We start from the raw sequence: 52,409 nt of genomic DNA on the forward strand, positions 1-52,409 counted from the left end.
ATGGGCATGAGCCCTTCGCCTATCTGAAGGACGTCCTCACCCGTCTGCCGACGCAGCAGCAGAGTCGGATCGGGGAGTTGCTGCCGCATCGGTGGAGGCCGGATTCAGCCTGAGGCTCGGTCAAGAGGGGATTGCCGGGGGGTTACTTTGCGCTGCGCCAGCAGGGAGCCCCTGCCCAGTGCGATCAAACCTGTGGCCAAGCGCTCTGCTGATATCCTTCAGGCATCTCCCGTCAGACCAACAACCGACACCTCCATGACCGCCCAACTCGACCGCCTGCTTTTCACCCAAGGGGGCCTGTGCTTCTTCTGTCGCAAACTGCTGCCAAAGGCCGATGCCTCGGTGGAGCATCTGGTGGCCAGCGCCAATGGCGGCACCAACGACGAAGGAAACTGCGTGGCCTGCTGCAAGACGCTCAACCATCTGCTTGGCGCCAAATCGATCCGCGAGAAGATGCAGATCGTGCTGAATCAGCGCGGCAACTTCCAGTGCCCTGCAGTGCTGGCTCAGGCATCGTGTCCTCCGCCAATAGCTTCTGCTTCCCCTGCAATCGCAGTGACGCCCAAGCCCACTCCGCTGCACGCCAGTGCCAACACCACCCAAACTGCCTTTGATCTTGTGGTGTCGGACCTCAGGAAACGCGGCGCATCGCGGCCTCGGAAAGTGGCGACCCTATCGAGCACCATCAAGGCACTGCTGAAAAACCAGCAACGCGCCCATTCGGATGGGGACGTGGAGGCGGTGATCAAGGAACTGCAGAGGCGGGGGCAGTTGGTGGTGGAGGAGACGAAGGTGGCTTATAAGTTGGGGTGAGGGGACGGCGGGTTGTCGGCCAATGCGGCTGGTGGTGGCAATCGCGAGCGGCTGCTACCGCCCCCTCGTGGACGAAAAATCGAAAAACCGACTATATATGCCGGGCTAAGTGAAGCCGTAACCGGTGTAGGCACAGATGCGCCCGCCAGAGTTTAAAGGCTTGTCTGTAACTCTACGGGGCTACACTCTGGCACGTGCGCGCTGGTCGATCCTGGCTCTGAGGATTGCCTGCACATGAGCATAGAGACGTGACTGAGCGTTCGACCTATCAGCAATACTAACGCATAGGGCGTATGGTTCTAGCTCATCGCCAACGGTGGACCAACCGGCATCTTGCCGCGTAACTACCACGTGCACTTGCCCTTGCGGGCGTTGTTGGAAGCGCCACCTCGACACCTGAAGCGTCCCCGCCTGCCGTGCTTCTCCAGATAGCCACCTGTTCGTGCCACGCTCGGGCAGCCCTTGGTCACGGTCCCGCTGGAACGCTGCAGCCACCGCATCCAAGTCAGTGGCAACCACTAGGTTGAACTTCAGTTTGGTCATCCGATAGTCCAGCCGTGTGGTCCGGACGACTGGACTGTAGGCCAGAGCTACAGTCACCTCACGCGTCCGCCGTCCTCCATCCCATAGTTCGTCAGGGATGGGTATTGCGTAGAACTGACATCTGTCGTTACCGATCTGCTCTTCGCAGATCAACGACACTACGTTGTCCAGGGATTGCTCCAGCGCGCTGTCGTTGATGCAACCGTAACCGACGAGCCGGGTGAGGATCTCGCGGCCCTCAGAGTTGTTGTTCGGGTTCAGTAATGAGACGGATGGCGCAGGCCAATCGGCGTGTGCACCCAGCAAGGCCCGCAGGAGGTTATGGCTCGCGTCTGGCACGCTGCGCAGCAGCTTCGCCGCCCTGTGCGCGACAGTAGGCGCAGCGAAGCTGGTTCCCACCTCTTCTCTGAAGACGTGCCCACTCGCAAAGCCACCGTTTGTGGTGACAACACCAAGACCACGGTGGTCCGTCCTACCTGCCAGTCGCATCGCAGCCAAATTCCCCGCGTGCTCGACAAAATCGGGTTTGATAGCGCCCCCAATGGACGGGCCAGAGCGAGTCAGCGGGAACGGATGACCTGTGCGAGCAATGGGACGGGCCTCGATGGCTTGCGGATACCGCTGGGCATCTCGCGTGGCTTCGTGGCGGGCGATGCCGCCGACAGTCACTACATTTAGTGCGGTGGCTGGGTCCACCAAGCGAGCGCTTTCCTCCAACAAGTAGCCAGGGAAGCTACCCACGGGGTCGCCGGGCAAGGTTTCCTCTTTGAGATTACCTGTGGACACAACGAACAGCACGCCCAGTTCGCGAGTGAGGCGGTCCAGCGTATACGCGAGGCCGCGCACATGTCCGCCGGTGTATATCTTGTTCAGGTCACCGTAACTGAGGTTGAAGACACGGCAACCAAACTCGTCGTTCAGGTCTCTTACCGCTCGCTCGACGGCGTTCTCCACGAACTCTGTCTGATCCGCACCATCGTGGTTGAAAACGCGCCCGGATACCAAGTGGAGATTTGGGGTGAACGCACCCGCCGCGATCGCGGCTTCGACGTCACCGTAGAGCGCGAGTCCCGCCACTGCCGTGCCATGCCAGGGCTCCGAATCATCTGGACTGCGGTGGGGCAGAACATAGCCTTGGGCGTGTCCCACTGCCGGCGCAATCAGCGGCTGTCCCGTAACTAGACCCGCATCCAGAACTGCCACCCGTGGGGCTTCAGCTGGGGGTGGCCCCGGAGGAGGAAACCGGTTCACGTCGGCCGTAATGGTTCCGATGGCCAAACCCCAACGGGGAGGTAAATCCACAGTTCGCACATCCCGGTAGCGAAGAACTTGCTCAAGCGCCTCACGGGAGCAACGCAGCCGAACCATGAGCAACGACGAACTCTCGATTCGGTCAAGGACCTCAGCACGCAGCTCGGCGGCAAAGGCAACGAACGCGTCCATCGTGGCTTGCCGTCGTCTCGGCATCTCCTGTGGCCACAGCTCGATGTCCAAGGTGCACGGACCCTCTTCGGGCAAGCCTTGTTCAGCTAGCGCAGCGCCGGTGCGGTCCTCCGGCGTCCAGTGCTCGAAGGCGTCGATAACAAACAATAGCTCCTTCCGGGTCACCCTTCCGTCGCGGGCTAACGTTGCGAGGCGCTCTTCGACAAGGTTGAGTCCGGCTGCCGTTGCAAAGGCCAACACAACTTCATGACCCTCCTGGCTGACGACTTCCAGCCCCTCAATCAAGTTGAAGTCAGGAAGCTGCCGCTCACCCTCCCTGAGGCGAATCTTCAGCAGCTTTCGGTCATCGAATCCGCCCAGATCCTCGTTGGCAGCGACTGCGCGTGCCGCACGAAAGCTTTGGAGCAGCGTATTGCCATGCCCGCGAGGATCTGCGGGAGGAGGAGGGCCGAATCCAGGGCGGCGGTGCCGATCTGTTACCGGAGACTCTTTCTCTAACCGCAGGTGCTCATATGTCATTCGACTTGCTCCCCAGGCGCCTTAATGTTGTTGTTGGAATTCCTTAGTCAGCGCAGCCTCTAGGTGGGCCTTGGCTAGAAACTCTCGACTGGCAAGAACCATGTCCTTGACAGCCCGGCGAAGCACGCGCTCAATATCTGCGTGCGACAAGCCCTTGAAGAGAGTGGCAATCTTCGAGTCGTCTGTTTCAAAGTTTCGACGAACGCCAGAAAGTTTAAGTGCGAGAAGACGCTTGACCTGTTCAAGGTTGGGAGGCTCGAAGCGGATGATCTCGTCAAACCGTCGCCAGACTGCCTTGTCGAGCAGAGTCTCATAGTTCGTGGTGGCTATCAGGATGCTAGGGCCTTTATACCCATCTATCATTTGCAGAACAGCATTCACCGACCGCTTCAGCTCGCCATGGTCGTCACTCGCCCCCCGATCCTTGCTCAGGGCATCAAACTCATCAAAGAGCGCTACTACCGGACGAGCAGACACGTAGTCGAAGACCTTGCGAAGATTGGAAGATGTCTCGCCCAGCAGCGAGGAGATGACCGAATCAAGGCGGACAACCAGCAGGGGCAGGTCAAGCGCACTCGCGATTACCTCGGCAGCGAGTGTCTTGCCGCAACCTGGCGGGCCGCAGAACAGCAGACGCTGGGCCGGCTGCAGGCCATGGGCCAGCAATACGTCCGCTCGTCGATGCTCCATCAGCACCTCGTCCAACGCAGACTGCGCCGCATCACCCAACACGATGTCGCTCTCGTCTCGAATTGCGGGCCGTTCTTCGACCAAGGCCACGCCACTGTCCTTGTTGACGGGCAGTTCCGTGGCGGGAAGTAACCGTAGGTGCCCACGACCGGAGGTGGACCGCTCACCGTACAGCAGCCTTTCCAAATCGTTAGCTAGCAGGTGGTGCTTCTTTTCGCGCTCCTCACGAATTACAGCTTCCGAAGCTGCCTTAAAGCTGTCCGAGTCACCCTCGATCCCTGCCTTGATTAACTGCCTGAGTAACTTTGCATTGGACATACTTCACCCGTGGTCGAAACAATCGTTCTTCGATTCCTTGTCGCCTTCGGCTGCAGGAAATGCAGCTAATTCTAAGCTATAAGGCTTCGGTAACTTGTAGAACAGTCATCGCTGTGAGAGGATTTTTGACAGTCCACTTCGGTATCCGAAATTGGTCATTTGGGTCCGCTGGCATCAACGTCTGCAATGGCCGGTATGTAGTCTTTCGCCTTAACTGCCATCTCCTAGCACGTGTTTCGCACTTCAATATGAACCGCGCCAAATGTTAGCCTGCCCATCACCTCTTGCCCATATGCCATAAGTCATACGCCCGCTCCCTCCCCATTCTTGACCCACAACAGGGCGCCCCCCACCCCTCGCCGCTATAGTCACCGCCGCATCCCCGCCCTGCGGTAGCATCACCCGCACAGCCGGGCGTGGGCTCGGGGATTCGAGGAGAGATCAGATGGCAGTTCTGGCAGGCAGGCGGGCGTTGGTCACGGGTTCCACTTCGGGGATTGGTCTTGCGGTGGCGCGGGCCCTGGCCCAGGCGGGGGCAAAGGTGATGCTCAATGGCTCGCGGGTGGCGGCGGATGCGGAGTCGGTTCGCGCGGCGCTGGCTGCCGAGACGGGCGTGGAGATCGGCTATACGCCGGCCAATCTGGCCGACCCGGCTTCGGCGCGGGCGCTGGTGGAGGCGACGATTGCGGCCTTTGGCGGGGTGGACATCCTCATCAACAACGCGGGCATTCAGCATGTGGCGGCGGTGGATGCCTTTCCCGACGACACGTGGGATCAGCTGCTGGCGATCAACCTGTCGTCGGTGTTTCACACCACCAAGGCGGCGCTGCCGGGGATGAAGGCGCAGGGCTGGGGGCGGATCGTCAATATCGCGTCGGCCCACGGGCTGGTGGCCTCGCCGTTCAAGGCGCCCTACACGGCCAGCAAGCACGCGGTGGTGGGCTTCAGCAAGGCGGTGGCGCTGGAGGTGGCGGAGCAGGGCATCACCTGCAACGCGCTGTGCCCGGGTTATGTGCGCACGCCGCTGGTCGAGAAGCAGGTGGTGGATCAGGCCAAGGTGCACAACCTGCCGGAGGAGCGGGTGATCCGCGAGGTGATCCTCGCCGCCCAGCCCACCAAGCAGTTTGTCGAGGCCGAGGAAGTGGCGGCGTATGCGGTGTTTTTGTGCTCGGATGCGGCCAAGTCGGTCACCGGGTCGGCGCCGCTGATCGATGGCGGGTGGACGGCGCGGTAGCGGGGTGGCCCGCGCGCCGATTGTTCAAAGCGTGAGGGGCGACGGAAGTCGCCCCTACAGGATGGGGCGGCTGGCCCCGGCGGGATCATGGAAGAGTTCATCGGCGGCCTCTGGCACAAGTTCATCACCCGCGCGGCGACGCGCAGCTACCCGGATGCCGCCGTGCGGCTGGACGACATCGAGCGCACGGCCGGCATCCTCTTCCGCGCGCTGGGGGGCGACGCCGGTCTGCGCGTGGCGCCGGCCGCCGAGCTCGAACACGGCGCCCGGCGCAGCTGGCTGCAGCGCATCGCCCACGTGGGCGAAAAGGCCGCCCATGCCGCGCGGGACGCCGAAACCCTGCGCCTGCCAGCCAACATCGCGTTCTTTCCCGAGCGCAGCCTCAACCGCGATCTCTACCTGTGGCTGATCGCCCAGGGCGCCGCGCTGCCCGATGGCGGGCTGGACACCGACGGCTGGATCGCCGCCAACCAGGCCGCCAGCCGCGCCACGCTGGATGCCTTCCCCGGCTTTGCGGCGCGCTACCGGCGGCTGGTGGAGGCCGTGATTGCCGAACGGCCCGATCCGGCCAAGTTGCCGTCCGACGAAGCCGCCGCCGAGCGGGCGATCCGCCAGGCGCTGCTTGAGCCCGGCAGCGTGGCCAGCCTGCCCGCCGCCAAGCGCCCGCCCACGCCGGTGGCCCTGTGGCTCTACCCGGCGCCGGTGGCCATCGACCGCCGCGAGCAATCCAACCCGCCCACCCCGGCCGACCAGCGCGAAGGCGGCAGCAAGGCCGCCGATGCCACCGACCGCCGCCGCCAGGCCCAGCGCGAGGACATGCCCGACGGCAAGAACGGTCTGATCCTGCCCTTCCGGGCCGAGAGCCTGCTGTCGTTTGCCGAGTTCGTGAAGGTGAACCGCGGCCACGACGACGACGCCGACGACAACCCCGCCCGCGCCGCCGCCGAGATGGACAAGATCTCGGTGGCCCAGGACGGCACCGACACCGCCTCCAAGGTGCGCTTCGACCTGGACCTGCCCTCCGCGGCCCAGGACGACGTGCCGCTCGAAACCGGCATCCTGCTGCCCGAGTGGGACTGGAAGAAGCAGCAACTCAAGCGCGACGTGTGCAGCCTGACCGTGCTCGACCCGCGCGACGCCCAGCCCTGCGCGCTGCCGCCCCACCTGCTGCGCCCGGCGCGGCGCCTGCGCCACCAGTTCGAGGCCCTTACCCCGGCCCGCCGCTGGCTCAAGAATCAGCCCGACGGCCCCGAGCTCGACATTGATGCCGTGGTGCGCGCCTTTGCCGACCGGAAAACCGGCCACGTCACCGGCGACACCGGCGGCTACCTGTCGTGCGAACGCCGGGAGCGCGACCTGTGCTGCCTGGTGCTGGCCGATCTGTCGCTGTCCACCGACACCTGGGTGAGCGACGAGCAGCGGGTGATCGACGTGATCCGCGACAGCCTGTGGCTGTTCTCCGAGGCGCTGGGCGCCACCGGCGATCCGTTCGGGCTGTACGGCTTCTCGTCGAGGAAGCGAGATCACATCCGCTTTCACCGCATCAAGGATTTCGACGAAGCCGCCGACGATCGCATCCGCGGCCGCATCGGCGCCCTCAAGCCGGGCTTCTACACCCGCATCGGCGCGGCGATCCGCTACGCCACCCAGATCCTCGCCAAGCGCCCCGAAGCCCTGCGCCTGCTGCTGATCCTCTCCGACGGCAAGCCCAACGACGTGGATCACTACGAGGGCCGCTACGGCATCGAGGACACCCGGATGAGCCTCAACGCCGCCCGCCAGGAAGGCGTGCGCCCCTTCTGCGTGACCATCGACAAGGAAGGTCAGGGCTATCTGCCGCACCTCTTCGGCCCGGCCGGCTACACGATCCTGCGCAACCCGGCCGAGCTGCCGGCGCGGCTGCCGTTGCTTTACGCGCAGCTGACCGGCGGCTGAACCGCCGGCGTGTCGGGTCAGCGTTCGACGGCGGAGGTGACGATGGCGGTGTAGGCGTCGCCGGCGAGGTAGGCCGGCGCGTAGGTCACGCCCTGCTGGGCCAGCGCCTGCACGAAGGCCCGCAAGTGGTTGCGCGAGCCCTTCAGGAGACTGGCGTACACCTGCCGGATGTCCTGGTTGTCGATGGTGGGCAGGGCGTTCTCCAGGTCCACGATGTCGATCTCCTCGATCGTGGCCCCCACCCGCAGCCCGTCGATCAGCGAGATTGCGCCCTGCGCCGTGAGGTCGTGGTAACCCTGCTGCAGCACCGGCGCGACGAACAGCCCTTCGCCCAGGTTGGCAGCGGGGTCGGGCAGGCTGTAGCGCACCAGCAGCAGCCGGACGGCTTCGGTGTGGGTCGCCTCGCTGCGGGCGATGTTGCCGAAGATCGGCGTCTGGCCGCCCCACAGGGTGTTCAGACGGGCATACACGTCGTGGGCCAGCTTCTCTTCCTCGCGCATGTAAGCGAGCGAGGTGCGCTCAGCGGCGCTGAGGCTTTCGAGGGGCTGCGCCGCCAGCGCGGCGGAGAGCGCCGTGTCGACGAAGCTGGAACTGCCGTCGGCATTCACGACGAAGGGGGCGCTGCCTTGTTGCGGGGCGTTGCCGCCGCTGCCGCCGCAGGCGACGAGGAGGCAGGCGGCAAGGACGGTCGAGGCGAGCCCGAGGCGATGTCTTGTCATGGTGGTCGGTGGTGAAAAGGATCGAGGGCGCGGCGGATCAGCGTCCGCCACGGGGGCCCATGCCGGCGCCGTCGGCACGACGATTGCCGCCGCCGCCCTGGGCGGGCGGGGTGTCCGGCAGCTGGACGCCGCGTTCGCGGGCGCGGGCCTGCATGGCCTCGTGGTGCTGCTGGCGGTAGGCGTCGCGCTCGGCTGCGGTGCGCGCGCCGCGCAGGGTGGCGCGATGTTCGGCGCGTTCCTGCGGCGTCATGAGTTGGCTGCCGTAAGCGGTGTCGGCGGCGATGGCGGGGCCGGCAAGCGCGAGGCTGAGCAGCGCGGTGGCGAGCGATACGACGTGGCGCGATGTCATGGCGGTCTCCGGATGAGCGGGGAGGGGCCGCCCGGCGACGGGCTGAAGAAAGAGGAGGTCGCGCGGCCGGGGCGGCGGTCGACCGGGAAGTCCGGTCGCTTCAAATATAGCCCCGGTTTATTAGTTTTTTCTAATGTTCGGCGATATGTCGCATTGCCGCCGGGCGCTTGTCTGGACGGTCAGGCGGCGGTGGGGCCGGCGACGTGCGGGGGCTGGCCGAGGAACGCCGGCTGGTCCTGGGCAATCCGCTCGGCCAGCCAGTCGGCGACCGCCGCGACGCGCGGCTGCTGGCGGGCGTCCGGGTGGATCAGCAGCCACAGCTCGCGGGTCAGCACGGGCGCTGCGCCGCTCAGGCGGATCAGGCCGGGGGCGGGATCGGCCACCAGGCAGGGCAGGATCGCCTGACCGATGCCGGCGGCCACGGCGCACATCAGGCTCGCCATGCTGGCGGTGCGCAGCCGCATCGGCGCCGTGCCGTGCCGCTCGGCGAGCCAGCGCATCTCGGGGGTGTGGGCGAGCGCGTCGTCGTAGCCCACCCAGCCGTCCACGGCGCCGCTGGCCGGGCCGTACACCGCGAAGCCGATCTCGGCGACCTTGCGGATCAGGAAGTCGCCCTCGGCCGGGCGGGCGAGGCGCAGCGCGATGTCCGCCTCGCGCCGTGCCACGTTGAGGTTGGCGTTGCTCGCCACGAGTTCGACGCCAAGCCCCGGATGGCGCGCGAACAGGCCGGGCAGGCGCGGCGTGAGCCAGTTGGCGAGGAGCGTGCCGACCGAGGTGATGCGCACCGTGCCGGTCATCGTGTCGCGTCCAGCTTCGGCGATGCGGGTGAGTCCGGCCACGTCCTCCTCGATGCGGGCCGCCCGGGCGAGCACCTGGATGCCCACGGGCGTTGGTCGCCAGCGCCCTTCGTCGCGCTCGAACAGCGGTGTGGCGAGGGCATTTTCGAGGGCGCGCAGGCGGCGGGCGACGGTGGTCTGGTCCACCTTCAGACAGCGGGCGGCGCCGGCCAGCGAGCCTTCGCGGCCGATCACGACGAGAAAGCGCAGGTCGTCCCAGTTCATGGGGGGCATTTCCGGAATGGGGTTGCAATTTTGCAGGATTGGGCGGCAGATGTGCATATTTACGCAGGGGTCGCCCGGCCCTACGCTGCAGCCATCGCATTTCAACCCGAGGAGAAAACCGATGACCGCGCCCTTCACCCTGCGCCAGCTGCTCGGCCTGCCCGCCGCGCCGGCCCCGCTGTCCCAATCCGTGCTGATTCTGGTGGACGTTCAGAACACCTATCTGCGCGGCACGATGCGCCTCGACGGCGTCGAGGCCGCGCTCGAGGAGTGCGTGCGCCTGCTGACGCGGGCGCGGGCGGCCGGCGTGCCGGTGATCCACATCCAGCACGACGCCGGTCCGGGCACGCCCTACGACATCCGCGCGGAGATCGGTGCGATCGCCGACCCGGTGGCCCCGCTGGCGGGCGAGCCGGTGGTGGTCAAGCGGCACGCCAACGCCTTCATCGGCACCGAGCTGGAAGCGCATCTGCGGGCGCTCGGCGCGCCGCGCCAGCTCGTCGTGGCGGGCTTCATGACCCACAACTGCGTCAACTCCACCGCCCGTGGCGCGGTGAACCTGGGCTGGCCGGTGGTGGTGCCGGCGGCGGCCACGGCGACCCGTGCGCTGCCGGCGCCCGGCGGCGGCACGGTGCCCGCGGCCGAGGTCCAGCGGGCCAATCTGGCCGGCCTGTCGGATGCGTTTGCGGTGGTGGTGGCGGGCGGCGACGACATCCCCGCCTGAGCGGCGATCAGGCCTCGGCGGTGGGCTTGCGACGCCGGGCGAGGTAGACCGGGCCGAGTTGGCCGGCGAGGCGCTCGGCCTTCAGCCAGATGTCGGGATGGGGGCGGAAGCTGTCGCGCAGCTGCTTCCAGAGCGGCGAGGCCTTGTGCAGCAGTTCGTGGAGCAAGGTGTCGAGCAAGTCCAGCGCGTCGTCGTCCGACAGGCGGGCGAGGTAGCGCGGGTTGAGGCGCAGGGTGTCGGAGTGCCAGCGGTACTGGCCCAGCACCCGGCCGGCCGGCGACAGGCGGCGGGTGCACAGGCGGCGCGGAATGCCAAGGTGGGGCAGCGATTCGCGCACCACCTCGAGGGCCAGGTCGATGTCGCGCTGGGTCATGGCGGCCTCGGTGACGGGCGGGGCTCAGACGCCCCAGGTGACGGGGACCTTGTCCTTCAGCGCGCGTTCGAGCAGTTCGAGCAGCGGTACGGCGCGCTGGAAGAAGCTCACCCCGCCGCCGGACGGCCGGGCCTCGTCGGCGGCCTCGTCGTGGCGGGCTTCGGCGGCGCGGGCCTTGTCCGCCTCGATGGCGGCCTTGACGGCGGCGATGGCGCCCGGGAGCTGTTCAACGGTGACGATGCCCGTCGCGTCGGCCGGGTCCTTGCCCAGCACGCCGAGCATTTCCTTGCCGTTCTTCTCGAACATGATGACGTCGCCGCTGGCGGAGGATTTGAAGACGATCAGCATGATGGCGCAGCCTTGAAGTGGATTGGTCTCCCATTGTAGTAGCCGGACGCGGAAAACCCGAAGCGTCAGCGCTCGTCGTGGGTGCTATCGTGCGCCTTCGTCTTTGCGTGAAGGTCGGCCATGACCAAGGGCCAGTCGTTCGCCGGTATCGGCTTCGGCCTCGGAGCCTATGGCATCTGGGGTTTCTTTCCGCTGTTCTTCCGCCAGCTCGGCCACGTCAGCCCGGCCGACGTGCTGTGCAACCGTGCCCTGTGGGGTTGCCTGTTCGTCAGCCTGATCCTCGCCGCGAGGCGGGATTGGAGCAAGGTGGGCGCGGCGCTCCGGCGACCCGGCACGCTGCCGCGCCTGACCCTGGCGGCGCTGCTGGTAGGGTCGAACTGGCTGGGCTTCCTGTGGGCGGTGGACCAGCATCTGGTGATCGCCGGCAGCCTGGGCTACTTCCTCACTCCGCTCGTGAATGTGCTGCTCGGCATGATGGTGCTCAAGGAGCGCCTCGACGGCAAGGAATGGCTGGCCGTCGGGCTGGCGGTGGCGGCGGTGGTCAACGAGTTCGTCGCGCTGGGCAGTCTGCCGTGGGTGTCGCTGTTCCTGGGCGGCACCTTCGGGCTGTACGGGCTGGTACGCAAGCAGGTGCCGGTGGATGCGGTGTCGGGCCTGTGGCTGGAGACGCTGTCGATGCTGCCGCTGATCGGCGTCTATACCCTGTGGCAGTCGTGGCAAGGCCACGCGGTGTTCAGCGGCCACGACGGGATGACGCTGTTCCTGCTGGCCATGTCGGGGGCGATGACGGCGCTGCCGCTGATGCTCTTCGCCGCGGCGACCCAGCGCCTCAACCTCGCCACGGTGGGAATGCTGATGTACATCAACCCGACCATGCAGCTCGTCACCGCGGTGTGGCTCTTCGGCGAAACCCTCCAGCCGGCGCGGCTCGTCACCTTTGCACTGATCTGGGCTGGGCTGCTGATTTACAGCTGGAGCGGCTGGCAGAAGTACCGCCAGGCTGCGGCGCAGGGCTGACTTAAAATCGGGCTTTTCGGCTGTTTTCCGTTCCCATGATCCGCATCGGCATCGACCTCGGCGGCACCAAGATCGAAATCATCGCCCTTGCGGCGGATGGCCGTGTGCTGGTTCGCCGTCGGGTGGCGACGCCGCAGGGCGACTACGCCGCGACGCTTGCGGCGGTGACGGGGCTGGTGACCGCCGTCGAGTCCGAGCTCGGCCAGCGCGGCAGTGTCGGCGTGGGGATGCCGGGCGCGTTGTCGCGGACCACCGGGCGCGTCAAGAACGCCAACTCCACCTGTCTGATCGGCCAGCCGTTGCAGCACGATCTCGCCCGGCTGTTGGGCCGTGAAGTCCGTCTCGCCAACGATGCCAACTGTTTTGCGCTGTCCGAGGCGGTGGATGGCGCGGCAGCGGGGGCTCCGGTGGTGTTCGGGGTGATCCTCGGCACCGGGGTCGGTGGTGGCGTGGTGGTCCATGGGCGGGTGCTCGAAGGCGTCAATGGAATCGCCGGCGAGTGGGGCCACAACCCGCTGCCCCGGCCGGCGGGCGACGATCTGCCGCTGCCGCCGTGCTACTGCGGGCGGGCCGGTTGCGTCGAGACCTACCTCTGCGGTCCGGCTTTTGCGGCGGACCACCGCCGCATGGGCGGCGCGGCGCTCATGCCGGCGGAAATCGCGGCCGGCGCGGCGGCGGGTGAGGCGGCCTGCTTGGCCAGCCTGGCGCGCTACGCCGACCGGCTGGCGCGGGCGCTGGCGGGCGTCATCAACGTGCTCGATCCGGACGTGATCGTGCTGGGCGGCGGCATGTCGAACCTCGACGCGCTGTACGCCGAGGTGCCGCTGCGCTGGGGGGCGCACATCTTTTCCGACACCGTGGCGACCCGCCTGGTGCGCGCCGCCCATGGCGATTCGTCGGGCGTGCGCGGCGCGGCGTGGCTGTGGCCGGCTTGAGCCGGCGGCCGTCGGAGCGCAAAATGGGCGCCGTTAAACCTTGTGGCTGACGCTATAACTTTGGATAGAGATGCGATGAAGGTGCGGATTGACGCGGTGTTTGTCGGCGAACTGCGCCCGCTGCCGCCCGAGGGGCAATTGACGGGGATCTTCAAGACGCCCGTCGATGTCCCGGTGGCGGTCGGGTCCGAAGGCCTCGCGGGCGACCGCCAGGGCGACCGGCGCGTCCACGGCGGCCCCGAGAAGGCAATCCATTACTACCCGGCGGAGCACTATGCCCGCCTCGCCGGGCGGGTGCCGGGCGTGGCCGCCCTGCTGGCTCCCGGCGTGCTGGGCGAGAATCTGTCGGGCCGGGGCCTGGACGAGACGTCGGTGTGCATCGGCGACGTCTTTGCGGCAGGCAGCAGCCGCCTGCAGGTGAGCCAGCCCCGTCAGCCGTGCTGGAAGATCAGCCATCGTCTCGGGCACGATCCGATGTCGCGGGTGGTCGCCGAGCTGGGCTGCACAGGCTGGTATTTCCGGGTGCTCGAAGCGGGCGCGCTGGCCGTGGGCGACAGCCTGACGCTGATCGACCGCCCCGCTCCGGGCCTGACCCTGGCGCGGCTGTGGGCCGCCCATACCGCCCACCGTCCCGATCCCGCCGAGATCGGGCTGCTGGCCGCCGCCGCCGGGCTCAACCCGGCCTGGGCGGCGCGTCTGCAGGGCCGTGCGGCATGGTTGCTTGACTCTGCCAACCGCTAGGCTAAAAAAGAACTTCGCCCGCCCGACTCCCCGACGAGACTCCGAACATGTCCTTTCCCGTGCTCTCCGCGCCTTCTTCCCCGCTGCCACTCGTCGAGCTGATGGGGCGCCTGTGCCTGGCCCAGATGGATGTGGCCCAGCGCCTTCAGTACCTGGCCTGTCGGCTGTCGGTGGGGCTGGCCGACAGCTGTCTGCGCCGGCAGTTGCTGCGACGCGACGATAGCTGCTGCGTGGCGGATCAGGTCGAGCTCGAGGAGCGCATCGCGCTGCTGATGGAGGCGGGCGGAGAGGGGCTGGTGACGATCCTCGGCGCCTTCATCGAGGAGCTGACTCAGGCCCACACCCAGTGCATCGAAGCCAGCTTCGCGGCGGCGGGGGTGGCGCCGGTGGCGCGCCTGTCGCACCTGCCGGGTGCGTCGCTGGCGCTGCGGGTGCCGGCTGCGGCGCGAGCCTTCAACGCAAGGGGATGACCACCGACGGCAGGCCGATGGTGATGGCCGGTCGGGCCGGGTAGGCGTACACCGGCGGCGGCGCATAGACGATCGGGCGTTCGTACACCACCTGCGGCGCGGCATAGACCGGAGCGGGGCCGTAGTATGCGGGCCCGCCGTGGCGATAGCGGTCGTGATGGTGAGGATGGCGGTAACGTTCGCCCCAGCCGTCGCCGCCCCAGCCGCCGCGGTCGTGGGCGCTGGCGGGCAGGGCTGCGCCGATGGCAAGGGTGCCGAGCACGGCGGCGGCAATCAGGTGGCGTGTCGAGCGCATGGTGGTTCTCCTCGTGGATCCCCGCAAGGCGGGCATGGCGGCGAGGATAGTCGCGCTGGTGGCGGCGTCGGACCGCGATGTGTAAGCAAACTTGCAGGGCGTGGTGCGGCCGCGGATGCCTCCGACGGCGCGTGCGGCGGGGTGCGACGCCGGTTGCGCCGGAACGCGCTTACATTTTGTCGTCGATCCGGTTGTCGGGACTGGCGTGCTGGGCGGCGATCAGACGGTCGCGCCAGCGGCCGATGGCGTCGGCCAGGGCGTCGTGGCTGATCGGTTTGGGCAGGTAGTCGTCCATGCCGGCGGCCAGGGCGGCGTCGCGTTCCTCGCTCATCGCGTCGGCGCTGACGCCGATGATGTGGGTCCGGTGGCCGGCCTCGCGCAGCCGGCGGGTGGCGGTGAGGCCGTCCATGCGCGGCATGCGCGCGTCCATGAAGATCAGGTCGAAGCTGCGTTCGCCGCACAGGGCGATGGCCGTTTCGCCGTCGCTGGCGAGGGCGATGTCGTGGGCGCCGAAGCGCTCGAGCATCCGCGAGATGACGGTGCAGTTGATCGGGTTGTCCTCGACGACGAGGATGCGCGTCGAACGGCGCAGGATCGGGCGCGCGGCGAGGCTGGGCGTGCTGCTTTCGCCGGCGCAGGGTTCGAGCTGGACGGTGAACCAGAACTGCGAGCCGGCGCCTTCGGTGCTGATGACGCCGATCTTGCCGTCCATCAGGCCGCACAGCATGCGGCAGATCGACAGGCCGAGGCCGGTGCCGCCGTAGCGTCGGGTGGTGGACATGTCGGCCTGCTCGAAGGGCGTGAAGATATGGCGGCACTTGTCGGCGGCGATGCCGATGCCGGTGTCGCGCACCGTGAAGCGCAGCCCGATCCGCCCCGGTGCGGATTCGCAAGCTTCGGCGAGGACGTCGATGCGCCCGCTGGCGGTGAATTTGAAGGCGTTGCCGACCAGATTGACCAGGATCTGGCGCAGGCGGTTGGGGTCGCCGAGGATGACGTGGGGCAGGCGCTCGTCGATGCGGGTGTCGAAGCCGAGGCCCTGGTCGCGGGCCTTGGGGCGGAACAGCTTGTCCACGTCGCCGACGAGCTGGCGCAGATCGAAGCCGATCTTTTCGAGGCTGAGCTTGCGGGCCTCGATCTTCGAGTAGTCGAGGATGTCGTTGATGATGCCGAGCAGGGCTTCGCTGCTCGACAGGATGGTGCCGATGTACTCGCGCTGCTCTTCGCTCTGGGGCGTCATCTGGAGCAGCTGGGCCATGCCGATGATGCCGTTCATCGGGGTGCGGATCTCGTGCGACATCATCGCCAGAAAGTCGCTCTTGGCGCGGCTGGCCGAGGTGGCGGCGTCACGGGCGGCGATCAGGGCTTGCTCGGCCTTGTGGCGTTCGGTGACGTCGGTGATGCAGAACACCCGGCCGATCACCTCCTCGTCGCGACGGGCGGGACGCGAGCTGGCCTCGAAGATGCGCCCGTCGCGCAGCGCCAGGGTGTCGAAGGTTTCGGTGAGGTGCTGGCTGTGGGCGGTGAGCAGGGTGAGCAGCGCGGCCGGCTCCTCGACGGCGTTGGCGAGGTGGTCGAGGATGGCGTCGTCGTCGTGGCGGGCGAGGAGGTCTTCGGGCAGCTGCCACAGGCCGGCGAGGCGGCGGTTCATGTTGACGATGCGGCCGTCGGCGTCGAGCACCAGGATGCCGTCGGCGGTGGCTTCGAGGGTGGCGCGCAGGCGCGAGCTCATCTCGGCGAGTTCGTCCTCGGCACGGCGCTGGGCGTCGATGTCGGTGGCGCGCACCAGGATGCCTTCGGGCACCCGGCGCACGCTCTTGCGGGCGCCGAGCAGGCTGCCGTCGGCGCACCGGTAGAGGCCTTCGAGGGTCTGTTCGTCGGTGCCGCCGCCGGCGCGGATCTCTTCCCAGAAAAAGACGTCGGCGAGGGCGCACTCGATCTCGGTGATCGGTTGCCCGACCAGCGCCTCGAGCGGGTAGCCGAGCAGGCGCGACGAGGCCGGGTTGGCGGCGAGGATGACGAGGCTGTCCGGATCGACGAGCAGCAGGATCTCGCCCGCGGCGGCCAGCAGCACGTCCTGGTAGCGGCTGCTCATGGCGTGCGTCCCTGCCGGGCGTCGGCGTCGAAGTAGTAGGTCACGCGCTTGCGCGGGCTCAGGTATTCGTAGACTTCGGGCGGCAGGTGGATCGGGCGCAGGGCCTTGGTGATGTTGATGTCGGGTTCCTGTTCGAGGTCGAGCATGATCGCCTCGTCGCGGGGGACGTCGGGGTCGAACACGGTGACCCACGGTCGCAGCGGCTTGACCGGGTTGACCGAGGAGACCAGCGCCAGGGCGTCGTTGGAGAGCTTGACCACCGAGCCGGGCGGATAGACCCCGAGGCTGCGGATCATCACCTGCAACGCCCGGGCGTCGAACTTGCCGCGCCGCTGGGCGAACATCATCGACAGGGCTTCATGGGGCGTCAGCGCCTTGGCGAGGTCGCTGGGGTTGCACAGGTTGTCGTAGTAATTGACCAGCGAGACGATGCGCGCCAGCGGGTCGATCTGATCGCCCTTGAGGTGCTTGGGGTAGCCGCTGCCGTCGGCCAGCTCGTGGTGCTGGGCGATGATGCGCAGCACGCCCTCGGGCAGGCCGATCTGCTTGCCCAGGCGCACACCGTAGTCGCAGTGCAGCTCGCGCAGGTGGCGCTCCGGGGTGGTCAGCTCGTGGCGCGCGCGGGCCACCCGCTCGGGAATGTCGGCAAGGCCGATGTCGTGGAGCAGCGCGCCGACGCCCAGCTGCTGGCTCTGGGGGCGGGTGAAGCCGAGTTCCTTGGCCAGCATCATCGACAGGATCGAGACGTTGAGGCCGTGGAAATAGGTTTCCTCGCCGGCGCTGTGCTCGCCCATCACGTGCAGTGCAACCTCGGGCTGGTCGAGAAAGGCGATGACCATCTGATTGACCAGCTCGTCCACTTCCTCGAGGCATTCCTTCGGGCGGGCGAACAGGTTCTTGTTGATGTTGCGCATCACCCCGGCGGCCTTGATGAAGGCCTTCTCGACTTCGATGACCTGGCGCTTGCGCTGGGCGAGGCGGGCGATGCGCTCGCGCTTGCTGGCGAGTGCCGCCGAGGTGGCGGGATCGTCGCCGACCGGCGGTGGCGGGGCGAGCGGTTCGAGGGCCGGGGCGAGGCCGCGCGGCTGGATGTCGGAGCGTTCGGGGTCGTAGCGGAAGCGGGTCACGCCCAGTTCGCGCAGCGTCTTCACCTGCTCGGCCGTGCGGATCTTGAAGCTGTTGAAGCTGAACGGATGGCTGAACCAGGGCAGGTCGAGGTGGACGAACAGGCCCACGCACAGTTGCTCCGGCGTGACGACAAAGTCCTGGGGCGGCGGGGTGGGCATCGGGCGGGAACGCAGGGGGGGGCGATATCCGCTTTTTCGGCGGCCCGCTCGGGAAGTTTAGCGGCGCGCAGCGAAGTTTGCGGCGCGTTGTGGCAAGGTTCACGCTTCCGTTCAGAAAGTCCGCCCATGCAGCTCGACATCACCGGCTGGATCGTCACCGCGATCGCCATTCTCCTTACCGGCATCTCCAAGTCGGGGCTCGGCGGTGCCCTGGGCGGACTGGCGGTGCCCTTCATGTCGATGTGGATGTCGCCGCGGGATGCGGTGGCGGTGATGCTGCCCGTGCTGATCGCGATGGACTTGTTCGGCATTCGCGCCTGGCGGGGCAAGGCCGACTGGGCGGAGCTGCGCATGCTCCTGCCGGCGGCGCTGGCGGGCATCGCGCTGGGGACGCTGGCCTTCGGCGCGATGTCGGACCGGATGGTGAAGGCCGCCGTGGGCGCGATCGCGGTGGCCTTCGCCCTCGATCGCCTGTTGCGCCGGGGGCGGCCGACGGGGCCGGGTGGGCCGTTGCGCGCCTTTGCGTGGCTGTGCGGCGGCGGTGCCGGCTTCACCAGCACGCTGGCCCATGCGGGCGGGCCGCCGGTGATGATCTACCTGCTGACCCGGCGCCTGCCCCGGGAGGCTTTTGCCGCCACGTCGGTGTTCTTCTTCGCGGCGATCAACCTGGCCAAACTGCCGTTTTACCTGGGGCTGGATCTGTTCAATCGCGACACGCTGACGATGTCGGCGATGTTGCTGCCGCTGGTGCCGCTCGGCGTGTGGCTGGGGATGCGCCTGCTGGCGCGCATCCCGGAGAAGCCGTTCTACCTGCTGGCCACGGCGGCGCTGGGGCTGTCGGGGGTCAAGCTGCTGTGGGACGCGGTGGTGGGCTGAGGGCCGCGCGGCCGCCTCGGCGCGGCGGTTCGAGCCAGCGCAGCATCGTCGCGAAGAGCCGTTCCGGATCGGCCGGTTTGGGGATGAAGTCGTCCATGCCGGCGTCGAGGCAGGCGCGGCGGTCTTCGTCGAAGGTGTTGGCGGTGATTGCGATGATCGGACAGCGGCCGATGTCGCCGGGGAGGCCACGGATGGCGCGGGTCGCGGCGAGGCCGTCCATGACCGGCATCTGGACGTCCATCAGGATCAGGTCGTAGGGCGTCGCGGAGGCCATCTGCACGGCTTCGGCGCCGTTCTGGGCCAGGTCGACCCGCAGGCCGAGCTCTTCGCACAGGAGTTCGAGGGTGACCGCCTGATTCACCCAGTCGTCCTCGACGAGCAGGATGCGCTTGTCGCGATGGGTGCTGCGCAGCCGCGTCTCGGCGTCGACGCGGGAGGGGGCGGCGTCCGGCGCGGCGTCGGCCGCCGGGGTGCCGACGCGCAGGGTGAGCCAGAAGGTGCTGCCGACGCCGGGGGTGCTGGTCACGCCGATGTCGCCACCCATCAGGCGCACCAGCCGCTGGCAGATGGGGAGCCCGAGGCCGGTGCCGCCGAAGCGCCGGGTGAGCGAGCCGTCGGCCTGCTCGAAGGGGCTGAAGATGCGGCGCTGGGCGTCGGCGGGGATGCCGACGCCGCTGTCCTCGACTTCGAGTCTGAGCAGGGCGCTGCCCGGTCGGGGTTCGGTGAGCGCGGCGCGGATGCCGATGTGGCCGGCGGCGGTGAACTTGATGGCATTCCCGACGATGTGCAGCAGCACCTGCTGCAGCCGCAGCGGGTCGCCGATCAGCGGCAGGCCGGCGAGCGTCGGCGGGATGTCGAGCCGGAGCGCGAGCCCCTTGCCCTGCAGGCTGGTGCCGGTGAGCTGGATGACCTTGCCGACGACCTCGTCGAGCGCGAAGCGGGTCTGCTCGATGGCGAGCTGCTCGGCGTCCATCCGCGCGAGTTCGAGGATGTCGTTGAGCAGTTGCAGCAGGTGGCTGGCGGCGGTGGAGATCTTGTCGAGCCGCTCGTGCTGGGCGGGGTCGGCGTTGTGGCGCGCGAGCAGGTGGGTGAGGCCGATGATGGCGTTCATCGGGGTGCGCAGCTCGTGGCTCATGTTGGCGAGGAAGCTGCTCTTGGCGCGGTTGGCGGTCTCGGCGGCCTCCTTGGCGAGCGACAGGTCGGCGGTGCGCGCGGCGACGAGTTCTTCGAGGTGGTCGCGGTGGCGCGTGAGTTCGGCCTCGGCGAGCTTGCGCTCGGTGATGTCGCGAACCGTGGCGTAGATGTAGTCCTGTCCGTCGGCGCTGACCCGGCTGGCGGTGATCGCGACATCCAGTTCGCGTCCGTCCTTGCGGCGGTGGATGGATTCGAAGCGCTCCGAGCCGGCGCTGTGAACGCGGCCCCGATGATCGTCCCAGACCGCCTGGGTAAACAGCGGGTCGATGTCGCTGACGCGACGGGCGGTGAGTTCGGTGGCGGTGAAGCCGAGCATGTCGCAGGCGGCCTGGTTGACCCGCACGATGTGACCGTCGGGGAGCATCCAGTAGGCGGCGTCGGCGGACTTGTCGATGGAGATCGTGGCCAGCGCCAGTTCGCGGTTCTTGGCGGCGAGATCGGCGGTCTGGGCGTCCACCAGGCGCTGGGTGATGGCGGTGCGGCCGCTCATGCCGAGGATCAGGATCTGCAGCAGGGCGGCGAACAGCAGGCCGATGACGCCCACGCCCCAGGCCACCCACGGCCGGTTGAGCGCCTGGTAGCGCTCGTCGGCGCTGATCTTGAGGCGCCATTCCCGATCGCCGAAGCGCAGCTTGCTCTCGAGCTGCAGGGGGGGCGGGTGGATGCCGTTGCTGGGGGGACTATCGTCGAGGTGATGGGTCTCGCCGATGGCGTAGGGGTCGATCAGCTCGACCGTCAGGCCGGGGGATTGGTCGGGGAGGATGGCGGCGTCGAGCAACTGGCCGATCCGGATCACCGCCACCGCGAAGCCCCGCAGCGGTTTGCCGGGGGCGCCGAGCTGGCGCACCGGCGCGAGCGCCAGCACCGAGACGCGCTGCTCCTGGACGAGACGGATCGGCGCGGTCACGGCGAGGCCGGATTCGCGCGGCATCGCCCGGCTGACGGCGTCCCAGCGGATCGCCTCGGAGGCGATGTCGAAGCCGATCGCGCGCATGTTGGTTTCCTGCGGCACGATGTAGGTGATCGGCACGTAGTGCTTGCGCCGACCGGCCGGCGTCAGGGTGCCGTCGGCGCCGAGTTCGGTGATCCGGAAGTCCGGACGTCCCAGCCCGGCGGCGAGGGTCTGCTCGAAACCGGACCGTTCGGCGTCGGGGACGAGGGCGTTGAAGCTGAGGGTGGAGACCTCGGGGTTGTCCTGGAGGATCGACAGGGTGAAGGCGTCGAACCGGCTCGAGGTGAGTTCCGGCGCGCTCTCGATGAAGCGGCGCAGCGACTGCAGGGCTTCCTGGTGGGCCAGCAGGCGGTCGGCGATGCGCTTGTGGATCTGGGCGCTGTCGGCCTGCAGGCGGTTTTCGCGGTTGGTGCGCTCCCACTGGGTGGTGACGTAGAAGGCGGTGCCCGTGAGCAGCAGGGTCAGCGTCATCGGCACCGCCAGGCGGCGACGGATCTGCCACAGGCGGCTCGAGCGGAGCAGGAAGCACAGGCCGAGGGGCGCCACGGTGAGCACCCCGAGGGTGTCGCCGACGAACCAGCTCCACCACGCGAAGGCCCGCGCCGGCGGTTCGAGCACCCCCGCCGCGGCCAGGCAGGCGATGCCGACCGAGGCGGATACCAGACAGGCCACGGGGCCGCCGAGCACCAGGAAGCGCAGCACCGTGGGCTCGTCCTCGAGGCTTTGCCAGCTGTCGCCCAGGCCGCGCCGGATCAGTGCCTGGCCGACCCAGGCCTGGGCCGTCGCCCCGCAGGCGATGCCCGCGGCCGCCAGCGTGTCGGTGGAGGAGACCGAGGCGTGATGGAGCGCGAGCAACAGGTGCAGGCCCACCGAGCCGAGCCAGATGCCGGGCAGGGCAGCGTTGCCGAAACACAGGGCGGCGGCGAGCGCCAGCCCCGCCGCCGGGAAGATCGGGCTGGCATATCCCTCGGCGATGGCGAACCCGACCCCGATCCGGCCCAGCACGATGTAAGCCAGACCGATCAACAGGCTGCGTACGACGCCGGAGGGGAGGGAGCGGGGAACGAACATGGTGGAGATGCGAGGGGCGAGGGAGATCTACGGCAGCCGGGTAACCTCCCTTTATACGACATCGCCGAAAAAACGCCGTGCGTTATTGCCGATGACGATGGATTTTCCGGCCAGGCTGGCGCCGGATGGGCGGGCGCGGCTTTGCCGCGCGGGGTCAGCGGGTCAGGCGTCCGCCGCGCTTGCGGGTGCCGACGCCGGCCATCGCCGCCAGACCGCTGCTGCCGTGGGCATGGCAGATCGCGCAGGCGAGGGCGTCGGCGGCGTCGGCCGATGGGCTCGCGTCGAGGGTGAGCAGGCGCTCGACCATGTGGCTGACCTGCTCCTTGGCGGCCTTGCCGTGGCCGACCACCGCCTGCTTGACCTGCAGTGCGGTGTATTCGGCCACCGGCAGGTCGCACGACACCGCGCCGCAGATCGCCGCGCCGCGGGCCTGACCCAGGAGCAGCGTGGATTGCGGGTTCACGTTCACGAAGACGATCTCCACCGCCACCTGGTCGGGCTGGTAGGTGGCGACCACCTGGCGCACGCCGTCGAGGATGACCTTGAGGCGCTCCGGCAGGCTGCCCTCGCCGCTCTTGATGACGCCGCTGGCCACGTAGCGCAGCTGGCTGCCGAGCTGGTCGATGACCCCGAAGCCGGTGTGGCGCAGCCCCGGGTCGATGCCCAGGATGCGCGTGGCGACGGTGGCGGAGGCCGCCCTCATTTGCGGGCCAGCCAGACGCCGAACACCGTCAGCCCCATGCCCGCCAGCGCCAGGCCGCCGAGGGTTTCGCCGAAGGCGGCCCAGGCGATCAGCGCGGTGGTCGGCGGGGTGAGGTAGAACAGGCTGGCGACGTTGACGGCGCTGCCGCTGCGGATCAGCAGGTTGAGCAGACTGATTGCGCCGACCGACAGCACCAGCACCAGCCACAGCAGCGCAAACACGAACTGACCGGACCACTGGATCGCCATCGTCTCGGTGTGCGCCGCGTACAGCGCCGACACCGCGAGGCAGGGCACGAACTGGACCACCGCGCCGGTGCGCAGGTCGAAGCGCGGGCAGAAGCGTTTCTGATAAAGCGTGCCGGCGGTGATGCCGACCAGCGCCAGCAGCGCCGGCACCAGCATCGGCGCGATGCCGGCCGCGCCCGACGCGGCCGCCACCTTCTGGAACACCACCAGCCCCACGCCCCCGAAACCCAGCACCAGCCCCGCCCACTGGCGCGGGGACACCTTCTCGCCCAGCAGCAGGCCGGCACCCAGGGCGGTGAGCAGCGGCTGCAGGCCCACGACCAGCGCCGCGATGCCCGCCGGCAGGCCGTGGTGGATCGACGAGAACACGCCACCGAGGTATACCGCATGCACCAGCAGGCCGGTGACGCCGATGTGCAGCCACTGGCGCGGCCCGGTCGGCCACGGGGCGCGGGTGGCCAGGGCGACCAGCCCCATCACCCCGATCACCAGCCCGTAGCGCACGCACAGGAAGGTGATCGGCTCGGCGTAGGGGAGGCCGTACTTGGCACCGATGAAACCGGTGCTCCAGAGCAGGACGAACAGGAAGGGGTAAAGACGGCTGGCGGTCGGGGTCACGAAAGGGCGGGAACGGTTCAGCGGGCCGGGTGGCGGGCGCGGTAGGTGCGGGTGGCCGCGGAGACGATGATCTGCACGTCGGCCGGCGGGATGTCGGGCAGTTGCTCGCGCACCACGCGGTAGGCGAGGTGTTCGAGCATCTGCCCGTTCCAGGCGTTATCCGGCGCGAAGAAGGGTTCGATGATGAGGTAGGCCTTGTCGACGAGTTCGCGCAGGGTGAAGTTCTTGCGGCGTTCGGGGGCGGTCATGGTGAGGCTCCGGGCAGTGGGATGATAACCCAGCGCTCAGGCCGGGTCGGGCCGGTGCGCGGGCGGGGCATACCAGTTATCGGGCGGCACGCGATTTTCTGTTGCCGGATCGGCGGGGTAGTGGGGTGACAGGATCTGCACGCCGTATTCGTTGAAGACGTCCTGGATGCTGGCGTGCAGGCGGGTGAGCAGCTCGGCGCCGGGCGGCCTCGGTGAGCATCGCGCCCACCTGATGCCAGGGCGTGTCGTAGCCGATGGTCAGGGTGGTGTCGAGCATGAAGCCGCGACCCGCCCGGGTGCGTGAGTGCATGAGGATCAACCCGGCGGCGCCCTGGCCGACGATGCTCGATGCGCCCAGGAGGGCGTCGCCGAAGCGCACGATCCTGCGGTTCATCACCAACAGGTCGGCTTCGTCGGGTGGTGGCGCACCGCTGACGGGCGTGGGACGCGGCCTGGGCCAGCTCGCCCGGAAAGGCGCCGAAGAGGGCGCAGCGACGCAGTGCGAAGCGGGCGACGGGCATGGCGGTCGCCCAGACGGGGCAGGCCGATATCGTGAGCGCCGCATGGGGTGGGGGCGGCCGCGTCCGCTTGTGCTTTGGCGTCAGATCGGCGAAAACAGCGGCCTGGCCCGCCCACCCCGACGAGGAGCTGCAACCGATGGCCCTGTGGCTGATGAAATCCGAACCCGACGACGTCTCCATCGACGATCTTGAACGCCGCCCCGCGCAGTGCGTGCCGTGGTACGGCGTGCGCAACTACCAGGCGCGCAACTTCATGCGCGACGCGATGCAGATCGGCGACGGGGTGCTGTTCTACCACTCCGGCTGCGCCGAGCCGGGCGTTGCCGGGATCGCCCGCGTGGCGAGCCTGGCCTACCCGGATGCCACCCAGTTCGACCCGGCGAGCCCGTACTTCGATCCCAAGTCCTCACCCGACGCCCCGCGCTGGGTGCATGTGGACGTGGCTTTCGTGCGCAAGACGCGGCTCGTGGGTTTGCCCGAATTGCGCCGCCACCCGGAACTCGCCACCATGCGCGTCCTCGCCCGCGGCAACCGGCTGTCGATCACGCCGGTCGAGCCGGCGGAATGGCGCTTCATCGTCGGGCAGCTGCTCGGCGCAACGGATCTTCAGGACTGGAAATGAACATCGGAACCGAATGGCTGGTCGCCTATCTCGCGCTGGGCGCCTTTGTCGGATTCTTCGCCGGGCTGCTCGGCGTCGGCGGCGGCGCGATCATGGTGCCGATGCTCACCACGCTGTTCGCCGCCCAGGGGTTTCCGAAGGCGCACATGGTGCATCTGGCGCTGGGCACCTCGATGGCCGGCATCGTGATCACCTCGATCTCCAGCCTGCGCGCCCACCACGCCCACGGCGCGGTGCGCTGGGACATCGTGCGCGGCATCGCCCCCGGCGTGCTGGCGGGCACTTTTGCTGGCACCTTTGTCGCGTCGCGCGCGCCCACCCAGCCGCTGGCGATCTTCTTCGCCTGTTTTACCGCCTACGTGGCGGTGCAGATGATCCTGAACAAGAAGCCCAAGCCCACCCGCGAGCTGCCTGGAACCGCCGGGTTGATCGGCGTGGGCGGGGTGATCGGCGCGATCTCGTCGCTGGTGGCGATCGGCGGCGGCTCGCTGTCGGTGCCCTTCATGACCTGGTGCAACGTCAAGGTGCATAACGCCATCGGCACTTCGGCCGCCATCGGTCTGCCCATCGCCGTGGCCGGCGCGTTGGGCTACCTGATCAATGGCTGGCACGTGGGCGGGCTGCCCGAATGGAGCGTGGGCTACGTCTATCTGCCGGCCCTGGTGCTGCTGAGCCTGCTCTCCAGCGTCACCGCGCCGATCGGCGCCCGCCTGGCGCACACCTTGCCGGTGGCCACTCTCAAGAAGATCTTCGCCGGTGTGCTGGTGCTGTTGTCGGCGAAGATGCTGCACACCGTGCTGGCGGGCTGAGTTCAGCCGAAGAAGCGGCGCAGGCTGCGGGAGAGCCAGCCGCCCTCGTGCTTTTCTTCGGCCAGGGCCTTCATCTTGGGCCGGACGGCGCCCACGTAGGCGTGATCGTCGTGCCGGATATGGCTGAACAGCCAGCGGTGGAGCAGCGCGTGGAGCTCGTGGGCGATGTCGTCCCCGCGCTTGAGGCGTTCCTGGAAACCCGCCACCCGGCGCACGAAGAGTTCGTGCACCTTCTTGTGTCCGCGCACGAATTCGTAGCCCGCGTCCTCCATCAGGCATTCCTCGAACGCGAAGTGGGAAAGCGTGTATTCGACGAGATCGTCCACGACGCCGATGGTGGCCGCGCGGTCGGCGTGCTGCCGGGCGTCGTGCAGGCGGTTGATGAAATCCATGATCTGCTTGTGCTGATTGTCAATTTCGTTGATGCCGGTATCCAGATCCCGGGACCAGGTCAGGTATGCCATTGGAGCCTCATGTCTTGATGCCACCCGTAAAGTACAAAGGCCGCCTGCAGCCCCGGGTGTGGGGTGCGGCGGCCTGGGACAGGTCGCGTGGGGGAAGGTGCGAACGACACCTCTCAGGGTGCTGATGGCATATGGTAAAAGATTGTGACCGGTTTGTCTGTGCCTGCCCCGAAACGGGGTGTCAGCGCCCCGCGAAGACCGGCGCGCGCTTGTTCAGGAAGGCATCCAGCCCTTCCTTGTAGTCGTCGGTGGCGAGGAAATCGAACGCGGCGCGCTTTTCCTCGGCGGTGAGCGGCGTGCCGGTCATCAGACGATGTACCCACTGCTTGTGCCAGCGCGCCACCAGCGGCGCGCCCTTGACGATGCGGGCCACCGTGGCCAGGGCTTCCTTTTCTACCTCCTCGTCGTCCACGACGCGGGTCAGCAGCCCTTTCGCCATCGCTTCGCGGGCGCCCAGGATGCGCCCTTCGAGCAGGATCTCCAGCAGGACCGCCGGGCCGACCAGCGCCAGCAGACCGGCCATTTCGCCCGGGTACATCGAAAAGCCCAGCTTGTTGATCGGCGCACCGAAGCGGCTCGTCTCGCCGGCGATGCGGATGTCGCAGCAGCCGGCGATCTCCAGCCCGCCGCCGACACAGGCGCCCCGGATCATCGCCACGGTGGGCACCGGGCAGGCCCGGATCGCGTCGAGGGCGGCGGCGACGAGCGCCTCGTGGTAATGCAGTGCGTCATCGACGGTGGCGCGCACGGTGAGGAATTCCTCGATGTCGCCGCCCGCCGCGAACGCCTTGTCGCCAGCGCCGCGCAGGATCACGCAGCGCAGGTCGGGATCGGCGTTGAGCTGGCGCATCCGGCTTTCGAGGGCGCGCCACATGCCGGCATCGACAGCGTTGAGTTTGTCGGGATTCGAGAGGCTCAGGGTGGCGACGCCAGCGTGCTGGCTAAAGAGGATTTCACCGGGCATGGCAGGGAAGTTCCGTGGTGGGGAAAGTGGATAAAATTTTCTGATGGATGGTCAAAAAAATTTCCATACTGGACGGTATGGGGTCTTTTATATGTTATATCATGCGGTTGGGCGTTGTATTGGCGCGGCTTCGCCCTGCAAAAAGCAGTCAAAACAATAAGCCGTCTTGTCGCGCACGGTTCCAACAGGCAGTTCGCGCCGGAACCTCTATGACTTTCCAGGGAGGGAAATCATGTCTAGCAACTCGTCCCAGAGTGCGGTTTATGCCCGCATTCGACGCAACCCGCGTTTTGCCGAGCTGGTCGCCAAGCGCACCAGCTTCGCGACCGTCCTGTCGGTGATCGTCCTGACGATCTTCTACGGATTCTTCATGGTCGTGGCCTTCAAGCCGCAACTCATCGGCCAGCGTCTCTCCGAAGGCTCCTACCTCACCGTGGGCATCGCTTTCGAACTGTTCATGTTCATCTTCTTCTGGGTGCTCACCGCGGTTTACGTGAAGCGCGCCAACGGCGAGTTCGACGCGATCACCGCCGAGATCGTCCGTGATGCATCCAAGGAGGTGAAATAAATGCTGTCCCGTCTGAACCTTGCACTGCTGGCGCTGCTCGCGCCGGCGCTGTCCTTCGCCGGTGATGCGATTTCCGCCACCGAGAAGCAGCCCCTCAACCTGCACGCGATCGGGATGTTCGTCCTGTTCGTCGGCATGACCCTGTTCATCACCAAGTGGGCGGCCGGCCGCACCAAGTCGGCGGCGGACTTCTACACCGCCGGCGGTGGCATCACCGGCTTCCAGAACGGCCTCGCGATCGCCGGCGACTACATGTCGGCCGCCACGCTGCTGGGTCTCACCGCGCTGGTCTACACCAAGGGCGTCGATGGCTACATCTACATGATCGCCTTCTTCGCCGGCTGGCCCATCATCCTGTTCCTGATGGCCGAGCGCCTGCGCAACCTCGGCAAGTTCACCTTTGCCGACATCACTTCCTACCGCCTCAACCAGGGCAAGGTGCGCACGATGGCGGCGGTTTCGTCGCTGACCGTGGTGTGCTTCTACCTGGTGGCGCAGATGGTCGGTGCCGGTCAGCTCATCAAGCTGCTGTTCGGCCTCGATTACACCATCGCGCTGTTCGTGGTCGGCGCGCTGATGATGGTGTACGTGACCTTCGGCGGCATGGTCGCCACCACCTGGGTGCAGATCATCAAGGCCTGCATGCTGCTTGCCGGCGGCACGCTGGTGATGATCCTGGCGATGTCCCAATTCGGCTTCAGCTTCGAGAATCTGATGACCCAGGCCATCTCGGTGCATAGCCTCGGCGAGAAGATCCTGTTCCCGGGTTCGCTGCTGCCGGATCCGGTCACCGCGCTGTCGCTGGGCCTCGGCCTGATGTTCGGCACCGCGGGTCTGCCGCACATCCTGATGCGCTTCTTCACCGTGACCAACGCCAAGGAAGCCCGCAAGTCGGTGCTCTACGCGTCCGGCTTCGTCGCCTACTTCTTCAACGTCATCCTGCTGATGGGCCTGGCTGCCATCATCATCGTCGGCCAGAACCCCGAGTTCTTCGAAGGCGGCAAGATCGGCGGCAAGATCATCGGCGGCGGCAACATGGTTGCGATGCACCTGGCCAAGGCCGTGGGCGGCAACCTGTTGCTGGGCTTCCTGTCTGCCGTGGCCTTCGCCACCATCCTGGCGGTGGTGTCCGGCCTGGCGCTGGCCGGTGCCGCGTCGATCTCCCACGACATCTACGCCCGCGTGATCCGCAAGGGCAAGGCCACCGAGACCGAAGAGCTGCGTGTCTCCAAGCTCTCGTCGGTGGCGCTCGGCATCGTCGCGATCGTGCTCGGCATCGCCTTCGAGAAGATGAACGTGGCGTTCATGGTGGCGCTGGCCTTCGGCATCGCCGCGTCCGCCAACTTCCCGGTGCTGATCCTGTCGATGTACTGGAGGGGGCTGACCACCCGTGGCGCCGTGCTCGGCGGCTACGTCGGCCTGGTCGCTGCGGTGCTGTTCGTGCTGTTCTCCAAGTCGGTGTGGGTCACCGTGCTGGGTAATGCCCAGGCGCTGTTCCCCTACGACCAGCCGGCCCTGTTCTCCATGCCGCTGGCTTTCCTGGTGACCATCGTCGTGTCCCTGCTCGACAACAGCGATGAAGCCAAGGCCGAACGCGCCGCGTTCGAAGACCAGTACGTGCGTGCGCAGACCGGTTTTGGCGCTGCAGAGGCGTCCAGCCACTGAGTGCCATGTCACCCTGTGCGGCGGTGCCCTGCGGGGTGCCGCCCAATAAAAAAAACCCGCCGGGGCGACCTGGCGGGTTTTTTTTATGGCCTGCAGACGGCGTGGCGGTTGCCGTGTCAGGCGGTGCTTTCCTTGCGGACGGCGATCTTGGCAAGCGCGCGACGGCCGCTGGAAATGTGTTCGCGCATGGCCTTTTCGATGCTGTCGCCGTCCCGGCGTGCAAGCGCGTCGAGGATCAGGCGGTGCTCTGCCAGGGATTGCTCCAGCCGCCCTTCGCTGAACAGCGAGTGGTGGCGCGACAGCTTGATGACCTTGCGCAGGTCGGTGATGGTCTGGGTGAGCCAGCGGTTGTCGGCGATGAGCTGCACTTCCTGGTGGAAGGTCTGGTTGGCGTCGAAGAAGCCGTCGATGTCCTTGGCGGCGGCGGCCCGTTCGAGCTCGTCGTGGATGCCCTTGAGGCGCGCCAGATCCTCGTTAGTTGCCTTGCGCGCGGTATCGACGGCGCACTGGCCTTCGAGCAGCGCGAGCACGGTGAAGATCTCGTCCAGATCGCGTTCCGAAATTTCCGTCACGTAGCAGCCGCGGCGCGGCTTGAGCGTCACCAGCCCCTCGGCGGCGAGAACCTTCAGCGCTTCCCGCAGCGGGGTGCGGGAGATGCCGTAGGCGGCGGCCAGGGCCTGCTCGTCCACCCAGGTGCCGGGCGGCAGTTCGTGGGCAAAGATGCGTTGACGCAGGCGTTCGGCGACTTCCTGGTAAAGGGCGAGGGGGGCGATGCGGCCTGCGTTCATGGGCGAGGGTGACGGATTGGTGATCGGGTTGGCTTCGGGTATTGCATCCATAATTATGGATAAAGTATTATCACGTGGATAGCAAGTCAAGTTCCTGCGCAGGCATCAACCTTGTTGAAGCCCGGGGTTTCGGCCGTCCGGGTTTGAAAAAAACAGAGGGAGGGAGAAAATTGCCCGCGCAGGGCACGGCAACCGGCCGTGACCAGGGGTCACGGCCGGTCCTGTCGTCATCAAAACAAATCGGGAGCCGTCCGGCGGCTCCGCTACGCGAGAGGGTAGAAACATGGCGAACAGCAACGAACCGACCTTCCCCCAACCCGATCTGGCCGCCTGGAACAAGGCCGCCGCGAAGTCGGCACCCGAAGGCGATGTCGCCAAGTTGAACTGGGTGACGCCGGAAGGCATCACGGTCAAGCCGCTTTACACGGCTGCCGACACCGCCGACCTCAAGTACGCCAACACCCTGCCCGGTTTCGAGCCCTTCCTGCGCGGTCCGCAGGCCACCATGTACGCCGCGCGCCCCTGGACCATCCGCCAGTACGCCGGTTTCTCCACCGCCGAAGAATCCAACGCGTTCTACCGCAAGGCGCTCGCCGCCGGCGGCCAGGGCGTCTCCGTCGCCTTCGACCTCGCTACCCACCGTGGCTACGACTCCGACAATCCCCGCGTGGTCGGCGACGTTGGCAAGGCCGGCGTGGCGATCGATTCCGTCGAGGATATGAAGATTCTCTTCAACGACATCCCCCTCGACAAGATTTCCGTCTCCATGACGATGAACGGCGCCGTGCTGCCGATTCTCGCCGGCTACATCGTGGCTGCCGAGGAGCAGGGCGTCAGCCAGGACAAGCTGTCCGGGACCATCCAGAACGACATCCTCAAGGAGTTCATGGTCCGCAACACCTACATCTACCCGCCGACGCCGTCGATGAAGATCATCGCCGACATCTTCCAGTACACGTCGGCCAACATGCCCAAGTTCAACAGCATCTCGATCTCGGGCTACCACATCCAGGAAGCGGGCGCGAACCAGGCCATCGAGCTGGCCTTCACGCTGGCCGACGGCCTCGAGTACGTGCGCACCGGCATCAAGTCGGGCATGGACGTGGATACCTTTGCCGGCCGCCTGTCGTTCTTCTGGGCGGTGGGCATGAACTTCTACCTCGAGATCGCCAAGATGCGCGCCGCGCGCATGTTGTGGTGGCGGATCATGAAGCAGTTCAATCCCAAGAGCCAGAAGTCCATGATGCTGCGGACCCACAGCCAGACCTCCGGCTGGTCGCTCACCGAGCAGGATCCGTACAACAACGTCGTGCGCACCACCATCGAGGCGATGGCGGCGGTGTTCGGCGGCACCCAGTCGCTGCACACCAACGCACTGGACGAAGCCATCGCGTTGCCGACCGAGTTCTCGGCCCGCATCGCCCGCAACACCCAGATCATCATCCAGGAAGAAACCCACATCTGTAACGTGGTCGACCCGTGGGCCGGCTCCTACATGATGGAAAAGCTCACCCAGGACATGGCCGACAAGGCCTGGGCCCTGATCGAGGAGATCGAGGCCATGGGCGGCATGACCAAGGCCGTCGAATCGGGTTGGGCCAAGATGAAGGTCGAGGAGTGCGCCGCCGAGAAGCAGGCCCGCATCGACTCCGGCAAGGACGTCATCGTCGGCGTGAACAAATACAAGCTTGCCAAGGAAGACCCGATCGACATCCTCGACATCGACAACCACGTCGTGCGCGAGGCCCAGATCGAGCGCCTGGCCCGCATCCGCGCCACCCGCGACCAGGCCGCCGTCGATGCCGCGCTGGCCGCCCTCACCGAGTGCGCCAAGAGCGGCAACGGCAACCTGCTCGACCTCACCGTCAAGGCCGTGCGCCTGCGCGCCACGGTCGGCGAGATTTCCGACGCGCTCGAAGTCGTGTTCGGCCGTTTCCGCGCCAACCCGCAGGCCGTCACCGGCATCTACAACTCGGTGGTCGAAGGTAACGAAGACTGGCAGGCCCTGAAGGCCGACATCGACGCCTTCGTCGCCGAGGAAGGCCGCCGTCCGCGCATCATGATCGCCAAGCTGGGCCAGGACGGCCATGACCGCGGCGCCAAGGTGGTGGCCTCGGCGTTCGCCGACCTGGGCTTCGACATCGACATCGGCCCGCTCTTCCAGACCCCGGAAGAAGCCGCCCGCCACGCCGTCGAGAACGATGTGCATGCCGTCGGCTGCTCCAGCCTCGCCGCCGGCCACAAAACCCTTGTTCCTGCCGTCATCAAGGCGCTCAAGGATCAGGGCGCCGAGGACATCATCACCTTCGTCGGTGGCGTGATCCCGGCCCAGGATTACGATGCGCTCTACAAGGCCGGTGCGGCCGGCATCTTCGGGCCGGGCACCCCGATCCCGACCGCCGCCCGGGAAGTCCTGAAGCAGATCCGCGCCGCCCGCAAGGCCGCGTAAGCCGACACTCTGCGGACAGTGCGCCGGCACCATGCCGGCGCACGCCATTGATGACTCCATGAACATGCCTGCCGACATTCCGCAGCGCGACGCCGCCGATCAGGCGCTCGTCGACGGGGTGCTCAAGCACCAGTTGCGTCCGCTCGCCAAGACGATCACCCTGATCGAATCCCAGCGCCCGGATCACAAGCAGCGCGCCCGCAGCGTCCTCGAAGGGCTGCTGCCCCACACCGGCAGGTCGATGCGCGTGGGCATCTCCGGGGTGCCCGGCGTCGGCAAGTCCACCTTCATCGAGGCTTTGGGGCTCTATCTCATCGAAAAAGGCCACAAGGTGGCGGTGCTGGCGGTCGATCCGTCGTCCAGCGTCACCGGCGGTTCGATCCTCGGCGACAAGACCCGGATGGAGTTGCTGTCCCAGCGTACCGAGGCGTACATCCGCCCGAGCCCGTCGGCCGGTAGTCTTGGCGGCGTCGCCGAGAAAACCCGCGAGGCGATGCTGGTCTGCGAGGCTGCGGGGTTCGATGTCATCATCGTCGAGACCGTCGGCGTCGGTCAGTCCGAGACCGCCGTCGCGGGCATGACCGACATCTTCTGCCTGCTCCAGCTCCCCAATGCCGGCGACGACTTGCAAGCGATCAAGAAGGGCATCATGGAGATCGCCGACCTGATCGTCATCAACAAGGCCGACATCCATCCCCAGGCCGCCAACGTGGCGCGGGCCCAGATCAAGAGCGCGCTGGGTATGCTGCGCCACGCCTCGCCCAACTGGACGCCACCGGTGCTGATGCTTTCTGCACTGCAAAAACAGGGCATCGCCGAATTCTGGAATACCATTGACGATTACCGCTCCGCCATGAATCGGAGCGGCGAGTTCGACGCGCGCCGGCGCCAACAGGCGCGCGCGTGGATGTGGGAACTCATCGACCAGGGCCTGCGGGCCCGGTTCGCAAGCCATGCTGCGGTTCAACAGGACCTGCCCGGCTTGCAGGCGGCCGTCGAGGCCGGCCAGACGACGCCTTCCGCAGCCGCGGCCCGGCTGCTCGGCCATCTGGGTTGAAAGAACACATACGAATCATTGACTGGAGGTTGTAAATGCACGACATCATCCACCAGCTGGAAAAGAAGCGCGAAGCGGCCCGCCTGGGTGGCGGCCAAAAGCGTATCGACAGCCAGCACAAGAAAGGCAAGCTGACTGCCCGCGAACGCATCGAGCTCCTGCTCGACCCGGATTCCTTCGAGGAATGGGACATGTTCAAGGAGCACCGGTGCGTCGACTTCGGCATGGATCAGGCCGAAAAGACCCCGGGTGACGGTGTCGTCGTCGGTTACGGCACCATCAACGGCCGCCTGGTGTTCGTGTTCTCCCAGGATTTCACCGTGTTCGGCGGCTCCCTGTCCGAGACCCACGCCGAGAAGATCTGCAAGGTCATGGACCAGGCGATGAAGGTCGGCGCCCCGGTGATCGGCCTCAACGACTCGGGCGGTGCCCGCATCCAGGAAGGCGTCGCGTCCCTGGGCGGCTATGCCGACGTGTTCCAGCGCAACGTGATGGCCTCCGGTGTCGTGCCGCAGATCTCCATGATCATGGGCCCCTGTGCCGGTGGCGCGGTCTACTCTCCGTCGATGACCGACTTCATCTTCATGGTGAAGGACTCCTCGTACATGTTCGTGACTGGTCCGGAAGTCGTGAAGACCGTGACCCACGAAGACGTGACCGCCGAAGAACTCGGTGGCGCCGTGACCCACACCACCAAGTCCGGTGTGGCCGATCTGGCCTTCGAGAACGACGTGGAAGCGCTCTCGATGCTGCGTCGTTTCATGAACTTCATCCCGGCCAGCAACAAGGAAATGCCGCCGGTCACGCCGACCAACGATCCGGCCGACCGCTTCGACTATTCCCTCGACACCCTGGTGCCGGACAACGCCAACAAGCCCTACGACATGAAGGAGCTGATCGTCAAGGTTGTGGACGACAGCGACTTCTTCGAGCTGCAGCCCGACTACGCCAAGAACATCATCATCGGCTTTGGTCGCATCGATGGCGCACCGGTCGGCATCGTTGCCAACCAGCCGCTGGTCCTCGCGGGCTGTCTCGACATCAAGTCCGCGATCAAGGCTGCCCGCTTCGTGCGCTTCTGCGACGCCTTCAACATTCCGGTCGTCACCTTCGTCGATGTCCCCGGCTTCATGCCCGGCACCGCCCAGGAGTACGGCGGCATCATCAAGCACGGCGCCAAGCTGCTCTACGCGTACGCCGAGTGCACCGTGCCGAAGGTTACCGTCATCACCCGCAAGGCCTACGGCGGCGCTTATGACGTGATGTCCTCGAAGCACCTGCGTGGCGACGTGAACCTCGCCTGGCCGTCCGCCGAAATCGCGGTGATGGGCCCGAAGGGTGCCGTCGAGATCATCTTCCGCGAAGAGAAGAACGATCCCGCCAAGCTCGCCCAGCGCGAAGCCGAGTACAAGGAAAAGTTCGCCAATCCGTTCGTGGCCGGCGCCCGTGGCTTCATCGACGACGTGATCATGCCGCACGCCACCCGCAAGCGGATCGCCCGCTCGCTGGCCATGCTCAAGGACAAGCAGCTCGACAACCCGTGGCGCAAGCACGGCAACATTCCGCTGTGATCGCCGAGGACGCCAAGAACATGTTTACCAAGATCCTGATTGCAAACCGCGGCGAAATCGCCTGCCGCGTCATCAAGACTGCCCGCAAGATGGGCATCGCCACGGTCGCCGTGTATTCCGAGGCCGACAAGGACGCCCTGTTCGTGGAGATGGCCGACGAGGCCGTCTGCATCGGCCCGGCCGCCTCGAAAGAGTCCTACCTGGTTGCCGACAAGATCATCGCCGCGTGCAAGCAGACCGGTGCCCAGGCCGTTCACCCCGGCTACGGCTTCCTGTCCGAGAACGCCGAGTTCTCCCGCCGTCTTGAAGAAGAAGGCATCAAGTTCATCGGCCCGAAGCACTACTCCATCGCCAAGATGGGCGACAAGATCGAGTCCAAGAAGCTCGCCATCGAAGCCGGTGTGAACACCATTCCGGGCTACAACGACGCCATCGCCGGCCCGGCTGAGGCCGTCGAGATCGCCAAGAAGATCGGCTATCCGGTGATGATCAAGGCCTCCGCCGGCGGCGGCGGCAAGGGTCTGCGCGTGGCCTACAACGACGCCGAAGCCTTCGAAGGCTTCTCCTCCTGCGTCAACGAAGCCCGCAACTCCTTCGGCGACGACCGCGTCTTCATCGAGAAGTACGTGCTCGAGCCGCGCCACATCGAAATCCAGGTGCTGGGCGACTCCCACGGCAACTACGTGTACCTCAACGAGCGCGACTGCTCCATCCAGCGCCGTCACCAGAAGGTCATCGAAGAAGCGCCGTCCCCCTTCGTCGACGCCGAGATGCGCAAGGCGATGGGCGAGCAGGCCGTGGCCCTGGCCCGTGCCGTCAACTACGAATCTGCGGGTACCGTCGAATTCGTCGTCTCCGGCGCCACCAAGGAGTTCTACTTCCTCGAGATGAACACCCGTCTCCAGGTGGAACACCCGGTCACCGAACTCATCACCGGCCTCGACCTCGTCGAGCAGATGATCCGCGTCGCCTACGGCGAGAAGCTGCCCCTCACCCAGGCCGACGTGAAGATCAACGGCTGGTCGATGGAATGCCGGATCAACGCCGAAGACCCGTTCCGCGGCTTCCTGCCTTCCACCGGCCGTCTGGTGAAGTTCCTGCCGCCGAAGGAAGTCACCGACGACAAGGGCACCACCCGCGTCGACACCGGCGTGTACGACGGTGGCGAGATCTCGATGTTCTACGACTCGATGATCGCCAAGCTGATCGTTCACGCCCCGACCCGCGCCCAGGCCATCGACCGCATGCGCGACGCCCTCAACGGCTTCGTGATCCGCGGCATCTCGTCGAACATCCCGTTCCAGGCCGCGCTGATGCAGCACCCGGTCTTCCACTCGGGCATCTTCGACACCGGCTTCATTCCCAAGCACTACCCGACCGGCTTCGATGCCTCGATGGTGCCCCACGACGATCCGGCCTTGCTGGTTTCGGTGGCCGCCTACGTTTACCGCGCCTTTACCGACCGCGCCGCGTCGATCTCCGGCCAGCTCCACGGCCACGAGCGTCTCGTCGGCGACAGCTGGATGGTCATTCGTCTGGGCAAGGACGGCAACGAGCACCACCCGGTGGTTGCACGTCCGGTGGCCGGCGGTTACCACGTCGAGTACAACGGCGAGAACTACGAGATTCTTTCCAGCTGGAAGCTCGGTGAGTCGCTCTTCAACGGCACCTGCAACGGCGAACCCTTCACGCTGCAGGTCGAGCGTCACAAGATCAAGTACAGCCTGTTCCACTGGGGCACCCGTGCCGACTTCATGGTCATGAGCGCCCGTGCCGCCGAGCTGCTCGCGCTGATGCCCGAGAAGCTGCCGCCCGATCTGTCCAAGTTCCTGCTCTCGCCGATGCCCGGCCTGCTGCGTGAAGTTTCGGTTCAGGTTGGTCAGGAAGTGAAGGCCGGCGAGAAGCTGGCGGTCATCGAAGCCATGAAGATGGAAAACATCCTCAAGGCCGACCAGGACTGCAAGGTCAAGAAGATCTCCGCCGCGGCCGGCGAAAGCCTGTCGGTGGACCAGGTGATCATCGAGTTCGAATAAGCATCACACGGCGACGCGGCAGGCGCTCTCCAGCCCGCCGCGCCGTTGCAGCTTTCGTTCGATGGGGAGGGAGATCCGTCCTTCGGGGCGGGTTCCTGTCGAGGGATCGGGGTCGTCTTAGGACGGCCCCTTTTTTCGTCCGTCGTCCCGCTGTTGTTTCGGCGCGCGATGCCGTTTTAAGCATCAGGCGTTCAACACTTAACGGCGCTCGTGCGTTGAACCGTCGAGAATCCTTGCGAACATCCGGAGATCGTTGCCGTGCCACCGCTGCTGATCGTCAAACTGGGCGATTACACCCCCGTCCTTGCCGCCCGCCCGGGCGATTTCGAAAGCTGGATTTCGGCCGGCCTCGGCGACGTGCCGGTGCGGGTGGTCGACCCGCGTTGCGGCGAAGCCCTGCCCGCAGCCTGCGAGGTGGCCGCGGTGGTCGTCACCGGTTCCCCGTCGATGGTCACCGATCGCGAGGCGTGGAGCGAGGCCACCGCCCGCTGGCTGGCCCGCCGGGTTGCCGAAGGGGTGCCGGTGCTGGGCATCTGCTACGGCCACCAGCTATTGGCCCATGCGCTGGGGGGCGAGGCGGCGTGGCATCCGAAAGGCATGGAGATCGGCACGGTCAGCGTACGCAAGTCGGCCGCCGCCTGGGACGATCCGCTGTTCGCCGACTTGCCCGAGGTGTTCCCCGCCCACGTGGTGCATAGCCAGACGGCGCGCCGGTTGCCGCCCGGCGCCGAATGCCTGGCGTCGAGCGATTTCGAGCCCCACCACGCGTTCCGGGTCGGCGAGGCGGCGTGGGGCGTGCAGTTCCATCCCGAGTTCGACGCCGTGGCGATGAAGAGCTACATCGCCCAGTTGTCCGGCGCGCTGCGCAAGGGCGGGGCCGATCCCGACCAGCTGGCCGCCGCGGTTACCGAGACCCATGCGGCGACCAGTGTGCTGCGGCGCTTCGCGCGCTTCGTCGCCGAGCGGGCGGCGCAGCGGCAGGACGCCGCCGCGCCGGCGCCTCAGCCGTAGCGGCGGGCCGCCTCGACGGCCAGACCGGCGCCGATGCTGCCGAACAGATCGCCCTCGACGCAGCGTGCGTTGGGCAGCTCGGCGGCGATGCGGGCCCGCAGCTGGGGCACGCCGCTGGCGCCGCCGGTGAAATACAAGGTGTCGATGCGCTCCCGCGCCACGCCGGCCTGATCGAGCAGCCCGGCCACGGTGGCGGCCACCCGCTCCACCAGGTTGCGGCTGGCGAGGGTGAAATCCTCGACGCTGATCGCATGGGCCAGATCCTGCTCCAGCCGGTCGAGGTGCAGACGCGTGCTGGCCTGGGTGGAGAGATCGATCTTCGCCTGTTCGACCTGCAGGGCCAGCCAGTGGCCCTCCCGCTGGCCGATCAGGCGGGCCAGACGATCCAGTTCGCGGCGCGCCGCGGCGTCCCGGTAGATCTGCTGGAAATCGGCGAAGGCCTGCCGCGTGTAGGCGAAGTTGATGGTGTGCCAGGTGGCGAGCTGAAAGAACAGCCCCGAAGGTACTTCGGCGCCGCTCTTCATCAAGCCTTTGTAGCCCAGCAGCGGCATCACGCATTCGAGGGACAGGGCGCGGTCGAAATCGGTGCCGCCCACGTGCAGGCCGGCGTTGCCGAGCAGGTCGTCGCGGCGTTCGGTGTGGCGGGCGCGCTCGGGCGACAGGCGCACCAGCGAGAAGTCGGCGGTGCCGCCGCCGATGTCGGCGATCAGCACCAGCTCCTCGCGCGTCAGCCCGGCCTCGTAGTGCAGGGCCGCGCCGATGGGTTCGAACTGGAAGCTCACCGCCTTGAAACCCACCTGGCGGGCGATGGCCTCGAGGGTGTCCTGGGCGCGCTGATCGGCGGCCGGGTTGTCGTCCACGAAATGCACCGGGCGGCCGAATACCGCGGCGTCGAAGGGGCGGCCCGCCTGGGCCTCGGCGCGGTGCTTGAGCTCGCCGATGAAGCTGGCCAGCAGATCCTTGAAGGGGAGTGCGCGGCCGGCGACCTCGGTGCTGCCGTCCATCAGGTTGCTGCCGAGCAGGCTCTTGAGGGCGCGCATCAGGCGGCCTTCGTAGCCCTCCAGGTACTCGGCGAGCGCATTCCGCCCGAAGTGGGTGGATTCTTCGTCGGCGTTGAAGAACACCGCCGACGGCAGCGTGGGTTTGCCATCCTCGAGGGTGAGCAGGGTGCTCGCGACGCCGGGCCGCAGCCAGCCGACAGTCGAGTTGGAGGTGCCGAAGTCGATGCCGCAGGCGCGGGCGGGGGTGGAGGACATGGGCTTCGCCGAGATTGCCGGGGGGCGGATGTTACGCCGCATGAGCGTGGCGCGGAAGAGGCCGCGCGGGGAGCGTCGGGCTCCGGGTCGGGCGCTTTGCGCTGCCGCCTGGGCGCTCCGGGCTCCCGGTCAGGACGAATCCGCTCCCGTGGCGGAGCCTTTCGCGCCCGAGCGGGAGAAGTGTGCTCCCGGTCGGGCGCAAATTTCTCCCGCTTTAGCGCAAATCTGTTCCTGGCGGGAGCAAACGGACCCCACGGGGGAGCAGATATCTCCCGACCCGGAGCCCGGCGTTTCTACTTCTTCAGCAGCCCGCCCAGCCCCGCGAACGGTGAATGGGTGGCGGCTTTGCCAGGTTGCTTGGCGGACACGTTGCCCTGGGTGGCTTCGAGCTGGCGCTGGTGTTCGTTGTCGTGGCAATACACGCACAAAAGCTCCCAGTTGCTGCCGTCGGGCGGGTTGTTGTCGTGGTTGTGGTCGCGGTGGTGGACGGTGAGTTCGCGCAGGTTGGTGTGGGTGAAGCTGCGGGCGCAGCGGCCGCACACCCAGGGGTAGATCTTGAGGGCTTTCTCGCGGTAGCCCTCGGCGCGCTTGTCGGCGGCGCGGCGGGCTTCGAGGACGAGGCGGTCGAGTTTTTCGCTCATGGCTGGGTTCCCAAGGAAACGCCGGGCCGTCCCAAGTTTCCTTGACCCCCCTTGGGGGGCGGGCTGGGCGCAGCCCGGCCCGGGGGGCTCTCGAGGGTGCGGCGGGCGAGGTCGGCGAGGGCCGCTTCGATGACGTCTGCAGCCTGCATCAGGGTGACTTCGTCGATGATCAGCGGTGGGGCAAAGCGCAGCACCGCGTCGTGGGTGTCCTTGCTCATGATGCCGCGGGCGAGCAGCCATTCGGCGGCGGTGCGGGCGTTGATGCGGGTGGTGTCGAGCTCCACCCCGATCAGCAGCCCACGGCCGCGCACGTCGCGGATCAGCGGATTGCGGATCGCGGCGAGACGGGTCAGGAAGCGTTCACCCAGACGCGCGGCGCGCTCGGCGAGCTCTTCGTCCACCAGCACCGCCAGGGCTTCGGCGGCGACGGCGGCGGCGAGCGGGTTGCCGCCGAAGGTGGAGCCGTGGTCGCCAGGGGTGAAGACCTGCATCACCCGCTCGTCGGCGAGGAAGGCCGATACCGGCAGCAGGCCGCCGCCGAGGGCCTTGCCGAGGATCACGCCGTCGGGGCGCACGCCTTCGTGCTCGACCGCCAGCCGCTTGCCGGTGCGGCCGAGGCCGGTCTGCACCTCGTCGGCGATGAGCAGCACGTCGTGGCGTCGGCACAGCGCGGCGCAGCGGGCCAGCCAGCCGGCGGGCGGGATGTTGATGCCGCCTTCGCCCTGGATCGGTTCGAACAGGAAGGCGGCGGTGTGCGGGCCGATGGCGGCTTCCAGCGCGTCGGCGTCGCCGAACGGAATGCTGCGAAAACCCGGCGCGAAGGGGCCGAAACCGTCGCGGTACTGGGCTTCGGACGAGAAGCCGACGACGGTGGTGGTGCGGCCGTGGAAGTTGCCCGCGCAGACGATGATCTCGGCCTGGCCTTCGGGCACGCCCTTGATCTTGTGGGCCCATTTGCGGGCGGCCTTGATGGCGGTCTCGACGGCCTCGACGCCGGTGTTCACCGGCAGCGCGTGGTCGTAGCCGAGTACCGCCGACAGGCGTTCGAGCAGCAGCGGCAGGCGGTCGTTGGAGTAGGCGCGGGAGGTGAGGGCGAGGCGCCCGGCCTGTTCGGTGAGCGCGCGCACCAGCCGCGGGTGGCTGTGGCCGAAGCTCACCGCCGAGTAGGCGCTCATCATGTCGAGGTAGCGCCGGCCTTCGACGTCCCACAGCCAGGCGCCTTCGCCGCGGGTGAAGACCACCGGCAGCGGGGCGTAGTTGTGGGCGCCGAAGGTGTCTTCGCGGTGGCGCAGGTCGGCCGTGGTGGGGCCGAGCGCGGCGGCGGCGAGGTCCGTGACCCAGCGCGCGCCGCGGCCGTCTGGGTCGCGTTCGGGCACGTACTCGACGATTTCGAGGCCGACGAGGTCGGCGCAGCTGCGCAGCCCGTGGAGCACGTCGACGAGTTCCTGCGGGTCGAGGCCGTCGGGTTCCAGGCAGGTCGTGGCGGGGAGTTTGGCGCAGTCCATCGAATCGAGGTCGACCGACACCCCGAAGCCGGCGGTGCCGTTGCGGGCGATGGCCATGGCTTCGCACATCACCGCGGCGAGGCCGCGGGCGCGCACCTCGGCCATCGTGAATACGGTGACGCCGAGGCGGGCCAGCAGCACCGGCTCCTCCGGCTCCCACGAGCGCGCGCCGACCACCACCACGTGGGCCGGGTCGAGGTGCGGGCCGGGGAGGCCCGTGAGCGCCGCGTCGCCGACGCCGAGCAGCGCTGCCAGGGGCATGCCGTGGATGTTGCCGCTGTGGGTGGTCTGCGGCGTGTGGGCGTCCAGGTGGGCGTCCACCCAGATCAGGCCGAGCTTGCCGCGCGGGGCGAGGGCACGGGCGACGCCGCGCCAGGTGCCGGCGCCGATGACGTGGTCGCCGCCGAGGACGAGGGGCAGGGCGTCGTCGGCGCGGATCGCGGCGACTTCGTCGGCAAGGTCGTGGAGCAGCTGGCTGACGGTGGCGAGCCGTTCGTGCATCGGCGGGCGCGGCGGCTTGGGCGCCGAGGGTTCGAACAGCGTCTGCCAGTGGGCGCGGATGCCGCGGCGGCGCAGATCGGCGTCGATACCGAGCGCGCGCAGGGCGCGCGGGCCGGCGGCGGGTCCGAAGATCGGCGCGCCGAGGCAGGAGCCGACGCCGACGATGCGGACCGGGCGGGGGGGCACGAACGGGGCGGGCATGATGTTCCTTCGATGACGGCGGACGTGCCTGTTGGAGCGCCGGCGACGGGCTTTCGTTCAGCCCGGCGAGGGGGGCGTGGGCGGCACGGGGCGCCTATTGTTGCTGGAGTTGCAATAATAGGCGGAGGATTGTTGTAGTTTTTGGTGCGGGTGCGGGCTCAGCCGAACCAGCGCCAGGCCTCGACGGCGATCAGTGCCGCGAGCACCGCGCTGCCGGCCACGAGCCAGCGGGTGTTGCGTCGATTGACGGCCGCGAGGCGGGCGAGCTCGGCTCGCCGGGCTTCCTCGTCGTGCCGCGCGGTGAGGGCCTGGTGTACCAGGCGCGGCAACTGCGGCAGGGTCGCGGCCCACGACGGGGCTTCATCCTTCATGTGGCGGACGAGGGCGCGCCAGCCGATCTGGTCGTTCATCCAGCGCTCGAGGAAGGGCTTGGCGGTCTTCCACAAGTCCAGATCCGGGTCCAGCTGGCGGCCGAGGCCTTCGATGTTGAGCAGCGTCTTTTGCAGCAGCACCAGTTGCGGCTGGACTTCCATCTCGAAGCGGCGGGCGGTCTGGAACAGCCGCAGCAGCGTCTTGCCGAAGGAGATGTCCTTGAGCGGGCGGTCGAAGATGGGCTCGCACACCGCGCGGATGGCGCCCTCGAACTCGTCGGCGCGGGTATGGGCGGGCACCCAGCCGGCCTCGATGTGGGCCAGCGCGACGCGCCGGTAATCCCGCTGGAAGAAGGCCAGGAAGTTGGTGGCGAGGTACTTCTTGTCGGAATCGTTGAGGGTGCCGATGATCCCGAAATCCAGCGCGATGTAGCGCCCGCGCGCCTCGCCCTCGGTGGCGACGAAGATGTTGCCTGGATGCATGTCGGCGTGGAAGAAGCCGTCGCGGAACACCTGGGTGAAGAAGATCTCCACGCCGGCGCGGGACAGCGCCTTGAGGTCGATGCCGGCGTTGCGCAGGGCGTCGAGCTGGGAGATGGGGATGCCCTTCATGCGCTCCATCACCATCACGTTGGTGGCGCACCAGTCCCAGTGCACTTCGGGCACCACCAGCAGCTCGGAATCCTTGAAGTTGCGCCGCAGCTGCGAGCAGTTGGCGGCCTCGCGCATCAGGTCGAGCTCGTCGCGCAGGTATTTCGAGAACTCGGCGACGACTTCCCGCGGCTTGAGGCGGCGGCCTTCCGGCCACACCTTTTCGAGGAGGATCGCGAAGGCGTCGAGCAGGGCCAGATCGTGGGCGATCACCGGGGCGATGCCGGGACGCAGGATCTTGACGGCGACCTCGGTGCCGTCGGGCAGCTCGGCGAAGTGCACCTGGGCGATCGACGCCGAGGCGATGGGCTGGCGGTCGAAGCGGGCGAACACCGCGTCGGCGTGCTTGCCGTAGGCGGCTTCGAGCTGAGCCAGGGCTTCGTCGCTGGAAAACGGTGGGACGCGGTCCTGCAGGCGGGCGAGTTCTTCGGCGATGCTCGGCGGCAGCAGATCGCGCCGGGTGGACAGCATCTGGCCGAACTTGACGAAGATCGGGCCGAGGGATTCGAGGGCCTGGCGCAGGCGCGCGCCAGCGGGTTGGTCGAAGCGGCGCCCGAAGTGGGCGAAGCGCGCCAGCCAGGCCAGGCGGCCGGTCGGCTCGTTGGAGAGAATCATCTGGTCGAGGCCGTATTTCAGGCTGACGGAGATGATCTTGACGAGTCGGAAGAGGCGCACGGCGGCAGGCGAAAAGTAAAACGCGGATTGTGCCCCGAAAGCCGGGCTGGCGAAAGCGGCGCGGGTGCTCAGCGGCGCGGGCGCGGTGGCGGCGGGGCGGGCGGCGGTGGGCCGGGATTGACCTGCTCGGTGAGCCAGCGCACGGCGAGGCGGATCTCGCGCTTCTGGGCCTCGTCGGCGGCATCGAAGTTCACCATGCCGTCGGCGCCGACGTCGAAGGGCGCGAGCCGCCATTCGCGTTCGACGACGAACAGGTGCTCGCCATCGCGGATCGCCTTCTGGGCGATCACGTAGCCGTAGGGACGCGCGTCGAAGCGGCCGCAGTAGGCGGTGCGGGTGGCGTGGGCCATGCCGTCGCGGGCGCCAATCACCACGCCGCTGGTGGTGAAGGCCGGGCAATGCTTGGCGAGCCCGGCGGCGATGTGGCCGAGGTAGGCTTCCGGATCGAGGTCCTGGGCGACGAAGCGCTGTACCAGCAGGCGGTCGCGGTAGTCGTCGATGCCCTGGCCGCGCGGCACGTATTCCTCGTGGCGGATGCCATTGCCCTCGCGCAGGTCGATGATCCGCCAGCCGGGCCCGGGAGGCAGCGGCAGACGCCAGTCGAGGGTCGGCGCGTCGGCGCGCGCGCCCGCCGCCAGCAGCAGGCCGGCGAAGAGGGCCGAAGTCCCGGCCAGGAGGCGTGTGGCGATGACGTTCACGCCGCCAGTTTGCCATGCCCGACCGACTTTGTTGGCATCGGCCGAAGGGCCGTCGGGCGGGAGGCAGGCGGGACGCCCGGCGCTTCGATATAATCCTGTGCTTTTAGTCGCAGTGTTTGCCATGAGCGCCGATCAGAAAACCCAGCTTGCCGACCTCCTGCGTGCCGCCCTCCTCAGCGTGGCACCCGACCAGGCCGAAACCCCGATCAACCTGGAACGCCCGAAGCAGGCCGGTCACGGGGATTTTGCGAGCAACCTGGCGCTGCAGCTGGCCAAGCCCCTGAAGCGCAACCCGCGCGAGCTGGCCAACCTGCTGCTGGCCGAGCTGCCCAAGTCCGGGCTGGTGGCCAAGGCCGAAGTGGCCGGTGCCGGCTTCATCAACTTCACGCTCAACGCGGACGCCAAGACCGCCGTCGTCGGCACCGTGCTGGCCGCCGGCGAGGCCTACGGCCGCGGCGTCAAGACCGGCGTCAAGGTGCAGGTCGAATTCGTCTCCGCCAACCCGACCGGCCCGCTCCACGTGGGCCACGGCCGGGGCGCCGCCTACGGCGCGTCGCTCGCCGACGTGCTCGACTTCGCCGGTTTCGATGTGACCCGCGAGTACTACATCAACGACGCCGGCCGGCAGATGGACATCCTCGCGCTGTCCACCTGGCTGCGTTACCTCGATCTCTTCGGCATCGCCATTCCCTTCCCGCCCAACGCCTACCAGGGCGACTACGTGAAGGACATGGCTGCCCAGATCAAGACCGGCCACGCCGACCGCTTCGCCCAGGTGTCCGCTGCCGACGTGCTGGCCGGCGCCCCGTCGGTCGAGGCCGACAAGGAAGGCCACCTCGACGCGCTGATCGCCAACGCCAAGCGCCTCCTCGGCTCCGACTATGCCTGGGTGCACGGCTTCGCGCTGACCGAGCAGCTCGGCGACGGCCGCGAGGATCTGGCCGAGTTCGGCGTGACCTTCGACATGTGGTTCTCCGAACGCTCGCTGTTCGACACCGGCCTGGTCGAGAAGGCCGTTGCCGCCCTCGAGGCAGCCGACCACATTTACGAACAGGACGGGGCCAAGTGGTTCCGCTCCACCGCCTTCGGCGACGAGAAGGATCGCGTCGTCCAGCGCGAGAACGGCCTCTACACCTATTTCGCGTCCGACATCGCCTACCACGCCAACAAGTACGAGCGTGGCTTCGACCGCATCATCGACATCTGGGGCGCCGACCACCACGGCTACATCCCCCGCGTGAAGGGCGCGCTGCAGGCGCTGGGCCTGCCGCCCGAGAAGCTCGACGTGGCGCTGGTGCAATTCGCGGTGCTGTACCGCGACGGCCAGAAGGCGGCGATGTCCACCCGCTCCGGCGAGTTCGTCACCCTGCGCGAGCTGCGCAACGAAGTGGGCAACGACGCCTGCCGTTTCTTCTACGTGCTGCGCAAGGCCGACCAGCACCTGGATTTCGACCTCGACCTCGCCAAGAGCCAGAGCAACGAGAACCCGGTGTATTACATCCAGTACGCCCACGCCCGCCTGTGTTCGGTGCTGGGGCAATGGAGCGGTGTTGCCGCCGATCTGGCCGAAGCCGATCTCGCCCGCCTCGACAACGAGCGCGAACTGGCCTTGTGCGCCCGCCTCACCGCCTTCCCGGAGGTTGTGCAGAACGCCGCCGCCGACTATGCGCCGCACCAGATCGCCTTCTACCTCAAGGATCTGGCCGGCGAGTTCCACAGCTACTACAACGCCGAGCGCATGTTGGTGGACGACGAAGGCCTCAAACTGGCCCGTCTGGCGCTCGCCAGCGCGGTACGCCAGGTGATCCGCAACGGCCTGGCGCTGCTCGGCGTGTCGGCCCCCGATTCGATGTAATTCCCGGACCTGACCGCCCATGAGTCGCGATCTCAAGCCCCGCCCGCAAAACAAGAAGCCCAAGTCGGGCAGCCGGGGGGGGACCCTCGTCGGCATCTTTGTCGGCCTGATCCTCGGCGCGCTGGTGGCGGCCGGGATCGCGCTGTATTTCACCGCCGCCTCGCCCTTCCAGAAGCCCAAACCCCAGGATGAGCGGGTGGTTGCGCCGCCGCCGCCCAAGCCCCAGGGGGGCGAGCCCATCGCCTTGCCGGGCAAGGCCGGCGACAAGCCCGTCGAAAAGCCGCGCTTCGACTTCTACAACGTGCTGCCCAAGGGTTCCGACGCGCTGCCGGCGCCGTCCAAGCCCGAGGAAACCACCGAGGTCGTGAAGTCCGACAGCAAGCCCGACAAGCCCGAAAAGCCCGACGCCGCAACCAAGGCCGACAAGTCCGCCCGGTCCGACGAAACCAAGGCCGACAAGGCCCGCGCCGCAACCGAAGGCGCGAGCAGCGCCGAGCGTGCCAAGGCCGAGGCGGCACTCCTCGACAAGCCGGTCGCCCCGGCGGCGCCCGCCGAGAAGTTCTACCTCCAGGCCGGCGCGTTCGAAGATCCGTCCGAGGCGGACAACCTGAAGGCGCGTCTTGCGTTGATGGGGGTGGAGGCCAGCGTGCAGAAGGTCGATGTGCCCGACAAGGGCACGATGCACCGGGTGCGCACCGGCCCCTACCAGGGTCAGGAGGCGATGACCAAGGCGCGCGACAGCCTCAGCGCCAATGGCATCAATACCGCCATCGTCAAGATCAAGCCCAAGGAACCAAAGCCGGCTCCGGCCGCTCAATGAGTCCTTTCGCATCGAAGGAGAAACCGCAATGCAGCGTCGTGATGTCCTGAAACAGCTTTCCGCCCTCGCCGCTCTGGGCAGCCTCGGCCTGCCGGCCTGGGCGCAGGGCAGCGGCAAGGGGTTCGAACTCGTTTCGCCGCCCCAGCCGACCGACGTGAAGGGCAAGGTCGAGGTGCTGGAGTTCTTCCATTACGGCTGCCCCCACTGCCGCGCCTTCGATCCCTTGCTCGACGCGTGGGTCAAGAAGCTGCCCGCCGACGTGGTGTTCACCCGCGTCCCGGTGATGTGGGGCAACCCGCAACTCACCGGTTTCGCCAAGCTCGCGATGACCCTCGAGGCGACCGGCGATCTGGCGCGCCTGCACGGCCAGGTCTTCGAGGCGGTGCAGACCGAGAAGCTGCCGCTGCACACCGAGGCCGGTGCGCAGGACTGGGCCGTCAAGAAGGGTGTCGACGCCAAGAAGTTCGCCGACGCCTACCGCTCGTTCAACGTCAACGTGCGCCTCAAGCGCGCCGACGAGCTGGCCCGCGCCTACAAGATCGAGGGCGTGCCGACCCTCGCCATCGATGGCAAGTATTTCACCTCGGGCTCCATCGCCGGCACCCACGAGGCTGCGCTGAAGGTTGCCGACCAGCTCATCGCCAAGGCCCGCGCCGAGCAGGGCCGCAAGTAAGCGCACCGCGCCGTCCGCCCGGACGGCGCCCTGTTTCCCCTTCGATCCGTGATCCAGCGCGTTTTCATCACCGGGGCGTCGAGCGGCATCGGCGCCGCCCTGGCGCGTCAGTACGCTGCCCGCGGCGCCGTGCTGGGGCTGGTGGCGCGCCGGCGTGGCGCGCTGCTGGCGCTCGTCGCCGGCCTGCCAGGCGAGCATGTGATCTACACCGCCGACGTGGCCGACGGTGAGGCCCTGCGCGCCGCCGCCGCCGATTTCGAGGCGCGCTTCGGGACGCCCGACGTGGTGATCGCCAACGCCGGCGTGTCGGTCGGCACCCTCACCGAAGAAGCCGGCGACCTGCGCGCCTTCGAACGCGTGCTGCGCACCAACGTGCTCGGCATGGTCGCCACTTTCCAGCCCTTCGTGGCGGCGATGCGGGCCCGCGGCAGAGGCCGCCTGGTGGGCATCGCGTCGGTGGCGGGCATCCGGGGGCTGCCCGGTGCCGGTGCCTACAGCGCCTCGAAGGCGGCCACCATCGCCTATCTCGAGAGCCTGCGGGTCGAGCTGCACGGCAGCGGCGTGCGCGTCGTGACCATCGCGCCGGGCTACATCGAGACGCCGATGACGGCCGTCAATCGCTATCCGATGCCCTTCATGCTGCCGGCGGACGAGGCGGCGCGCCGCTTCGTGCGGGCCATCGACCGGGGCACTCGCTACACCGTCATTCCCTGGCAGATGGGCGTGGTCGCCAAGCTGCTGCGCCTGCTGCCCGATTTCCTGTTCGATTTCGCGTTTTCCCGCGCGGGGCGCAAGCCGCGCGGGCTGGACCTGTAAGCGCCGCTCAGTGGGCGGCGTCGCCGCCGGGCGCGGCGGGACGGCCATGGGTCGGACGGGTTAGCCAGACGGTGGCGACCAGACCGAGGAACAGTACCCCCGACAGCCAGAATACGTCGTTGGCGGCCAGGGAAAACGCCTGCACCGTCACCTGACGCTCCAGTACCGCCAGGGCGCGGGTGGCGTCGACGCCCTGCGCCGCCATGCCGTCGAGCACGCCGCCGGCGACGGGGTTGTAGCTGCTGACCTGCGCCGCGAGCTGTTCGTGATGCAGTGCGGCACGGCGTTCCCACAGGGTCGTCATCAGCGAGGCGCCGAAGGCCCCGAAGGTGATCCGCACGAAGTTCGACACGCCCGATGCCGACGGCACGCGTTCCAGCGGCAGGCCCGACAGGGTGATCGACACCAGCGGGATGAAGAAGGTGGCCATCGCGATGCCCTGGATCACCTGCGGCAGAACCACGTTGCCGGTGGCGATGTCGGTGCTGAAACCGGCCCGCATGAAGCTCACCAGCGCGAACACCAGGAAGGCGACGGTCGCGATGCGGCGCGGATCGGTGCGGGGCAGGATCTTGCCGATCACCGGCGACAGCAGCAGCGCCAGCAGGCCGATCGGCGCCGTCACCAATCCCGCCCAGGTGGCGGTGTAGCCCATGAATTGCTGCAGCCACAGGGGCATCACCACCACGTTGCCGAAGAACACGCCGTAGCCGGTGGCCATCGCGATCACCCCGAACAGGAAGTTGGGCCGCGCGAACAGCGTGAGGTCCACCACCGGATGGGCATCGGTCAGCTCCCAGGCCACGAACAGCGCGAAGCCGACCGCCGCCACCGCGGCCAAGGCAACGATCTCGCCCGAGGCGAACCAGTCGAGCTCCTTGCCCTTGTCGAGCATGATCTGCAGCGCGCCGACCCAGATCACCAGCAGTGCCAGGCCCACCTTGTCGATGGGCAGGCGGCGGGTCGCGCTCTCCCGCGCTTTGAGCAGTCGCCAGCTGAGCCAGGCCGCGCCGAGGCCGACCGGCACGTTGATGTAGAAGATCCATGGCCACGACAGGTTGTCCGACAGCCAGCCGCCGAGGATCGGCCCCAGCACCGGCGCGACGAGGGTGGTCATCGACCACATCGCCAGCGCCATGCCCGATTTCTCGCGCGGGTAGGCCTGCAGTAGCAGCGCCTGCGACAGCGGGATCATCGGCCCCGCCACCGCGCCTTGCAGCACGCGGGCGGCGATCAGCATCTCCAGGCTGTGGGCGAGGCCGCACAGCAGCGAGGCGATCACGAACATCACCACCGAGCCGACGAACAGGCGCACCTGCCCGAAGCGCTGGCTGAGCCAGCCGGTGAGCGGCACCGCGATGGCGTTGGCGACGCCGAACGAGGTGATCACCCAGGTGCCCTGGCTGGGGCTGACGCCCAGGTCGCCGGCGATGTTGGGTAGCGACACGTTGGCGATGGTGGTGTCGAGCACGTTCATGAAGGTCGCCAGCGACAGGGCAACGGTGGCCAGGCGCCGCGCGCCCGGTTCGAGCGGCGGCAGCGGAACGGGGGCGCTCACGGCCTCACACCCGGGTGCGCCGCGGCGCGGAAGGATGGGCCGGCAACTGCGCCGGCGGCAGCGCGGCGTCGGCCTGGGCGCCGCTGTTGGCGGCGATGATGGCCTTGATGCGCGCCTGGGCGGCCTTGCCGAGATCGGCGAAGACGTCGGTTGTGCCGGCCGGCGCCGCCGGTGCGGCGGTGGCGAGGGGGCCGGCGGCGGCCCCGTCGTCGCCGACGTTCACCGCCACGTTCATCGACAGCCCGATGCGCAGCGGATGGGCGGCCAGTTCCTGCGGGTCGAGGGTGATCCGCACCGGCACCCGCTGCACCACCTTGATCCAGTTGCCGCTGGCGTTCTGCGCCGGTAGCAGGGCGAAGGCGGCGCCAGTGCCGGCGGCGAGGCCGGCGACGCGACCGTGGTATTCGACGTCGCCGCCGTAGACGTCGGCGCTCAGGGTGACCGGCTGCCCGACGCGCATGTGGCGTAGCTGGCTTTCCTTGAAGTTGGCGTCCACCCACACCTGTTCGAGGGGCACCACGGCCATCAGCGGGGTGCCGGCGGCGACCCGCTGGCCGACCTGCACGGCGCGCCGGGCGACGAGGCCGCCCAGGGGGGCCGGTACCGCGGTGCGGGCCAGGGCGAGCCAGGTTTCCTCGACCCGGGCGGCGGCGCGCTGCACGTTGGGATGGGTGTCGACGCGGGTGCCGCTGGTCTGCACGTGGTTGGTGGCGAGCTGTTCGCGCGCGGTGTGCAACGCGGTGTCGGCGGCGCGCACGGCGGCGCGGGCGTGCTCGAGCTCCTCGCCGGCCACCGCGCCGGTGGTGGCCACCTGCTGGCGGCGGGCGAGGTCGTCGCGAGCCCGGGCCAGATCGGCCTCGCGCTGCCTGACCGTGGCTTCGAGGGCGCCCCCGGTGGCGTACAGCGCGCGCACTTCGCGCACGGCCTGGGCGAGCTGGGCCTCGGCCTGCTGCAGCGCGACCTGGGCGTCGTTGGGGTCGAGGCGCACCAGCGGCTGTCCGGCCTTGACGAGCTGGGTGTCGTCGGCGTCGATGGCGATCACGGTGCCGGCGATCTGCGGGGTGATCTGCACGACGTTGCCCGCCACGTAGGCGTCGTCGGTGTGTTCCAGGAAGCGCCCGTGGGTGGCCCACCAGCCGCCCCAGCCGACGGCGGCGAGGCCGATGGCGGCGGCGATGGCGAGGAGGCTGCGGCGGCGCCGGCCGGCGGGGCTGGCGGGGGTTGGGGTGGTCATGGTCCGGTTCCTTCTTGGCGGGATCAGTTGTTGGTCGGGGTGTCGGGGGTTTTCAGGGCGAGGCCGCCGCCGAGGGCGCGGGCGAGGCCGGCGCTGGCGTCGAGCCGGCGGCTGCGCAGTTCGGCGCTCAGGCGGCGCTGGGCGAGCAGCGGCGTTTCGGCGGCGAGCACCGCCGTGTAGCTGGCGAGGCCGGCCCGGTAGCGGATCTCGGCGAGGCGCCAGGCCTCCTCGTAGCGGGCCAGGGCGGCCTGCTGGTCGCGGGCTTCGGCTTCGGCTCCGCGCCATGCGGCGAGCTGGTCCGCGACGTCGTGGAGGGCGTCCACGAGGGTCGCGTTGTACTGGGCGATGGCGGCGTCCTCGTCGGCGTAGCGGGCGGCCAGGCCGGCGCGCAGACGACCGTTGTCGAAGATCGGCAGGTGGATCGCCGGGCCGATGCCGGCGATGCGGCTGTCGCTCTCCACCAGCTTGGAGAGGCCGATGGACTGCAGCCCGACAAAGGCGCCGAGGTTCACGTTGGGGTAGAAGGCGGCGCGCGCGGCGGCGCTGCCCTGCCGACCGGCCTCGACGCGCCAGCGCTGGGCGACGATGTCGGCGCGGCGGCCGAGCAGATCGGC

General features: G+C 67.9%; 49 protein-coding genes. 23 read left to right on the forward strand and 26 right to left on the reverse strand.

Translation table 11 applies throughout. The annotated features are described in order from the left end of the window. Nucleotides 1-113 (forward strand): transposase domain-containing protein (locus ACE3P2_RS03465; protein ID WP_374260580.1); only part of this gene is annotated, 113 nt, incomplete at its 5' end. 142 nt (nucleotides 114-255) lie between these two features. Then, entirely contained in the window at nucleotides 256-813 is a 558-nt protein-coding gene (locus ACE3P2_RS03470; RefSeq protein ID WP_374261063.1) for an HNH endonuclease, read from the forward strand. Between the two features lie 180 nt (nucleotides 814-993). Here the strand turns inward: ACE3P2_RS03470 and ACE3P2_RS03475 are convergent, their stop codons facing one another. Then, nucleotides 994-3,318, reverse strand: coding sequence for a S8 family peptidase (locus ACE3P2_RS03475; protein WP_374261066.1), 2,325 nt, complete (start codon nucleotides 3,316-3,318; stop codon nucleotides 994-996). 21 nt (nucleotides 3,319-3,339) lie between these two features. Then, entirely contained in the window at nucleotides 3,340-4,326 is a 987-nt protein-coding gene (locus ACE3P2_RS03480; RefSeq protein ID WP_374261068.1) for an AAA family ATPase, read from the reverse strand. Nucleotides 4,327-4,771: 445 nt separating this feature from the next. On the opposite strand from ACE3P2_RS03480, the gene ACE3P2_RS03485 reads away from it, so the two are divergent. After that, nucleotides 4,772-5,560, forward strand: coding sequence for a 3-hydroxybutyrate dehydrogenase (locus tag ACE3P2_RS03485; protein WP_374261070.1), 789 nt, complete (start codon nucleotides 4,772-4,774; stop codon nucleotides 5,558-5,560). An 87-nt stretch (nucleotides 5,561-5,647) separates the two neighbouring features. Next, entirely contained in the window at nucleotides 5,648-7,495 is a 1,848-nt protein-coding gene (locus tag ACE3P2_RS03490) for a VWA domain-containing protein (protein ID WP_374261072.1), read from the forward strand. Between the two features lie 17 nt (nucleotides 7,496-7,512). Here the strand turns inward: ACE3P2_RS03490 and ACE3P2_RS03495 are convergent, their stop codons facing one another. The 3 genes from ACE3P2_RS03495 to ACE3P2_RS03505 form a co-directional block, all read right to left on the reverse strand. Continuing rightward, nucleotides 7,513-8,214: a DUF2202 domain-containing protein gene (locus ACE3P2_RS03495; RefSeq protein ID WP_374261075.1), complete on the reverse strand. Its 702-nt coding sequence runs from the start codon at nucleotides 8,212-8,214 to the stop codon at nucleotides 7,513-7,515. 37 nt (nucleotides 8,215-8,251) lie between these two features. Next, nucleotides 8,252-8,563, reverse strand: coding sequence for a hypothetical protein (locus ACE3P2_RS03500; RefSeq protein ID WP_374261078.1), 312 nt, complete (start codon nucleotides 8,561-8,563; stop codon nucleotides 8,252-8,254). A 179-nt stretch (nucleotides 8,564-8,742) separates the two neighbouring features. Continuing rightward, nucleotides 8,743-9,624, reverse strand: coding sequence for a LysR family transcriptional regulator (locus ACE3P2_RS03505; protein ID WP_374261081.1), 882 nt, complete (start codon nucleotides 9,622-9,624; stop codon nucleotides 8,743-8,745). A 121-nt stretch (nucleotides 9,625-9,745) separates the two neighbouring features. Between ACE3P2_RS03505 and ACE3P2_RS03510 the strand changes: the two genes are divergently transcribed. Next, the gene (locus ACE3P2_RS03510; RefSeq protein WP_374261084.1) at nucleotides 9,746-10,348 is read left to right on the forward strand and encodes a cysteine hydrolase family protein; all 603 of its coding nucleotides are present in this window, start codon (nucleotides 9,746-9,748) and stop codon (nucleotides 10,346-10,348) included. A 7-nt stretch (nucleotides 10,349-10,355) separates the two neighbouring features. Here the strand turns inward: ACE3P2_RS03510 and ACE3P2_RS03515 are convergent, their stop codons facing one another. Further along, nucleotides 10,356-10,721, reverse strand: coding sequence for a hypothetical protein (locus ACE3P2_RS03515; protein WP_374261087.1), 366 nt, complete (start codon nucleotides 10,719-10,721; stop codon nucleotides 10,356-10,358). Nucleotides 10,722-10,745: 24 nt separating this feature from the next. Next, on the reverse strand, nucleotides 10,746-11,069 hold the full coding sequence (locus tag ACE3P2_RS03520) for a DUF1840 domain-containing protein (RefSeq protein ID WP_374261089.1): 324 nt from the start codon (nucleotides 11,067-11,069) through the stop codon (nucleotides 10,746-10,748). 120 nt (nucleotides 11,070-11,189) lie between these two features. Between ACE3P2_RS03520 and rarD the strand changes: the two genes are divergently transcribed. The 4 genes from rarD (at nucleotide 11,190) to ACE3P2_RS03540 (ending at nucleotide 14,232) form a co-directional block, all read left to right on the forward strand. Next, nucleotides 11,190-12,086 carry an EamA family transporter RarD gene (rarD, locus tag ACE3P2_RS03525; protein WP_374261091.1) on the forward strand — a complete coding sequence of 299 codons (897 nt, stop codon included), beginning with the start codon at nucleotides 11,190-11,192 and terminating at the stop codon, nucleotides 12,084-12,086. Between the two features lie 35 nt (nucleotides 12,087-12,121). Next, the gene (locus tag ACE3P2_RS03530) at nucleotides 12,122-13,021 is read left to right on the forward strand and encodes an ROK family protein (RefSeq protein WP_374261094.1); all 900 of its coding nucleotides are present in this window, start codon (nucleotides 12,122-12,124) and stop codon (nucleotides 13,019-13,021) included. A 75-nt stretch (nucleotides 13,022-13,096) separates the two neighbouring features. After that, nucleotides 13,097-13,762 (forward strand): MOSC domain-containing protein, encoded by a 666-nt coding sequence (locus ACE3P2_RS03535; RefSeq protein WP_374261096.1) that lies wholly within the window; start codon nucleotides 13,097-13,099, stop codon nucleotides 13,760-13,762. 47 nt (nucleotides 13,763-13,809) lie between these two features. Beyond that, nucleotides 13,810-14,232 carry a hypothetical protein gene (locus ACE3P2_RS03540; protein ID WP_374261098.1) on the forward strand — a complete coding sequence of 141 codons (423 nt, stop codon included), beginning with the start codon at nucleotides 13,810-13,812 and terminating at the stop codon, nucleotides 14,230-14,232. Here the strand turns inward: ACE3P2_RS03540 and ACE3P2_RS03545 are convergent. The 3 genes from ACE3P2_RS03545 to ACE3P2_RS03555 form a co-directional block, all read right to left on the reverse strand. Continuing rightward, a complete protein-coding gene (locus ACE3P2_RS03545) occupies nucleotides 14,216-14,527 on the reverse strand; it encodes a hypothetical protein (RefSeq protein WP_374261100.1) in 312 nt (103 codons plus the stop codon). The two genes, ACE3P2_RS03540 and ACE3P2_RS03545, sit on opposite strands and share 17 nt — an antisense overlap. 169 nt (nucleotides 14,528-14,696) lie before the next feature. Beyond that, the gene (locus ACE3P2_RS03550) at nucleotides 14,697-16,622 is read right to left on the reverse strand and encodes a response regulator (RefSeq protein ID WP_374261102.1); all 1,926 of its coding nucleotides are present in this window, start codon (nucleotides 16,620-16,622) and stop codon (nucleotides 14,697-14,699) included. After that, nucleotides 16,619-17,908, reverse strand: a complete 1,290-nt coding sequence (locus tag ACE3P2_RS03555; protein ID WP_374261104.1) for an HD-GYP domain-containing protein — start codon at nucleotides 17,906-17,908, stop codon at nucleotides 16,619-16,621. Before ACE3P2_RS03555 ends, ACE3P2_RS03550 begins: the two co-directional genes overlap by 4 nt. A 126-nt stretch (nucleotides 17,909-18,034) precedes the next feature. On the opposite strand from ACE3P2_RS03555, the gene ACE3P2_RS03560 reads away from it, so the two are divergent. Further along, nucleotides 18,035-18,784: a sulfite exporter TauE/SafE family protein gene (locus ACE3P2_RS03560; protein WP_374261106.1), complete on the forward strand. Its 750-nt coding sequence runs from the start codon at nucleotides 18,035-18,037 to the stop codon at nucleotides 18,782-18,784. On the opposite strand, the gene ACE3P2_RS03565 is transcribed toward ACE3P2_RS03560, so the two are convergent. The 5 genes from ACE3P2_RS03565 to ACE3P2_RS03585 form a co-directional block, all read right to left on the reverse strand. Continuing rightward, nucleotides 18,753-22,001 carry a CHASE domain-containing protein gene (locus ACE3P2_RS03565; protein WP_374261108.1) on the reverse strand — a complete coding sequence of 1,083 codons (3,249 nt, stop codon included), beginning with the start codon at nucleotides 21,999-22,001 and terminating at the stop codon, nucleotides 18,753-18,755. The two genes, ACE3P2_RS03560 and ACE3P2_RS03565, sit on opposite strands and share 32 nt — an antisense overlap. Nucleotides 22,002-22,155: 154 nt before the next feature. Then, nucleotides 22,156-22,704, reverse strand: coding sequence for a crossover junction endodeoxyribonuclease RuvC (gene ruvC / locus ACE3P2_RS03570; RefSeq protein ID WP_374261111.1), 549 nt, complete (start codon nucleotides 22,702-22,704; stop codon nucleotides 22,156-22,158). After that, complete coding sequence (locus ACE3P2_RS03575) at nucleotides 22,701-23,570, reverse strand: DMT family transporter (protein WP_374261113.1); 870 nt, start codon at nucleotides 23,568-23,570, stop codon at nucleotides 22,701-22,703. Before ACE3P2_RS03575 ends, ruvC begins: the two co-directional genes overlap by 4 nt. Before the next feature lie 17 nt (nucleotides 23,571-23,587). Beyond that, the gene (locus ACE3P2_RS03580) at nucleotides 23,588-23,818 is read right to left on the reverse strand and encodes a hypothetical protein (RefSeq protein ID WP_374261116.1); all 231 of its coding nucleotides are present in this window, start codon (nucleotides 23,816-23,818) and stop codon (nucleotides 23,588-23,590) included. Between the two features lie 76 nt (nucleotides 23,819-23,894). Then, on the reverse strand, nucleotides 23,895-24,212 hold the full coding sequence (locus tag ACE3P2_RS03585) for a hypothetical protein (protein ID WP_374261118.1): 318 nt from the start codon (nucleotides 24,210-24,212) through the stop codon (nucleotides 23,895-23,897). A gap of 263 nt (nucleotides 24,213-24,475) precedes the next feature. Here ACE3P2_RS03585 and ACE3P2_RS03590 point away from each other — a divergent pair, with 263 nt between their 5' ends. Both ACE3P2_RS03590 and ACE3P2_RS03595 read left to right on the forward strand, forming a co-directional pair. Next, nucleotides 24,476-24,961: an EVE domain-containing protein gene (locus ACE3P2_RS03590; RefSeq protein ID WP_374261120.1), complete on the forward strand. Its 486-nt coding sequence runs from the start codon at nucleotides 24,476-24,478 to the stop codon at nucleotides 24,959-24,961. Then, entirely contained in the window at nucleotides 24,958-25,770 is an 813-nt protein-coding gene (locus ACE3P2_RS03595) for a sulfite exporter TauE/SafE family protein (protein WP_374261123.1), read from the forward strand. Before ACE3P2_RS03590 ends, ACE3P2_RS03595 begins: the two co-directional genes overlap by 4 nt. A gap of 2 nt (nucleotides 25,771-25,772) precedes the next feature. Here the strand turns inward: ACE3P2_RS03595 and ACE3P2_RS03600 are convergent, their stop codons facing one another. After that, complete coding sequence (locus ACE3P2_RS03600; protein WP_374261126.1) at nucleotides 25,773-26,234, reverse strand: bacteriohemerythrin; 462 nt, start codon at nucleotides 26,232-26,234, stop codon at nucleotides 25,773-25,775. Between the two features lie 181 nt (nucleotides 26,235-26,415). Continuing rightward, complete coding sequence (locus ACE3P2_RS03605; RefSeq protein ID WP_374261128.1) at nucleotides 26,416-27,198, reverse strand: enoyl-CoA hydratase/isomerase family protein; 783 nt, start codon at nucleotides 27,196-27,198, stop codon at nucleotides 26,416-26,418. A 232-nt stretch (nucleotides 27,199-27,430) separates the two neighbouring features. Here ACE3P2_RS03605 and ACE3P2_RS03610 point away from each other — a divergent pair, with 232 nt between their 5' ends. Continuing rightward, on the forward strand, nucleotides 27,431-27,766 hold the full coding sequence (locus ACE3P2_RS03610; protein ID WP_374261131.1) for a DUF485 domain-containing protein: 336 nt from the start codon (nucleotides 27,431-27,433) through the stop codon (nucleotides 27,764-27,766). Beyond that, a complete protein-coding gene (locus ACE3P2_RS03615) occupies nucleotides 27,767-29,431 on the forward strand; it encodes a cation acetate symporter (protein ID WP_374261133.1) in 1,665 nt (554 codons plus the stop codon). It abuts the gene before it with no gap. A gap of 116 nt (nucleotides 29,432-29,547) precedes the next feature. Here the strand turns inward: ACE3P2_RS03615 and ACE3P2_RS03620 are convergent, their stop codons facing one another. After that, nucleotides 29,548-30,219 carry a GntR family transcriptional regulator gene (locus ACE3P2_RS03620; protein WP_374261136.1) on the reverse strand — a complete coding sequence of 224 codons (672 nt, stop codon included), beginning with the start codon at nucleotides 30,217-30,219 and terminating at the stop codon, nucleotides 29,548-29,550. A 283-nt stretch (nucleotides 30,220-30,502) separates the two neighbouring features. On the opposite strand from ACE3P2_RS03620, the gene scpA reads away from it, so the two are divergent. The 5 genes from scpA (at nucleotide 30,503) to ACE3P2_RS03645 (ending at nucleotide 38,340) form a co-directional block, all read left to right on the forward strand. Next, nucleotides 30,503-32,668, forward strand: coding sequence for a methylmalonyl-CoA mutase (gene scpA / locus ACE3P2_RS03625; protein WP_374261138.1), 2,166 nt, complete (start codon nucleotides 30,503-30,505; stop codon nucleotides 32,666-32,668). A 64-nt stretch (nucleotides 32,669-32,732) separates the two neighbouring features. Next, nucleotides 32,733-33,725: a methylmalonyl Co-A mutase-associated GTPase MeaB gene (meaB, locus tag ACE3P2_RS03630; RefSeq protein WP_374261181.1), complete on the forward strand. Its 993-nt coding sequence runs from the start codon at nucleotides 32,733-32,735 to the stop codon at nucleotides 33,723-33,725. Nucleotides 33,726-33,760: 35 nt separating this feature from the next. After that, the gene (locus ACE3P2_RS03635) at nucleotides 33,761-35,296 is read left to right on the forward strand and encodes an acyl-CoA carboxylase subunit beta (protein WP_374261141.1); all 1,536 of its coding nucleotides are present in this window, start codon (nucleotides 33,761-33,763) and stop codon (nucleotides 35,294-35,296) included. A gap of 20 nt (nucleotides 35,297-35,316) precedes the next feature. Further along, nucleotides 35,317-37,329 carry an acetyl-CoA carboxylase biotin carboxylase subunit gene (locus ACE3P2_RS03640; RefSeq protein WP_374261144.1) on the forward strand — a complete coding sequence of 671 codons (2,013 nt, stop codon included), beginning with the start codon at nucleotides 35,317-35,319 and terminating at the stop codon, nucleotides 37,327-37,329. Between the two features lie 258 nt (nucleotides 37,330-37,587). After that, a complete protein-coding gene (locus ACE3P2_RS03645; protein WP_374261147.1) occupies nucleotides 37,588-38,340 on the forward strand; it encodes a glutamine amidotransferase in 753 nt (250 codons plus the stop codon). On the opposite strand, the gene ACE3P2_RS03650 is transcribed toward ACE3P2_RS03645, so the two are convergent. The 5 genes from ACE3P2_RS03650 to ACE3P2_RS03670 all read right to left on the reverse strand — a co-directional run bounded on the left by ACE3P2_RS03650 (nucleotide 38,331) and on the right by ACE3P2_RS03670 (nucleotide 44,839). After that, entirely contained in the window at nucleotides 38,331-39,596 is a 1,266-nt protein-coding gene (locus tag ACE3P2_RS03650) for an Hsp70 family protein (protein ID WP_374261150.1), read from the reverse strand. The genes ACE3P2_RS03645 and ACE3P2_RS03650 overlap by 10 nt on opposite strands. Before the next feature lie 293 nt (nucleotides 39,597-39,889). Continuing rightward, complete coding sequence (locus tag ACE3P2_RS03655) at nucleotides 39,890-40,237, reverse strand: YajD family HNH nuclease (RefSeq protein WP_374261152.1); 348 nt, start codon at nucleotides 40,235-40,237, stop codon at nucleotides 39,890-39,892. Beyond that, a complete protein-coding gene (gene rocD / locus ACE3P2_RS03660; protein ID WP_374261155.1) occupies nucleotides 40,234-42,444 on the reverse strand; it encodes an ornithine--oxo-acid transaminase in 2,211 nt (736 codons plus the stop codon). Before rocD ends, ACE3P2_RS03655 begins: the two co-directional genes overlap by 4 nt. Before the next feature lie 158 nt (nucleotides 42,445-42,602). Further along, nucleotides 42,603-44,141, reverse strand: coding sequence for a ubiquinone biosynthesis regulatory protein kinase UbiB (ubiB, locus tag ACE3P2_RS03665; protein ID WP_374261158.1), 1,539 nt, complete (start codon nucleotides 44,139-44,141; stop codon nucleotides 42,603-42,605). A 68-nt stretch (nucleotides 44,142-44,209) separates the two neighbouring features. Beyond that, nucleotides 44,210-44,839 (reverse strand): hypothetical protein, encoded by a 630-nt coding sequence (locus tag ACE3P2_RS03670; protein ID WP_374261160.1) that lies wholly within the window; start codon nucleotides 44,837-44,839, stop codon nucleotides 44,210-44,212. Between the two features lie 121 nt (nucleotides 44,840-44,960). Here ACE3P2_RS03670 and argS point away from each other — a divergent pair, with 121 nt between their 5' ends. The 4 genes from argS to ACE3P2_RS03690 are packed head-to-tail and all read left to right on the forward strand — an operon-like array spanning nucleotide 44,961 to nucleotide 49,003. Then, nucleotides 44,961-46,694 (forward strand): arginine--tRNA ligase, encoded by a 1,734-nt coding sequence (argS, locus tag ACE3P2_RS03675; protein WP_374261162.1) that lies wholly within the window; start codon nucleotides 44,961-44,963, stop codon nucleotides 46,692-46,694. 19 nt (nucleotides 46,695-46,713) lie between these two features. Further along, nucleotides 46,714-47,514 (forward strand): SPOR domain-containing protein, encoded by an 801-nt coding sequence (locus tag ACE3P2_RS03680; protein WP_374261165.1) that lies wholly within the window; start codon nucleotides 46,714-46,716, stop codon nucleotides 47,512-47,514. A gap of 28 nt (nucleotides 47,515-47,542) precedes the next feature. Further along, nucleotides 47,543-48,187, forward strand: coding sequence for a thiol:disulfide interchange protein DsbA/DsbL (locus ACE3P2_RS03685; protein ID WP_374261167.1), 645 nt, complete (start codon nucleotides 47,543-47,545; stop codon nucleotides 48,185-48,187). Nucleotides 48,188-48,235: 48 nt separating this feature from the next. Further along, nucleotides 48,236-49,003, forward strand: coding sequence for an SDR family oxidoreductase (locus ACE3P2_RS03690; RefSeq protein ID WP_374261170.1), 768 nt, complete (start codon nucleotides 48,236-48,238; stop codon nucleotides 49,001-49,003). A gap of 7 nt (nucleotides 49,004-49,010) precedes the next feature. On the opposite strand, the gene ACE3P2_RS03695 is transcribed toward ACE3P2_RS03690, so the two are convergent. The 3 genes from ACE3P2_RS03695 to ACE3P2_RS03705 form a co-directional block, all read right to left on the reverse strand. Then, nucleotides 49,011-50,561, reverse strand: a complete 1,551-nt coding sequence (locus ACE3P2_RS03695; RefSeq protein ID WP_374261173.1) for a DHA2 family efflux MFS transporter permease subunit — start codon at nucleotides 50,559-50,561, stop codon at nucleotides 49,011-49,013. A gap of 4 nt (nucleotides 50,562-50,565) precedes the next feature. After that, nucleotides 50,566-51,795: an efflux RND transporter periplasmic adaptor subunit gene (locus ACE3P2_RS03700; RefSeq protein ID WP_374261175.1), complete on the reverse strand. Its 1,230-nt coding sequence runs from the start codon at nucleotides 51,793-51,795 to the stop codon at nucleotides 50,566-50,568. A gap of 23 nt (nucleotides 51,796-51,818) precedes the next feature. Further along, nucleotides 51,819-52,409, reverse strand: a 591-nt coding sequence (locus ACE3P2_RS03705; protein WP_374261178.1) for a TolC family protein, incomplete at its 5' end; no start/stop codon positions are given.

The sequence above is a fragment of the Zoogloea sp. genome (assembly GCF_041911615.1).
GTDB lineage: Bacteria > Pseudomonadota > Gammaproteobacteria > Burkholderiales > Rhodocyclaceae > Zoogloea.

Bases quoted from the DNA above. Each gene is read 5' to 3' on its own strand.
- ACE3P2_RS03480 (WP_374261068.1), bottom strand. From the start codon at position 4,326: ATGTCCAATGCAAAGTTACTCAGGCAGTTAATCAAGGCAGGGATCGAG.
- ACE3P2_RS03550 (WP_374261102.1), bottom strand. From the start codon at position 16,622: ATGAGCAGCCGCTACCAGGACGTGCTGCTGGCCGCCGCGGGCGAGATC.
- ACE3P2_RS03510 (WP_374261084.1), top strand. From the start codon at position 9,746: ATGACCGCGCCCTTCACCCTGCGCCAGCTGCTCGGCCTGCCCGCCGCG.
- ACE3P2_RS03470 (WP_374261063.1), top strand. From the start codon at position 256: ATGACCGCCCAACTCGACCGCCTGCTTTTCACCCAAGGGGGCCTGTGC.
- ACE3P2_RS03560 (WP_374261106.1), top strand. From the start codon at position 18,035: ATGCAGCTCGACATCACCGGCTGGATCGTCACCGCGATCGCCATTCTC.
- ACE3P2_RS03610 (WP_374261131.1), top strand. From the start codon at position 27,431: ATGTCTAGCAACTCGTCCCAGAGTGCGGTTTATGCCCGCATTCGACGC.
- ACE3P2_RS03505 (WP_374261081.1), bottom strand. From the start codon at position 9,624: ATGAACTGGGACGACCTGCGCTTTCTCGTCGTGATCGGCCGCGAAGGC.
- ACE3P2_RS03615 (WP_374261133.1), top strand. From the start codon at position 27,767: ATGCTGTCCCGTCTGAACCTTGCACTGCTGGCGCTGCTCGCGCCGGCG.
- ACE3P2_RS03700 (WP_374261175.1), bottom strand. From the start codon at position 51,795: ATGACCACCCCAACCCCCGCCAGCCCCGCCGGCCGGCGCCGCCGCAGC.
- ACE3P2_RS03485 (WP_374261070.1), top strand. From the start codon at position 4,772: ATGGCAGTTCTGGCAGGCAGGCGGGCGTTGGTCACGGGTTCCACTTCG.
- ACE3P2_RS03600 (WP_374261126.1), bottom strand. From the start codon at position 26,234: ATGGCATACCTGACCTGGTCCCGGGATCTGGATACCGGCATCAACGAA.
- ACE3P2_RS03580 (WP_374261116.1), bottom strand. From the start codon at position 23,818: ATGACCGCCCCCGAACGCCGCAAGAACTTCACCCTGCGCGAACTCGTC.
- ACE3P2_RS03620 (WP_374261136.1), bottom strand. From the start codon at position 30,219: ATGAACGCAGGCCGCATCGCCCCCCTCGCCCTTTACCAGGAAGTCGCC.
- ACE3P2_RS03585 (WP_374261118.1), bottom strand. From the start codon at position 24,212: ATGAACCGCAGGATCGTGCGCTTCGGCGACGCCCTCCTGGGCGCATCG.
- ACE3P2_RS03500 (WP_374261078.1), bottom strand. From the start codon at position 8,563: ATGACATCGCGCCACGTCGTATCGCTCGCCACCGCGCTGCTCAGCCTC.
- ACE3P2_RS03495 (WP_374261075.1), bottom strand. From the start codon at position 8,214: ATGACAAGACATCGCCTCGGGCTCGCCTCGACCGTCCTTGCCGCCTGC.
- ACE3P2_RS03680 (WP_374261165.1), top strand. From the start codon at position 46,714: ATGAGTCGCGATCTCAAGCCCCGCCCGCAAAACAAGAAGCCCAAGTCG.
- ACE3P2_RS03515 (WP_374261087.1), bottom strand. From the start codon at position 10,721: ATGACCCAGCGCGACATCGACCTGGCCCTCGAGGTGGTGCGCGAATCG.
- ACE3P2_RS03545 (WP_374261100.1), bottom strand. From the start codon at position 14,527: ATGCGCTCGACACGCCACCTGATTGCCGCCGCCGTGCTCGGCACCCTT.
- ACE3P2_RS03555 (WP_374261104.1), bottom strand. From the start codon at position 17,908: ATGCCCACCCCGCCGCCCCAGGACTTTGTCGTCACGCCGGAGCAACTG.
- ACE3P2_RS03635 (WP_374261141.1), top strand. From the start codon at position 33,761: ATGCACGACATCATCCACCAGCTGGAAAAGAAGCGCGAAGCGGCCCGC.
- ACE3P2_RS03520 (WP_374261089.1), bottom strand. From the start codon at position 11,069: ATGCTGATCGTCTTCAAATCCTCCGCCAGCGGCGACGTCATCATGTTC.
- rocD (WP_374261155.1), bottom strand. From the start codon at position 42,444: ATGCCCGCCCCGTTCGTGCCCCCCCGCCCGGTCCGCATCGTCGGCGTC.
- ACE3P2_RS03530 (WP_374261094.1), top strand. From the start codon at position 12,122: ATGATCCGCATCGGCATCGACCTCGGCGGCACCAAGATCGAAATCATC.
- ACE3P2_RS03650 (WP_374261150.1), bottom strand. From the start codon at position 39,596: ATGTCCTCCACCCCCGCCCGCGCCTGCGGCATCGACTTCGGCACCTCC.
- ACE3P2_RS03605 (WP_374261128.1), bottom strand. From the start codon at position 27,198: ATGCCCGGTGAAATCCTCTTTAGCCAGCACGCTGGCGTCGCCACCCTG.
- ACE3P2_RS03590 (WP_374261120.1), top strand. From the start codon at position 24,476: ATGGCCCTGTGGCTGATGAAATCCGAACCCGACGACGTCTCCATCGAC.
- ACE3P2_RS03490 (WP_374261072.1), top strand. From the start codon at position 5,648: ATGGAAGAGTTCATCGGCGGCCTCTGGCACAAGTTCATCACCCGCGCG.
- ACE3P2_RS03535 (WP_374261096.1), top strand. From the start codon at position 13,097: ATGAAGGTGCGGATTGACGCGGTGTTTGTCGGCGAACTGCGCCCGCTG.
- ACE3P2_RS03540 (WP_374261098.1), top strand. From the start codon at position 13,810: ATGTCCTTTCCCGTGCTCTCCGCGCCTTCTTCCCCGCTGCCACTCGTC.
- scpA (WP_374261138.1), top strand. From the start codon at position 30,503: ATGGCGAACAGCAACGAACCGACCTTCCCCCAACCCGATCTGGCCGCC.
- ACE3P2_RS03685 (WP_374261167.1), top strand. From the start codon at position 47,543: ATGCAGCGTCGTGATGTCCTGAAACAGCTTTCCGCCCTCGCCGCTCTG.
- ACE3P2_RS03595 (WP_374261123.1), top strand. From the start codon at position 24,958: ATGAACATCGGAACCGAATGGCTGGTCGCCTATCTCGCGCTGGGCGCC.
- ruvC (WP_374261111.1), bottom strand. From the start codon at position 22,704: ATGAGGGCGGCCTCCGCCACCGTCGCCACGCGCATCCTGGGCATCGAC.
- argS (WP_374261162.1), top strand. From the start codon at position 44,961: ATGAGCGCCGATCAGAAAACCCAGCTTGCCGACCTCCTGCGTGCCGCC.
- rarD (WP_374261091.1), top strand. From the start codon at position 11,190: ATGACCAAGGGCCAGTCGTTCGCCGGTATCGGCTTCGGCCTCGGAGCC.
- ACE3P2_RS03640 (WP_374261144.1), top strand. From the start codon at position 35,317: ATGTTTACCAAGATCCTGATTGCAAACCGCGGCGAAATCGCCTGCCGC.
- ACE3P2_RS03655 (WP_374261152.1), bottom strand. From the start codon at position 40,237: ATGAGCGAAAAACTCGACCGCCTCGTCCTCGAAGCCCGCCGCGCCGCC.
- ACE3P2_RS03565 (WP_374261108.1), bottom strand. From the start codon at position 22,001: ATGTTCGTTCCCCGCTCCCTCCCCTCCGGCGTCGTACGCAGCCTGTTG.
- ACE3P2_RS03475 (WP_374261066.1), bottom strand. From the start codon at position 3,318: ATGACATATGAGCACCTGCGGTTAGAGAAAGAGTCTCCGGTAACAGAT.
- meaB (WP_374261181.1), top strand. From the start codon at position 32,733: ATGCCTGCCGACATTCCGCAGCGCGACGCCGCCGATCAGGCGCTCGTC.